Annotated in this window: 53 protein-coding genes and 1 tRNA gene (2 of these 54 only partly in view); 24 read left to right on the top strand and 30 right to left on the bottom strand. The window is 58.9% G+C overall.

The window, feature by feature from the left end; genetic code table 11:
- Positions 1–126, top strand: the final stretch of a protein-coding gene (locus tag K9B37_RS15035; protein ID WP_224314134.1) for an SDR family oxidoreductase. 633 nt of this gene lie to the left of the window's left edge; only the last 126 of its 759 coding nucleotides appear in the window; its start codon lies beyond the left edge, outside the window; the stop codon is at positions 124–126.
- A 162-nt stretch (positions 127–288) separates the two neighbouring features.
- On the opposite strand, the gene K9B37_RS15030 is transcribed toward K9B37_RS15035, so the two are convergent.
- Positions 289–633: a BA14K family protein gene (locus tag K9B37_RS15030; protein ID WP_224314132.1), complete on the bottom strand. Its 345-nt coding sequence runs from the start codon at positions 631–633 to the stop codon at positions 289–291.
- 729 nt (positions 634–1,362) lie between these two features.
- Between K9B37_RS15030 and K9B37_RS15025 the strand changes: the two genes are divergently transcribed.
- Together K9B37_RS15025 and K9B37_RS15020 are read left to right on the top strand one after the other, a co-directional pair.
- Positions 1,363–1,632: a hypothetical protein gene (locus K9B37_RS15025; RefSeq protein ID WP_224314130.1), complete on the top strand. Its 270-nt coding sequence runs from the start codon at positions 1,363–1,365 to the stop codon at positions 1,630–1,632.
- Positions 1,633–2,156: 524 nt separating this feature from the next.
- Positions 2,157–3,206, top strand: a complete 1,050-nt coding sequence (locus K9B37_RS15020) for an alpha/beta fold hydrolase (protein ID WP_224314128.1) — start codon at positions 2,157–2,159, stop codon at positions 3,204–3,206.
- Between the two features lie 114 nt (positions 3,207–3,320).
- Here K9B37_RS15020 and K9B37_RS15015 read toward each other — a convergent pair whose 3' ends face one another.
- From K9B37_RS15015 to K9B37_RS14995, 5 genes are all read right to left on the bottom strand, one after another.
- Positions 3,321–4,091 carry an ABC transporter ATP-binding protein gene (locus K9B37_RS15015; RefSeq protein WP_224314127.1) on the bottom strand — a complete coding sequence of 257 codons (771 nt, stop codon included), beginning with the start codon at positions 4,089–4,091 and terminating at the stop codon, positions 3,321–3,323.
- Positions 4,084–4,836: an ABC transporter ATP-binding protein gene (locus K9B37_RS15010; protein ID WP_224314125.1), complete on the bottom strand. Its 753-nt coding sequence runs from the start codon at positions 4,834–4,836 to the stop codon at positions 4,084–4,086. The genes K9B37_RS15015 and K9B37_RS15010 overlap by 8 nt, the downstream gene beginning before the upstream one ends.
- 1 nt (position 4,837) lies before the next feature.
- On the bottom strand, positions 4,838–5,875 hold the full coding sequence (locus K9B37_RS15005; protein WP_224314123.1) for a branched-chain amino acid ABC transporter permease: 1,038 nt from the start codon (positions 5,873–5,875) through the stop codon (positions 4,838–4,840).
- 19 nt (positions 5,876–5,894) lie between these two features.
- A complete protein-coding gene (locus K9B37_RS15000) occupies positions 5,895–6,749 on the bottom strand; it encodes a branched-chain amino acid ABC transporter permease (RefSeq protein ID WP_224314121.1) in 855 nt (284 codons plus the stop codon).
- 63 nt (positions 6,750–6,812) lie between these two features.
- Positions 6,813–7,988 carry an ABC transporter substrate-binding protein gene (locus K9B37_RS14995; RefSeq protein WP_224314120.1) on the bottom strand — a complete coding sequence of 392 codons (1,176 nt, stop codon included), beginning with the start codon at positions 7,986–7,988 and terminating at the stop codon, positions 6,813–6,815.
- Positions 7,989–8,466: 478 nt separating this feature from the next.
- On the opposite strand from K9B37_RS14995, the gene K9B37_RS14990 reads away from it, so the two are divergent.
- The 7 genes from K9B37_RS14990 (at position 8,467) to K9B37_RS14960 (ending at position 15,537) form a co-directional block, all read left to right on the top strand.
- Positions 8,467–9,405 (top strand): LysR family transcriptional regulator, encoded by a 939-nt coding sequence (locus tag K9B37_RS14990; RefSeq protein WP_224314118.1) that lies wholly within the window; start codon positions 8,467–8,469, stop codon positions 9,403–9,405.
- 116 nt (positions 9,406–9,521) lie between these two features.
- On the top strand, positions 9,522–10,610 hold the full coding sequence (locus K9B37_RS14985; RefSeq protein WP_224314116.1) for a 4-oxalomesaconate tautomerase: 1,089 nt from the start codon (positions 9,522–9,524) through the stop codon (positions 10,608–10,610).
- Between the two features lie 41 nt (positions 10,611–10,651).
- The gene (locus K9B37_RS14980; protein WP_224314114.1) at positions 10,652–11,374 is read left to right on the top strand and encodes a PIG-L deacetylase family protein; all 723 of its coding nucleotides are present in this window, start codon (positions 10,652–10,654) and stop codon (positions 11,372–11,374) included.
- Complete coding sequence (locus K9B37_RS14975) at positions 11,371–12,063, top strand: 4-carboxy-4-hydroxy-2-oxoadipate aldolase/oxaloacetate decarboxylase (RefSeq protein ID WP_224314111.1); 693 nt, start codon at positions 11,371–11,373, stop codon at positions 12,061–12,063. The genes K9B37_RS14980 and K9B37_RS14975 overlap by 4 nt, the downstream gene beginning before the upstream one ends.
- 33 nt (positions 12,064–12,096) lie before the next feature.
- Positions 12,097–12,939: an NAD(P)-dependent oxidoreductase gene (locus K9B37_RS14970; protein ID WP_224314110.1), complete on the top strand. Its 843-nt coding sequence runs from the start codon at positions 12,097–12,099 to the stop codon at positions 12,937–12,939.
- 5 nt (positions 12,940–12,944) lie between these two features.
- A complete protein-coding gene (locus K9B37_RS14965; RefSeq protein WP_224314108.1) occupies positions 12,945–13,907 on the top strand; it encodes a catechol 2,3-dioxygenase in 963 nt (320 codons plus the stop codon).
- A gap of 253 nt (positions 13,908–14,160) precedes the next feature.
- The gene (locus K9B37_RS14960) at positions 14,161–15,537 is read left to right on the top strand and encodes a site-specific integrase (protein WP_224314106.1); all 1,377 of its coding nucleotides are present in this window, start codon (positions 14,161–14,163) and stop codon (positions 15,535–15,537) included.
- 209 nt (positions 15,538–15,746) lie between these two features.
- Here K9B37_RS14960 and K9B37_RS14955 read toward each other — a convergent pair whose 3' ends face one another.
- Genes K9B37_RS14955 through K9B37_RS14935 form a run of 5 tightly spaced genes read right to left on the bottom strand, consistent with a single transcriptional unit; the run spans position 15,747 to position 22,015 of the window.
- Entirely contained in the window at positions 15,747–17,690 is a 1,944-nt protein-coding gene (locus tag K9B37_RS14955; RefSeq protein ID WP_224314104.1) for a GAP1-N1 domain-containing protein, read from the bottom strand.
- Positions 17,690–18,595 (bottom strand): TRAFAC clade GTPase domain-containing protein, encoded by a 906-nt coding sequence (locus K9B37_RS14950; protein WP_224314102.1) that lies wholly within the window; start codon positions 18,593–18,595, stop codon positions 17,690–17,692. The genes K9B37_RS14955 and K9B37_RS14950 overlap by 1 nt, the downstream gene beginning before the upstream one ends.
- Entirely contained in the window at positions 18,588–19,622 is a 1,035-nt protein-coding gene (locus K9B37_RS14945; protein ID WP_224314100.1) for a TRAFAC clade GTPase domain-containing protein, read from the bottom strand. The genes K9B37_RS14950 and K9B37_RS14945 overlap by 8 nt, the downstream gene beginning before the upstream one ends.
- The gene (locus tag K9B37_RS14940; protein ID WP_224314098.1) at positions 19,622–20,710 is read right to left on the bottom strand and encodes a GTPase-associated system all-helical protein GASH; all 1,089 of its coding nucleotides are present in this window, start codon (positions 20,708–20,710) and stop codon (positions 19,622–19,624) included. The genes K9B37_RS14945 and K9B37_RS14940 overlap by 1 nt, the downstream gene beginning before the upstream one ends.
- Positions 20,711–22,015 (bottom strand): metallophosphoesterase, encoded by a 1,305-nt coding sequence (locus K9B37_RS14935; RefSeq protein WP_224314096.1) that lies wholly within the window; start codon positions 22,013–22,015, stop codon positions 20,711–20,713.
- 397 nt (positions 22,016–22,412) lie between these two features.
- On the opposite strand from K9B37_RS14935, the gene K9B37_RS14930 reads away from it, so the two are divergent.
- The 4 genes from K9B37_RS14930 to K9B37_RS14920 all read left to right on the top strand — a co-directional run bounded on the left by K9B37_RS14930 (position 22,413) and on the right by K9B37_RS14920 (position 25,738).
- The gene (locus tag K9B37_RS14930; RefSeq protein ID WP_224314094.1) at positions 22,413–23,744 is read left to right on the top strand and encodes a hypothetical protein; all 1,332 of its coding nucleotides are present in this window, start codon (positions 22,413–22,415) and stop codon (positions 23,742–23,744) included.
- Positions 23,745–23,846: 102 nt separating this feature from the next.
- On the top strand, positions 23,847–24,149 hold the full coding sequence (locus K9B37_RS14925; protein ID WP_224314092.1) for a hypothetical protein: 303 nt from the start codon (positions 23,847–23,849) through the stop codon (positions 24,147–24,149).
- A 3-nt stretch (positions 24,150–24,152) separates the two neighbouring features.
- A complete protein-coding gene (locus K9B37_RS24925) occupies positions 24,153–24,638 on the top strand; it encodes a helix-turn-helix domain-containing protein (RefSeq protein WP_369414320.1) in 486 nt (161 codons plus the stop codon).
- Complete coding sequence (locus tag K9B37_RS14920; RefSeq protein WP_224314090.1) at positions 24,635–25,738, top strand: tyrosine-type recombinase/integrase; 1,104 nt, start codon at positions 24,635–24,637, stop codon at positions 25,736–25,738. The genes K9B37_RS24925 and K9B37_RS14920 overlap by 4 nt, the downstream gene beginning before the upstream one ends.
- A gap of 288 nt (positions 25,739–26,026) precedes the next feature.
- Here K9B37_RS14920 and K9B37_RS14915 read toward each other — a convergent pair whose 3' ends face one another.
- The gene (locus K9B37_RS14915) at positions 26,027–26,944 is read right to left on the bottom strand and encodes an AraC family transcriptional regulator (protein ID WP_224314088.1); all 918 of its coding nucleotides are present in this window, start codon (positions 26,942–26,944) and stop codon (positions 26,027–26,029) included.
- A 92-nt stretch (positions 26,945–27,036) separates the two neighbouring features.
- Between K9B37_RS14915 and K9B37_RS14910 the strand changes: the two genes are divergently transcribed.
- Positions 27,037–27,783: an SDR family oxidoreductase gene (locus K9B37_RS14910; protein ID WP_224314086.1), complete on the top strand. Its 747-nt coding sequence runs from the start codon at positions 27,037–27,039 to the stop codon at positions 27,781–27,783.
- 319 nt (positions 27,784–28,102) lie between these two features.
- On the top strand, positions 28,103–28,735 hold the full coding sequence (locus tag K9B37_RS14905) for a tyrosine-type recombinase/integrase (RefSeq protein ID WP_224314084.1): 633 nt from the start codon (positions 28,103–28,105) through the stop codon (positions 28,733–28,735).
- Between the two features lie 120 nt (positions 28,736–28,855).
- Here the strand turns inward: K9B37_RS14905 and K9B37_RS14900 are convergent, their stop codons facing one another.
- From K9B37_RS14900 to K9B37_RS14875, 6 genes are all read right to left on the bottom strand, one after another.
- Positions 28,856–29,086 (bottom strand): hypothetical protein, encoded by a 231-nt coding sequence (locus tag K9B37_RS14900; protein WP_224314082.1) that lies wholly within the window; start codon positions 29,084–29,086, stop codon positions 28,856–28,858.
- Between the two features lie 155 nt (positions 29,087–29,241).
- Positions 29,242–30,264: a potassium channel family protein gene (locus tag K9B37_RS14895; RefSeq protein ID WP_224314080.1), complete on the bottom strand. Its 1,023-nt coding sequence runs from the start codon at positions 30,262–30,264 to the stop codon at positions 29,242–29,244.
- A gap of 30 nt (positions 30,265–30,294) precedes the next feature.
- Entirely contained in the window at positions 30,295–31,455 is a 1,161-nt protein-coding gene (locus K9B37_RS14890) for an SMP-30/gluconolactonase/LRE family protein (RefSeq protein ID WP_224314078.1), read from the bottom strand.
- A 92-nt stretch (positions 31,456–31,547) separates the two neighbouring features.
- Entirely contained in the window at positions 31,548–32,147 is a 600-nt protein-coding gene (locus K9B37_RS14885; protein ID WP_224314076.1) for a hypothetical protein, read from the bottom strand.
- A gap of 18 nt (positions 32,148–32,165) precedes the next feature.
- Entirely contained in the window at positions 32,166–33,341 is a 1,176-nt protein-coding gene (locus K9B37_RS14880) for a zinc-dependent alcohol dehydrogenase (protein WP_224314074.1), read from the bottom strand.
- Positions 33,342–33,586: 245 nt separating this feature from the next.
- Complete coding sequence (locus K9B37_RS14875) at positions 33,587–35,869, bottom strand: PAS domain S-box protein (RefSeq protein ID WP_224314072.1); 2,283 nt, start codon at positions 35,867–35,869, stop codon at positions 33,587–33,589.
- A 326-nt stretch (positions 35,870–36,195) separates the two neighbouring features.
- Here K9B37_RS14875 and K9B37_RS14870 point away from each other — a divergent pair, with 326 nt between their 5' ends.
- From K9B37_RS14870 to K9B37_RS14860, 3 genes are all read left to right on the top strand, one after another.
- On the top strand, positions 36,196–39,057 hold the full coding sequence (locus K9B37_RS14870; RefSeq protein WP_224314070.1) for an ATP-dependent Clp protease ATP-binding subunit: 2,862 nt from the start codon (positions 36,196–36,198) through the stop codon (positions 39,055–39,057).
- A 127-nt stretch (positions 39,058–39,184) separates the two neighbouring features.
- On the top strand, positions 39,185–39,700 hold the full coding sequence (locus K9B37_RS14865) for a phosphate-starvation-inducible PsiE family protein (RefSeq protein WP_439651736.1): 516 nt from the start codon (positions 39,185–39,187) through the stop codon (positions 39,698–39,700).
- Between the two features lie 73 nt (positions 39,701–39,773).
- Positions 39,774–41,480, top strand: a complete 1,707-nt coding sequence (locus K9B37_RS14860) for an FAD-dependent oxidoreductase (RefSeq protein WP_224314068.1) — start codon at positions 39,774–39,776, stop codon at positions 41,478–41,480.
- A 70-nt stretch (positions 41,481–41,550) separates the two neighbouring features.
- Here the strand turns inward: K9B37_RS14860 and K9B37_RS14855 are convergent, their stop codons facing one another.
- Together K9B37_RS14855 and K9B37_RS14850 are read right to left on the bottom strand one after the other, a co-directional pair.
- Positions 41,551–42,000, bottom strand: coding sequence for a hypothetical protein (locus K9B37_RS14855; protein WP_224314066.1), 450 nt, complete (start codon positions 41,998–42,000; stop codon positions 41,551–41,553).
- Positions 42,001–42,657: 657 nt separating this feature from the next.
- Positions 42,658–45,156, bottom strand: a complete 2,499-nt coding sequence (locus K9B37_RS14850; protein WP_224314064.1) for an excinuclease ABC subunit UvrA — start codon at positions 45,154–45,156, stop codon at positions 42,658–42,660.
- A gap of 244 nt (positions 45,157–45,400) precedes the next feature.
- On the opposite strand from K9B37_RS14850, the gene K9B37_RS14845 reads away from it, so the two are divergent.
- Positions 45,401–45,730, top strand: coding sequence for a sensor histidine kinase (locus tag K9B37_RS14845; protein WP_224314062.1), 330 nt, complete (start codon positions 45,401–45,403; stop codon positions 45,728–45,730).
- 364 nt (positions 45,731–46,094) lie between these two features.
- On the opposite strand, the gene K9B37_RS14840 is transcribed toward K9B37_RS14845, so the two are convergent.
- Positions 46,095–46,171: transfer RNA gene (locus K9B37_RS14840), tRNA-Arg, on the bottom strand.
- Positions 46,172–46,517: 346 nt separating this feature from the next.
- On the opposite strand from K9B37_RS14840, the gene K9B37_RS14835 reads away from it, so the two are divergent.
- On the top strand, positions 46,518–46,937 hold the full coding sequence (locus K9B37_RS14835; RefSeq protein WP_224314060.1) for a nuclear transport factor 2 family protein: 420 nt from the start codon (positions 46,518–46,520) through the stop codon (positions 46,935–46,937).
- 195 nt (positions 46,938–47,132) lie between these two features.
- Here the strand turns inward: K9B37_RS14835 and K9B37_RS14830 are convergent, their stop codons facing one another.
- On the bottom strand, positions 47,133–47,810 hold the full coding sequence (locus K9B37_RS14830) for a TerC family protein (protein WP_224314059.1): 678 nt from the start codon (positions 47,808–47,810) through the stop codon (positions 47,133–47,135).
- Between the two features lie 739 nt (positions 47,811–48,549).
- Here K9B37_RS14830 and K9B37_RS14825 point away from each other — a divergent pair.
- The gene (locus K9B37_RS14825; protein ID WP_224314057.1) at positions 48,550–49,530 is read left to right on the top strand and encodes an aldo/keto reductase; all 981 of its coding nucleotides are present in this window, start codon (positions 48,550–48,552) and stop codon (positions 49,528–49,530) included.
- 34 nt (positions 49,531–49,564) lie between these two features.
- Here the strand turns inward: K9B37_RS14825 and K9B37_RS14820 are convergent, their stop codons facing one another.
- From K9B37_RS14820 to K9B37_RS14810, 3 genes are read right to left on the bottom strand one after another with little or no spacing between them, the layout of a single operon-like run.
- Positions 49,565–50,593 (bottom strand): cysteine synthase A, encoded by a 1,029-nt coding sequence (locus K9B37_RS14820; protein ID WP_224314055.1) that lies wholly within the window; start codon positions 50,591–50,593, stop codon positions 49,565–49,567.
- Between the two features lie 60 nt (positions 50,594–50,653).
- Positions 50,654–51,574 (bottom strand): MBL fold metallo-hydrolase, encoded by a 921-nt coding sequence (locus K9B37_RS14815; RefSeq protein WP_224314053.1) that lies wholly within the window; start codon positions 51,572–51,574, stop codon positions 50,654–50,656.
- A 44-nt stretch (positions 51,575–51,618) separates the two neighbouring features.
- Positions 51,619–52,278 (bottom strand): peroxiredoxin, encoded by a 660-nt coding sequence (locus K9B37_RS14810; RefSeq protein ID WP_224314051.1) that lies wholly within the window; start codon positions 52,276–52,278, stop codon positions 51,619–51,621.
- A gap of 415 nt (positions 52,279–52,693) precedes the next feature.
- On the opposite strand from K9B37_RS14810, the gene K9B37_RS14805 reads away from it, so the two are divergent.
- Entirely contained in the window at positions 52,694–53,461 is a 768-nt protein-coding gene (locus K9B37_RS14805) for a sulfite exporter TauE/SafE family protein (protein WP_224314049.1), read from the top strand.
- 170 nt (positions 53,462–53,631) lie between these two features.
- Positions 53,632–54,072, top strand: a complete 441-nt coding sequence (locus K9B37_RS14800) for a hypothetical protein (protein ID WP_224314047.1) — start codon at positions 53,632–53,634, stop codon at positions 54,070–54,072.
- Positions 54,073–54,128: 56 nt separating this feature from the next.
- On the opposite strand, the gene minE is transcribed toward K9B37_RS14800, so the two are convergent.
- From minE to K9B37_RS14775, 5 genes are all read right to left on the bottom strand, one after another.
- On the bottom strand, positions 54,129–54,392 hold the full coding sequence (minE, locus tag K9B37_RS14795) for a cell division topological specificity factor MinE (RefSeq protein WP_224314045.1): 264 nt from the start codon (positions 54,390–54,392) through the stop codon (positions 54,129–54,131).
- Positions 54,389–55,204, bottom strand: a complete 816-nt coding sequence (gene minD / locus K9B37_RS14790; RefSeq protein ID WP_224314044.1) for a septum site-determining protein MinD — start codon at positions 55,202–55,204, stop codon at positions 54,389–54,391. The genes minE and minD overlap by 4 nt, the downstream gene beginning before the upstream one ends.
- Positions 55,205–55,226: 22 nt before the next feature.
- Entirely contained in the window at positions 55,227–55,940 is a 714-nt protein-coding gene (minC, locus tag K9B37_RS14785; protein WP_224314043.1) for a septum site-determining protein MinC, read from the bottom strand.
- A 113-nt stretch (positions 55,941–56,053) separates the two neighbouring features.
- A complete protein-coding gene (locus K9B37_RS14780; RefSeq protein ID WP_224314041.1) occupies positions 56,054–56,542 on the bottom strand; it encodes a DUF4399 domain-containing protein in 489 nt (162 codons plus the stop codon).
- Between the two features lie 12 nt (positions 56,543–56,554).
- On the bottom strand, positions 56,555–56,899 hold the 3' portion of the coding sequence (locus tag K9B37_RS14775) for an SUMF1/EgtB/PvdO family nonheme iron enzyme (RefSeq protein WP_224314040.1). 1,293 nt of this gene lie beyond the right edge of the window; 345 of the gene's 1,638 nt are visible here — the last part of the coding sequence; its start codon lies off the right edge, out of view; it ends in the stop codon at positions 56,555–56,557.

Genomic DNA, 56,899 nt, shown 5'->3' with positions numbered 1-56,899 from the left:
GAGCCTACGATCGATGCCAAGCATGTTGCGGATGCGGTGGTCTACATGGCCGGTCTTCCCCTGTCGGCAAATGTCCAAACGATCACCGTCATGGCGACAAAGATGCCATTCATCGGACGCGGATGAGAAGCCCTCAAAGGACATCGAACCTGGCGATGGAAATCCACTGCCAGGCTCGATAGCTTTCCTGATGAGATGCCGCGTGGTCACAATCAGAAGCCTGCCTTTGCGCGATGCTTCTGGTCAGCGACCGGCCAATCTCATTGGCATCGGGATGAAAGTTTTACGTCATTGGCAGGTATGCCGCCGACCATCTCGCCCCATGAAGGTATTCGAGGCAGGATCATAGGTCCGATAGCGCGCTGAGCAGGCCGCGACACGGGACTGATCGGCCATAGGGGCAGCCTGTCCCGGTGTAGCCATGACGCTACCCGTTGCTCCCGGATCTATCCCATAAGGATTGACTGCTCCCATCCCCGGACCGTTCTTGCCATATAGATCCCGATGATTGCAGTAGGCAGTCATCGCATCTTCCGGAAGGTTGCAGTCAAGGTTCTCGCCTTGTGCAAAAGCCGGGAAGATCGCGCCGGCGGATATGCTGCAGGCGAGTACAAACATGTATACCGTCTTCATGGAGTCTCTCTCCCTTTTCGAAGCGGTTAAACACCAGCCCAGATCAGCTTGGACCTAGACGGTGCAAGAAATGAGATTCGCCTCATCACAAATCCGGGAGCAGCTTCTTTCGCTCTTCGAGCTAGCGCTCTGCCAAGATTGCATGTTCGCCCTCATCGCGTTGGACGTAAGGACAAGCTAGGACGACCACGCTCTGGGACTTGTAGAGGTTCTCCAAGAGCGCCCTCGGCATTTTTCGATACCAAGCTTTAGTATGGCCTCGCACATACTCTAATCATTGATCGCTTAAGCTTGCTCAAACGTCGTGCAAAGATCTGAGCTGCAGTGTCTGACTCCCCTGTCGTGCACGACCAATCTCTCGATACCGAGCACGGTTGAGATCAGCCTTCTCTGAATGATCGATCTTTCCCTTCTCAAGGACCTGGCGGACGCGCCCGAACCATCAATGGCTTTAGAGTGCTGCTGTTTCCAGTTGAGCCTTATTGATCAGCCTGCCACGCAGCAACTTTGCCTGCACTGTGTAGGTCGCAGAATGCCGCTCGATGCCTTTTCATGGTCGTCTTGTACTTTCTCGTCTCCCGCATTTTGCGATACGTCGTTACGGTTTGATCATTAGGGCGGAGAGTTATGCGACCCAGACGGGCTAGGAGCTTCACCTTCCGAAGTAGTGGCCTCAAATGACGCTCCGCCTCGGGTTACAAGAGCCTCTGTTAACTTGAGGAGGCTTAGATGCACATTGTCCGCAAGACGCTCATGGCCGCGACGATCGCGTGCGCCATGGGCTCGTTAACTGCGATGGCAGCCCCGGGTGGCAATCCAGGACCGCCGCCGTGGGCAGGCGGTCCTGGCGGCAACCCCAACGCTCCCGGCCAGAACAAAGGAGCTCCTGGCCCGTTGGCGGGCGCTGGCCTGCCCTTCCTTCTCCTGGCGGGAGGATATGCGCTAGTGCGGCGATATCGTGCGCGAAGCCGCTCAGCCGGAATGCAGCAGGACGAATAGCGCCAGCCTGGGCCCTCAAAGAGAGTCGTGTCGGGATCTAAAGACTTCGACACGACTTACGCTTCCATCGAGCCGAGCCTCGTGACCTTAAGATCGCAGTTGCGATTCAGATAGCATTTTTAAGCTGTCGGCAGAGGGAAATTGTTTAGGCTCGCGCCGAACGCCGCGACTGATGAAAATGGATGCTTGAGCCGAAAGCTTGGCGCTAACGCATGAGATAGCCGCCTGTCGTGACGGTGACATCATGGACTTCACTCGGCAGGAAGAACGGGTATCGCCCGTCTTGTATCAAGCGGCTCCATTCTCTGGCAGGTCGTCGCAGCACGACGACAGCAAGATGCCACGCATTTCGGACGCGTCCGAATAGTCGATGCTGCGGCTTCGCTTGCGACGTTGGCTGGAAAGCGTATCCTTCCTGCGAATCCTAAAGGTCTTGGGCTGGATCCATACTCCCCACAATATGCCTTCAATCGCCAGCTTTATCGAAGTTGCTTCCGAACGACGCCCCACCTCGGGAGAAGGCGATGTCTGAAAGAGTTGATCGTGATCGTCGCCGCTTTTTGCATACAGCTGCGATGACCGTTGCCGCCGAATTCGCCATGATCGGATCGGTAGGAGCACAATCTGGCACTGGAATCTCATCCACGCCGTCAACGGCGAAACAGGGAACAAGTACCTCTTTCGGCCCTCTGAAGCAGATCGATGCAGGTGCTCTCAGCGTCGGATACGCAGAGGTTGGTCCTGTCGGTGGCTCTGCGGTTATCCTTCTGCATGGTTGGCCCTACGACATTCACAGCTATGTCGACGTCGCTCCAATGCTAGCATCGTTCGGCTATCGAGTGATCGTTCCCTATCTGCGGGGTTACGGCACGACCCGTTTTCTTTCGAGCGCTGCGTTTCGGAATGGCCAACCTTCAGCGTTCGCCGTCGATGTCATTGCCCTGATGGATGCTCTCAAAATCGATAAGGCGACGTTTGCCGGCTTCGATTGGGGGGCACGGACGGCCAACATCGTCGCTGTGCTTTGGCCGGAGCGCTGCAAGGCCATGGTCTCGGTAAGTGGATATCTGATTGGCAGCCAAGAAGCGGGAAAAATGCCGCTGCCGCCCAACGCAGAGCTCGAATGGTGGTATCAGTTCTATTTCGCGACGGAGCGCGGTCGGGCCGGCTATGACAAGTATCGACATGATTTTGCCAAGCTCATTTGGCGACTCGCCTCACCAAAATGGAACTTCGACGACGCTATCTTTGATCGTACTGCCATCTCCTTCGATAATCCGGATCACGTCGGCATCGTTGTCCATAACTACCGTTGGCGGCTCGGATTGGCGGCCGGCGATCCAAAGTACGACAGTCTTGAAATGCAACTCGCTCGCTTCCCGACCATCGGCATCCCGACTATAACGATGGAGGGTGACGCCAATGGTGCTCCACATCCGAATGCCTCGTCCTATGCCGACAAATTCTCAGGCAAGTATGCGCACCGGACTATCACCGGCGGCATTGGACATAACCTTCCCCAGGAAGCACCACGGGCATTCGTCGATGCGATTGTCGACATAGATCACTATTGATCTCGTCAAGACAAGCTGGCCCTGGTGGCTGCGCACCATCCTATCTCTGGTAAGCGGCTCCTGTCAGAGGGTTTCATCCGCAATCACGCAATAGATCGGTCAGAACAGATCCGTTTAGTACTGTTTATGGATCGCAACCGCAGCCAAACGGATATTCCGCAAAGGAGAGTTTCCTGGCTTCTTGCCTGCTATCCCAAGATGTTGATCAAGAGGCGATGAATCCTTGATAAGCGCTTGACTTGAACTTGCGTGAACAATCGTTCCGCGATCAAGGATGATAGCTTTCTCCGTGAGACCTAGAATCTTCTGGGCATGTTGTTCCACCACGATGGCTGCCAAGCCTTCGTCGCGAATGATGCTCCTCAAAGCCGCGAGAAGCTCCTCGATGATGATGGGTGCCAGACCTTCTGTCGGTTCATCGAGAAGCAGAAGCCTGGGATTCAGGACGAGCGCACGGGCGATCGCCAGCATCTGCTGCTCACCGCCCGAAAGCTGATTCCCGAGATTGAAACGGCGCTCCTTGAGCCGTGGGAACATCCTATACACGCGATCCAGTGTCCAGGGTCCAGGAGAGGCAATAGCCGTGATATTCTCTTCAACCGTCAGCGATTTGAAGATGTTGCGCTCCTGCGGCACCCAGCCGATACCGGCGAGTGCCCGCTTGTCCGGACGCATTCCGGACAGATCCCGGCCGGCAAATGTGATTGCCCCACCTCGATGGCGTGTCACTCCGATAATTGTGTTGAGAAGCGTGGTCTTGCCCGTTCCGTTGCGGCCGAGAACGGCGAGAGACTCACCGGGCTTCAGACTCAGATCGATCTTGGAGATGACGATTGCGTCGCCATAACCCGCTGAGACCTGTCGGAGGCTCAAGAGGTCACTCATAGACGCTTTCTCCCAGATATACGGCTTTCACTTTCGGATCGTTGGACACCTCCTCGACCGTTCCTTCCGTGAAGAGAGCACCGTTGACGAGAACTGAGATCCGATCGGCGAAGCTGAAAACCAGATCCATATCGTGCTCGATCAGGAGAACCGAAACATCCCGCGGCAAAGCAGCTACAGTAGCAAGCAGTTCATGACGCTCGGCCTCCGGCACGCCAGCCGCCGGCTCGTCCAGAAGGAGCACTTTAGGTCGGGAGGCGAACGCCACGGCGATCTCAAGCAGGCGCTGCTTACCGTAAGCCAAGTTCGATGTGCGCTCATCGAGTATATCCATCAGATGGAAGCGCCGGGCGATATCCACGATCTCGTCTACAATCTCGCGCTTGCTGCCAGTAACCCGCCACCAGTCGCGCCCTCCCCCCATACGTTCTGACACCGCGAGGCCAATGGTCTCGAGCGGTGTCATTGCCGGAAACAACTGGTTGATCTGGAAGGTACGGGCGAGTCCGCGGCGAACGCGCAATTCCGCCCTTGAGTGAGTGACATCTTTGCCCTCCAATAGAATCTGTCCGGACGTTGGCGTGAGCACGCCCGTCAACAAGTTGATGAAGGTGGTCTTGCCGGCACCGTTCGGACCAATCAGCGCATGCCGACCGCCCCTCTCTAACCGAAATGACACGTCATTCGTTGCAGTAAGACCGCCAAAGCGCTTCACAAGGCCTCTTGTCTCAAGAACTGGCGCCATATCAGATCTCCCGGGCTGTCCTCGTTGTGGCCAAAGGCTCAGCGCGGTGCGTCAAGCGATTCGCGGTTCTCTTCCAGAGAGTTCTCGCTTTGGACACCATCCGCTCGCGATCCATCAGAACGAGAAGAACGAGAATGAGCCCAATCCAGAAGAGCCAGTATTGAGGCGTCAGATCCGACAGATAGTCTTGCAGAATTTTGAAAACAACAGCCCCAATGATCCCGCCGTAAAGGTACCCTGCTCCGCCGATCACCAACACAAGCATGACGTCGGCCGACCGATGGAAGGCGAGAACATCGAGCGAAACGAATTGGATGGTTTGGGCCAGCAAGGCACCGGCGCTTCCTGCATAAGCCGCCGCGAGAGTATAAATCACAACAAGACGTCGATTGACAGGGATGCCAATGGCTCGGGCTCGCAAGGGATTGTCGCGGATCGAGCGCAAAGAAAGACCATAAGGCGAGGCCATGACCCTTCGAGCGAGGACGAAGAGAACGAACAGTACGGTCAGACTATAGGCATAAGCCGTCGTTCCGAACATGTCGAACTCGAACAAGCCCAACAATGGACTTACGTTGACGCCCTGAAGGCCATCCGCGCCACCCGTCAGCCACGCCATTCGGTTGGCGACCTCGCCGAGAATCAGCGCCACACCGAGAGCCACCATGAGCTTGGTCAGATCGGAGCCGCGCAGAACGAGAAAGCTGGTCGCGAGACCAAGGATAGCTGCAGCGAGCGCCGCCGCCGCGAGCCCAATCAAAGGGTTTCCAATTCCTTGCTGCGCCAGGATCCCGGCAACATATGCTCCCAGGCCGAAGAAAGCGGCATGGCCCAGCGACACAATTCCCGCATAGCCCAGGATCAGATCGAGAGAGAGTGCAAAGAGAGCGATGATGGCAATCTCGTTCAGGATGAGATGGCGGTCCGGCATGAACACCAAAGTAGCTACGGCCACAAGCCAGAATGCAATTTCGCTGAACCCCCACCGCCCGCGGCGTGTCAAAACCCTTCTGACGTCGTCTTCCGTATGAGACTTCATCGAAACATTTCCCTTGAGGTTATCGCGCGCGGGCGAAGAGTCCTTGCGGGCGCAAGACCAGAACGACGATCATAAGTGTGTAAATGACGAAGGCGCCGAAGCTCGGTACGTAGTATTTTCCGGCGACATCGGCGATGCCGAGAAGCAGAGAGGCGAGGAACGGGCCTGTGATACTCGTCGTGCCGCCGACGGTGGCGACAATGAGGAAGTAGATCATGAACTTGAGTGGAAACGTTGGATCGAGGCCCAAGATTTCTGCTCCGAGGGCTCCCCCCAAACCGGCAAGGCCGGAGCCAACGGCAAAGGTGACGGCAAAGATCATACTGACATTGATGCCAAGCCCGCAGGCGACGCGCCGGTCGTCGACAGCTGCTCTCAGACGACTCCCAAAGCGAGTCTTCGTCAGAATAAACTGCAGAACAACGACAAGGATCCCGCACACCGCGATGATGAAACTGCGGTAGCGACCGATTTGGATTCCAAGAACGTCGGCGCGACCCAGCAGCCAGGTGGGCAACTGGATCAATTGCTGCTGAGAGCCCATGGAATAGTCGATGGCTGCAATAGCCATAAAGACTAGGCCGATGGAGAACAACACCTGGTCGAGATGGCTTCGCGTGTAGAGCCGCTTGTAGAGGGTGCGCTCCAGGACAAGCCCAGTCAGGCTAGGAACAAGAAAAGCGAATGGAAGCGTCAGAAGGAAAGGAATGCCGTAGCGATTCATGAGGACCGCTGTGACATAGCCTCCCGCCATCGCGAAGGCGCCATGGGCCAGATTGACGAAATTCATCAATCCGAGCGTCACGGCAAGACCGCATGCCAGAACGAACAGTAGCATCCCATAGGCAACGCCGTCAAAAAGAATAGTCAGCACTGTTGTCTCCAAAATGACGAGGAAGCGCTGCCTGAGGGACAGCGCTTCCTCGTTACGCCGAATTCAGTTGGATTTGGTCGCCTTGGTCGGATCCTTCACATTGGGGATGGTGGCGAATTCTACATTGTAGAGTTCGCCATTCACCCGCTCGACTTTGCGAACATAAACGTTCTGAATCGGATCCCGGGTTTCAGGATCGATCGCCACCGGACCACGTGGACTCACCCAGCTCATTCCCTTCATGGCATCGAGCAAAGCTTGGCCACCAGCTCCGTTGGTCTTCTTCAGACCCTCATAGATGAGGTGCATGCCATCATATCCGCCCACTGCCATGAAATTTGGACGCAGCCCGTTCGCGGCCTTCTTGAAGCCTTCCACGAACAGCTTGTTCTCTGGGCTGTCATGCGCGGCAGAGTAGTGCATTGTCGTGATCGTGCCGATGGCGACGTCACCGATGCTGTTGAGCAGTTCGTCATCGGTCACATCGCCTGGGCCGATGAGCCTGATGCCGGACTTGTCGAGACCGCGCTCTACGAACTGCTTCATGAACTGAGCGCCAACGCCGGAAGGCACGAAGGCGAACAGGGCATCGGGCTTTGCATCGGCAACTTTCTGAAGAAATGGCGAGAAGTCGGGATTGGCAAGAGGAACCCGAAGATTCTCCACTTGGCCGCCCTTGGTTGTGAAAGTACCCGAGAAAGCTTTCTCCGCGTCGATGCCTGGGCCATAATCAGACACGAGAGTAACGACCTTCTTGATCCCATTCTGGGCAGCCCACTCCGCCATGGGGACGTTGACCTGTGGCTGAGTAAAGCCGCTTCGTACAATGAAGGGCGAGGCATCGGTGACGCTCGACGTCGCGGCAGCCATGACAACGGCTGGCACCTTGGCCTGCGTGGCGAGCGGCGCCGGAGCCAAAGCCAGTGGGGTGTTGCCGAAGCCGGCCATGACGACGATCTTGTCCTTGACGATCAGCTCCTGGGCGATGCGCTTGGCCACATCGGCGACGCTGGCGTCGTCCTTGACTATCAACTCGATCTTCTTGCCCGCAACCGTATCGCCATGCTGCTGCATATAGAGCTTTGCAGCCGTCTCGATCTGCCGACCATTGGAGGCAAAGGGCCCTGTCATCGGCAGGATCAGCCCGATCTTCAGAGTCTCCTGGGCCACTGCAGCTCCCCCGAGCGCCATCGTGAATGCCGCAGCACCTACGGCACTTAGAACGGTTCGACGTAGCATCTTTCTTCCTTCCCTTCTGGCACTGCCTGCCTTCATCTGGTGCCGATGCATTTCTGGTGAAAATCCGGACTTGCATGCGTATAATGTGGCCGAGATCCGTTCTCGGCTAAGTTCTCGCATCGTCGAGATGTGCTCACGGCGAGCGGATCTTGCGCAATACATTCCGGTGCGCTTTACGAGCCCCGCCGCGTCATTTCGCGGGAGATGCAGCTACAGAAAGACCCATCGCTGCTGCGTCGAACAAAGTGCCACGGCTCGTGATGACCGGGCCACTCGACGCTTTGGACAGGACTTCAGGCATTCCCCAACCCTCTCTTGATCCTCCCCGATCCATGGCCGGGTGACGTTCCCGTTAGGACGCCAGCAAATGAAATGTGAAGCAAATGGTTTATTTTGCACAATTCATGAATATATCTCATCTTCCAAGGAACCGGAGCAACCTCGCGCTTGAGGCAGGCAAGTCCTCTAGGAGTTTTGAATGCGCATCGATTTCCTGGGTCTTCATGCCTTTGTCGCCATTGCGGAACGGGGCAGCTTCCAACATGCTGCCGCGCACCTGAACCTCTCTCAGACGGCTCTGAGCCACCGCATTCGCAAGCTGGAAGAGGATCTTGGTGTCAAACTTCTCTCGCGGACGACACGCGAGGTATCGCTGACACAGGCGGGCATCCACCTCTTGCCCAAGGTGAAAGAAACTATTGAGAACCTATCCGTCTCTCTCGATGAGCTCCGTCGCGAGGGACGCAGCCGCCAGGAGACACTCGCCATTGGCTGTCTCCCTACCGTTGCCTCGGGCCGCCTGCCCCGTGTTTTGCAGCGCTTCCAGGAACAGCATCCTGACATCTTCGTCCGGATCTACGACAATTCGGCCACCGAGATCGCCGAACTGGTCCAGGCTGGCGCCGTGGAATTTGGCATCACCATGGTGGCTGCGCACCGGTGGGATTTCGATATCGAGCTGCTGATCAAGGATTCCTTTGTCCTGGTGTGCCCGGAAAACCATCCCCTCGCTTTCGAAGCCTCCTTGAGCTGGTCGGACTTGACCGAGGAGCCGCTGATCAGAATCAGCTCGCGTGCGGGCAATCGCATCATCATCGACGACGCGCTAGGCAGCCGCCGTGAATCGCTGCAATGGCGTTTCGAGGCCCAGCACATTCAGACGGCGATTGCCCTGGTACGAGCCGGTGTCGCACTGACCGTCGTTCCCCGCCTGTCGCTCGATACCTTCGACGAGCGCGGACTCAAGCTTATTGCCCTGAAGAACCCGAGCATTACGCGCCAGCTTGGGATTGTGTCGAGACGCGGCGTACCTTTGTCTCCTCTCGCCGACGAACTCCGTAAGATCATCGTTCAAACATTTGCGGGAGGAAACGCATCTGGACCTGAGGTAGCCGTCAGAAGATCCGGGCGCTCATGAATTAAATTCATGGAAAGTGACAAATAATCCATTTGTTGCATGCATCCCGCTGATGCACGTTGAGGATCCCATCCACCTTTGGCGGGAGAAGGACCATTCAACCGCATATCCCCTGCATGATCCTGCGAGGCGGCACGTCCAAGGGAGCCTACTTTCTTGCCGACGATCTCCCGTCCGATCCGGCATGTCGCGATGTACTGATTCTATCGATCATGGGATCGCCCGACCCGCGCCAAATCGACGGTATCGGCGGAGCCCACCCGCTCACGAGCAAGATCGCGATCGTCTCAAAGTCGAAGCGTCTCGATTGTGATGTCGATTTCATTTTCGGTCAGGTGGTCGTCGACAAGCCGAAGGTGGATGTCACGCCCAACTGTGGCAACATCCTTGCTGGCGTGGGACCCTTCGCCATCGAGCGCGGGCTCGTGAAGGCAGGGCATCCTATGACCTGTGTGCGCGTGCATACCGTGAATACAGGCACCATCGCGGAGCTGAAGGTCCAAACGCCCAACGGCCGTGTGGCCTATGGCGGCACTGCCCGCATCGACGGTGTACCGGGAACAGCGGCTCCTATCGCCATCGATTTCCTCGATGCCGCCGGTTCCGTCTGTGGCTCACTCCTTCCGACAGGCAACAATGTCGATCATGTCGCCGGCGTGGATGTGACGCTAATCGACAACGGCATGCCTGTCGTCGTTCTCGAAGCTGCCGCGGTCGGATACACCGGCTACGAGTCGCGTGACGTCCTCGACAGGGATGTTGAACTGAAGGCGCGCCTAGAAGAAATCCGGCTCGAAGCTGGAAAGCTTATGGGCCTCGGCGATGCCTCGTCCAAGGTCGTGCCCAAGATGGCCCTGGTGGCACCGCCTGCTGCCGGGGGGCATGTATGCACCCGCAGTTTCATTCCGCATGAATGTCACGCCTCCATCGGGGTTTTTGCGGCCGTTACCGTCGCGACCGCTTGCGTGCTGCCTGGCTCGCCCGCTGCCCGAGTCGCAAAGATCCCGCTTGGACGCGAGAAAACTTTGTCCGTGGAACATCCGACCGGCGAGTTCAGCGTCATGATCGAGGTTGGCGGAACAGAAGAAAACCCCGTCGTGGAACGAGCGGGCCTGCTGAGAACGGCTCGTCTATTGTTCGAGGGTCATGCCTTCGCGCACGAGGCGCTGTCACAGCTTCTCGAAGAGAGCCGAGACGCCGCTTGATCCTCATGACATTGCCTCCCTAGGACTTTCTCGAGACCATTATGAGCATTGGAAAAAATGGACTTGTCGTCACTGCGCATCCAGGTGACTTCGTTTGGCGCGCGGGCGGTGCCATCGCGTTACATGTCCGCAACGGATACCGCATGAAAATCGTCTGCCTCTCGTTCGGCGAGCGCGGCGAGAGTCAATGGGCCTGGAAGAAGGGCGATGTGGCCCTGTCGGATGTTAAAGCGCAGCGGCGAGAGGAAGCCGAGCGCGCCGCGGAATCCCTTGGCGCGGAGATCGAGTTTTTCGATGCCGGAGACTATCCGCTGCATACGACACCCGCCATGCTCGACCGTCTCGTCGACATCTACCGGGAACTCAAGCCCTCCTTCGTGCTCACGCACTCCTTGGAGGACCCCTACAACGTCGATCATCCGGAAGCGACGCGCTTTGCACAAGAAGCTCGGATCATCGCCCAGGCCGCAGGACACAAGCCCAACCCGGATCTCGCCTATAGTGCACCGCCCGTCTTTCTATTCGAGCCGCATCAGCCCGAGCAGTGCAATTACAAGCCGAACATCATTCTCAACATCGACGAGGTTTGGGAGACGAAACGGAAGGCTTTCGAGATTCTCGCTGCACAGAAGCATCTCTGGGAATACTACACCCGCGTGGCCTTGAACCGTGGGATGCAGGGCGGCCGCAATTCTGGACGCGCCATGACATATGGCGAAGCCTATCAGCGCATCTTCCCGCAAGTTGTAGAGGAACTGGCATGAGGCCCGTCGTCGTCACCAACACGCCGCGCACGGACCAGCACGTCGTCGAGCGCCTTGCCGAACTCGGCACCGCCACGACCCACGAAGCGATGGGGCGTACCGGCCTGATGAAGCCCTATATGCGGCCGATCTGGGCAGGGGCCCAGGTGGCCGGCAGTGCCGTGACAGTCCTGGCGCAACCTGGCGACAATTGGATGATTCATGTGGCGGTTGAACAATGCCGACCCGGCGACGTCCTGGTCGTCGGCGTGACGACGGACAACACCGATGGCATGTTCGGGGATCTCTTGGCCACGTCCCTCAAGGCGCACGGTGTGGTCGGCCTCGTGATCGATGCCGGGGTGCGCGATGTGAAGACACTCGCCGAAATGAGTTTTCCCGTCTGGTCTCGTGCTGTCTCGGCCAAGGGTACGGTGAAGGCGACACTCGGTTCGGTCAATGTCCCGGTTGTGTGCGCGGGCGCGCTAGTGAAGCCGGGCGATGTGATCGTTGCTGACGATGACGGCATCGTTGTCGTTCCCCGTCGGGATGCGGAGGCCGTGGCAATTGCCGGTGAAGCGCGTGTCGCCAACGAGGGCTCAAAGCGGGACATGCTTGCTTCCGGCATTCTTGGTCTTGACCTCTACAAGATGCGTGAGCCGCTGGCGAAAGCCGGCCTCATCTACGTCGAATACAAGGAAGAGGGCTGACCTACGGTCAGCCTTGATGCGCGGCAGGGATCCATGGGACTTCGGATTGCATTCATCGGCTACGGCGAAGTAGGGCAGCTCTTCTCGCATTCTCTCGCGGTAAAGCCGGATGTGTGGATCTCAGTCTACGATATCTTGTTCGACGATGCACGACGAGGCCCAGGGCTGCGGCAGCAAGCACAGGAGAACGATATTTACGCAGCCGCCAGCATTGGTGAGGCTTGCGAGAGAGCTGATATCGTCATCTCCGCCGTCACTGCCGATGCTGCCGTTGCTGTCGCAAAACAGGCAGCGCCCTTTCTGAAGGCAGGTCAAATCTATGTCGATCTCAATTCGGTATCCCCCGCAACCAAAAGCGAAGTTGATGCGTCCGTGAGCCGGGCCGATGCCGACTTCGTCGAGTTCGCTGTCATGGCACCCGTGAGCGATCCCGGCATCGCAGTACCAATCCTCAGCGGTGGGAAGAGAGCTGAAGAAATCTCGAGTCGGTTGAATGCCCTCGGCATGAAGGTCACACCTGTCAGCATCGAGATCGGAACAGCCTCGGCCACCAAACTTTGCCGCAGCATCGTCATTAAAGGCATGGAAGCGCTGATGGTAGACTTTACCCTCGCCTCACAGAAGGCTGACGTCATGCCTGCTGTCCTGGCAAGTTTGAAGGCCTCCTATCCCGGTATGGAATGGGAAAACATGGCGAAGATCATGATGTCCCGCGTGCGTCGACACGGCATCCGTCGCGCAGCAGAAATGCGCGAGGCCAGCCGCATGATGACTGAGATGAGGCTCGACGGCTCACTTGCCAACGCGATTGCTGACCGGCACGAGAGTTTCGCCCAAGGAAGCGACGAGCCTTATGACACCGTCAAGGAGGGATAAGAACAGTGCAATCTGAACCCATGCTCGACCTCGCCCATCTGGGCCATCTTGAGCTGCTGACTCCCAAACCGGAGGAAAGCCTTCGCTTCTTCATCGACGTCTTAGGCATGACCGAAAGCGGGCGCCAAGGTGATTCAGTGTATCTGCGCGGCTGGGACGATTACGAGCGGCATACCCTCAAGCTCACCGCTTCGAAGAAGCCCGGCATGCGGCACATGGCCTTCAGGACACGCAGCCCGCAGGCGCTTGAGCGCCGCGTTGCGGCATTGAAGGGCTCAGGCTACGATATCGGCTGGACGGATGGGGATCTCGGCCATGGACCGGCCTTTCTCTGTCACGATCCCGACGGGCACGTCCTTGAGCTCTACTTCGAGACGGAATGGTATCAGCCCCCTCTCGCGCTCAAGCCCGCCCTGAAGAACCAGGCACAGCGCTTCCCAGCTCGCGGCATCAATGTGCGCCGCCTCGATCACCTGAACTGCCTTGCCTCGGATATCAAGGCGAACCGCATCTTCTTCGAGGAGTACCTCGGCTGTCGCCTCACCGAGCAGATCGTCATGAACGACGGTACTGAGGCCGGCATGTGGATGACTGTGACCAACAAGAGCTATGATTTCGCCTTTACGCGCGATCATACCGGCGCAAAGGGTCGCTTCCATCACCTGACTTACGCAGTTGATAGTCGCGAAGAGGTGTTGCGCGCCGCCGATATCTTCCTCGAGGCTGGGGTCCCCATCGAGTCCGGTCCCCACAAGCATGCCGTGCAGCAGACGTTCTTTCTCTACGTCTATGAACCGGGCGGCAACCGCGTCGAAGTCTGTAATGCCGGCGCCCGTCTCGTCCTCGCTCCTGATTGGAAGACGATCGTCTGGACGGAAGAAGAGCGCAAAAAAGGTCAGGCCTGGGGCATGAAGACCGTCGAATCCTTCCACACCTATGGAACACCTCCAATCGAGGAAGTGGCCTAGTCGGCAAGGTAATCTGATCCGCTATTTCAGTTCGTCAATCGCCGAAATGGCGCACCCGACACGATTCGAACGTGTGACCTTTGCCTTCGGAGGGCAATGGTCGCAGATTTTCTGCGATTTCTCGACGCTTCTCGATGAGTCTAAAGCCTTGAATTAATTGATTTTAAGTTTCTTGTGATTGCTGAAGGTTTCCGATAATGTCTCGCCCGTGGCTACCTGGTGGCTATTCGAGACGCGGAGGCAGTGACAGGAAATGCCAACGATCAGGCTCACCAAGCGCGCGCTGGACGGCATACGCCCGGCGGAAAAGGTCACCTTCTGGTTCGACGCCGACGTAAAGGGCTTCGGGCTCAAGGTGATGCCGTCCGGTGTCATGACGTGGATCGTCGAATACAGGCCGGGCGCGGGTGGCAGGAGCACGGCCAAGAAGCGGGTGACGCTCGGCAAGGTGGGAGCACTGACGCCAGAACAGGCGCGGGAGCTGGCTAGGGACATCCTCGCGAAGGTTCATGCCGGGCACGACCCAGCCAACGAAAAGGCGCAGGCGAAGGCCGCGAAAACTGTTGCCGAATTATGCGACCTTTATCTTGAAGAGGCCGAAAAGGGACACCTGATCGGCAAGCGGGGAACGCCCAAAAAGGCCTCGACGCTGGTTTCCGATCGTGGCCGGATCGCGCGGCACATCAAGCCGCTTCTCGGGAAGAAGCTCGTCCGAGAGGTCACGCGCGGCGATATCGAGCGGTTCCTGCGGGATGTTGCGAGCGGCAAGACGGCCGTTGACGTGAAGACGAAGAAGCACGGCCGGGCTATCGTAACGGGCGGGAACGGGACGGCCACACGTACCGTCCGCCTGTTGGGTGGCATTTTCAGCTTCGCGATCCAGCAGGGGATGCGTGCCGACAACCCCACCCACGGGGTGGCCAAGTACGCGGACAGGCAAGGAGCCCGATTCCTGAACACCGAGGAGTTGGATCTCTTGGGCGCGGCCCTTCGCGATGCCGAGACGGTCGGGCTTGAGTGGGACGTGAGACTGGACCGGCCGGGTGCAAAGCATCTTCCGAAACAGGCCGAACATCGCCGTACTGTCATCGGGCCGCATGCCACTGCTGCGATCCGCCTTCTCATCCTGACGGGATGCCGTCTCGGCGAAATCCTGTCGCTCCGATGGTCACATGTCGATATGGAGCGCGGGTTTCTATTTCTGCCGGATTCGAAGACCGGTGCGAAAACGGTGGTTCTCGGTGCCCCCGCCCTAGAGGTACTCGCGAGCGTTCCTCGTCTTGACGCATGCCCTTTCGTGATCGCTGGGGAGAAACTGGACCGGCCGCGTGCCGATCTGAAAAGGCCATGGGCGCTCGTGACCCGTGCGGCGAAACTGGACGGCGTCCGGCTGCATGACCTTCGCCATACCTATGCGAGCCATGGAGCAGCGGGCGGTATGGGGCTTACAATTGTCGGGCGCTTGCTCGGCCACGCAGATGTGAAGACGACGAACCGCTACAGCCATTTTGATGCTGACCCGCTACGCCGCGCTGCAAATGCGATCGGACAAACGCTGTCGGCTGCCATGTCTGAGAAATCCGATCGCCACGACCGGAATGTCATTCCGATAAGCAAAACGCAAACCTGATGGATAAAGCCAACGGTTGAATCGCCTCCCTGTCCGGAACTACAGGTTTGCCTGCCGTGCTTGAACTGTCGCTAGTATCCTTACGCAGATCCGAGGATTGAGCCACCTGCCTCGCGAGCGGCCGTCGACACAGTGATATGAAGGAGAGCCCAACGATGTCGATCAACTCGACCCTGCATATAGTTGGATAGGAAACACACCCTTCCCAGTCACCAAGGCCAAAATAGCTTTGTGAAATTGAACTCTGAACCGTCTTTAGAAGTGACGTTCATGGAATAGGCGAATTCCTCATCGGACAGCGACAGATGCTGTAAGATGGGTGTAACATCTACACCGTCTCTGGTTGCGTGACGAAGAACCTTTAGCAACCGCTTGTTCAGATCCCACCTATCAGAAATGTCGGGCAAAAACCGGTCTAGCAACGAGCTTAGCCTGTCGGGTAACTCGTTGACAATAACCGAAGCTCTTACACGTGGCAGGACATCCGAAACCAGCGAGATGTTGGTATTAACTCCCTCCCGGATGCTTAACACGAGGATGAATGTATCGACGACTTGCCTGTCTGCTTGACTGCCCGCATCACCAGATCGTTTCGCAGACTGGAACCATTCTGATGCTGGGACTGAAGTATTAACAGGATAGTCAAGTAGTTGAATTGCATGGCTGACCGATCGCACACCATCCAACATCTCAAGGCCATTTCCTAGAAGCTCGTTTGCAATCCCCGGCAAAAACTCCCGCCAGCGACGCGAAAGCGCCCCAGCCTTGGATGAATCAACCGCCGCGCCGAGGGACAAGCCGTTAAGCTGTGCGATAACCTGTGCTGCTTGCCTAGTCGGCTTGTCCGAGAAAACCCTTTTGATAAGTCTCCGTCGGATAGCAGTGTTGTCAACCAGCGGGAGCAACTCCGCGACATTCGCCACACTCAGCAATTCAAGATTGAACTTGTTGATTAATACGGGCCGGGTACGCAGGACTTGCAGCACAAAGGATGTCGGCAAAGCTGGGTTCGAAAGCACCTCAACTGATGCGTCTTGTATTATTGTTCGTTCGATGAGATCGAGTTCATTGCTTCGTTCAGGTGCATACTTCGCAAGTGCCAGCGCAAACGCAGGAATCTCTGCTACCCCATATGATGATGTAGCGCCTGCAAGCTCATGATCCGTGGCCAAACCGTCCTGAATAGGCTTAAGCTGTGAAACGATCTCGACGAAGTCCTGTGCCCGAATTCGCGGAATCAACGCCAGGGCGGGCGACGACATGCCTAGAAGGTCACGCTTCAATGTAGACGCATTGCCTTTGCCAGGTAGCTTTCGAAATACCCATGATACCTGCTTGGCCGTGAGGCCGTGGTCCATTCGCAGGCTATCCCCATATAAGTTCACGAGATCTATAAAAGCTCGGCGCGGTTTCGTCACATCTTTCCCATAGCGCCAGAGGAAACGGCGCAGAGGAGTAACCTCTGTTGCCACCGCATCCTCCACCGCAAGCTTTAGCCAATTCTTATCGGAAGGCTCATCGCTTACATGGGCACCTGCCGGTCCAACACGAATCTTCAGTCCTTTGTCCAGCGCCACGGCCGACGTCAGGAAAGTTCGAAACTCGAACTCCGTCCGCAACTTTGGCCACTGTTGAGACCAGACGGCGAGAACCGCTCGGTCGAAATCATTGGTTGGGGGTGTTTCCAGCAAAATTTCTCTGGATGTGTAATAGGCAAGGAGAACACGCTCGACCAACGACGGATCTGCAGGCGCTCCTCTCGCTAAACGACGTACGCTGAGTTTGCTTGAATAGAACTGTCTGTCGAGCGGCACTTCTGGTCGAGTAAGAAAGGTCGCGAGGATCCCAAGATCAATCTGCGCAGTCAGGAAATTCTTTGGGAGCAAAAGGACATGGCTCCATACACAACCGGGCCGAGGCATTTCCGGCGCCAACCAGGTCTTCATAAAAGCGAACATTCGGCTCTCGGGCAGGCTGAAGCCAGTGATGTAGGTATCGCTTGGCTCTAACCGTGCCCCGGGAACAAGGTCTGAACGTGAGGCGAGCTCGTACATATCGCGAGCTGACAAGCGTACTGATGATGCAAGCTGCCGATGCCCGTCCGAATAGCCGAAAAGGGCCTGATCAATTGCAATGGACTGAGGTCGATCCATCAGCTTTCTAATCCGCTCAACCATCGGATGGGATGGGAAAGGTCGTGATTTGCTGCATCGTGCCCCACTACTTTGATTCGTTCTCCGGCAATTTTCACCTTAAGAAGTTCGGCACGATCACTCGGCACATTCGGCTGCTCTTTCTTCGGAACGCTCCCACCTTGAGCCGACACTCCGTAAACCCGAAACGGAATTTCAAGCTGTTGGTTTCGCAGGTATTGATAGAGCAGCGGCATCCGTGTCTTAAGCCATTGTTCCGGTTCGGTTTGCGGGGGCGCCTTGTCCCATGCGGAAATGATGACTGCTATGCGAGATGGTTGTTTGAAAAGGGGTGCATCAGCCAACGCGCCCAGCAGATCAACAAGTTGGACCTGCTGCGGTGATGAAGATGGTGAAAATTCAGATAGCTTTTGAATAGGATCACTCTCAGCCGCCGGGACGATCTCATCGTCGTCAACTTCGCTTGGCATTTCGTCCGGCATTGCCAATCCGACATCCAAAATCGATAAGTCGTCCTTCTTTCTTATTGCGGTAACGAAAAGGAGCAGCCCCTGCATGCTGGAGAATAGAGACTTGATCTTCTCTTCAATCATGCGCGTTGCGAAGATTTTCTCAAATGCCTCGCCCGATAGGTCGACAAAATGAAGGTCAATTTCCTCATTGCTTTGTGAATGTAACAAATTAATACGGATCGGCTCTAGACTGTCAGATGACGTTCTCGGCACCTGCCAGCCTGCTGCCCAGCTACTGGAGATTGTTTCCAGATATTGAAAATCTCCATTGTGTCGACCTTTTGAGAGCACAGTATCTATCTCACGGGAGTCGACGAGATACCAAAGTGCTGCTGCAAAAGTGGTCTTGCCCGATGATTGGAGGCCCATCACCATATGCTGTACGTCAGCCACTAGTTTGTTCTCCGCTCCAAAATTCCAGAAGACGGTCGAAGGCACGGGCAGGACTGACAGCTGGAAGCGGCAGTGTATCGATCGGTGCGGTCGGTGCCAGCCAGCGCTTCACGAGCTCTTCCAGTCCTACCAACCCCACCTTGTAGTTAGCCCGGGGCAAAGCACATATCCGAAAGACGTCGAGCCGAACGTTGGCCTTTTTGAATTCATTTGAAAGACCATTCTCGTACTCCTCAAGTTCAATCAACGCCTCTTTCTCGTCCTCACGCTTCGTGAGCTTGTCGATCTTGGTGGTAAGAACCTCTAGTTTGACGTCAGTCGAGAAAGCGCCATTTTGAATGAGGGCCCAAATCATTTGTTTGAACTCGCGCCTATAACTCGCGCGGGTTTCGACCTGCGTCAGCTTCTCTGCGTCAAGTAGAAAGCACACCCGGTCTGACAGCCTCAGTTCTCTAAGTTCGTCGACCATCGCCGTGTTAACGCGTGCACTCTGAAAAGCTTCGCCTGATCGATCAGAAATTAGCAGTTGCGCCGTTCCACCAATTTCGCAACTGAGATCAAGGTGGAAGAAGCCAACTCCGTCGTTCATGCTTGTTCGCGGCGTTGTCGGAACCTCACGTCCGGACTTTTCCAATGCAAGATGATGGCGTCGAGCGAAGCCGGTTAATGTCCGGCTACCGCGGAACGAGAACCCAGAGAACGGCCCCTTACAGAATAGCGCGTACAAGCTCGCGATGAGAGTCGTCTTTCCGCTCTTAACGTCACCGACCAAACTTACGGTATTCGTGCGATACGCTTTACGAAGTGGCCAAACGTCGGATTCTAGCAGGATTTCGCTTGAACGCAGCCGGGTAGTTAATTCCGCGGTCGGTTCGCTAGAAGAATCCTCTTCGTCGCCTTGGTCAAGCTCTGAGAGCTCAGGATCGTATTCTGGGCAGCTATCAATCGGATCGTTGCCGAGGACGCATACGCCAGTTCGAACTACCCCACACTCGGCGTTGCGACAAAGCGTGCGTTCATCAGCCATCAAAGCCATCCGTGCTTGATGAATAGGCGCTCATAGTAGGCCTGAAGGGCGATTTGATATCGAGTTAGCTTTGTCTCCCCAGAAAATCCGGTTATCTTTTGAAAGGAACGCCCCAGCGCACCTGTACCTTCGTCGACCAGAGTTTTTACGCCGAAGTTGAGAACGGCAATATCGTTCGCTCCAGACGCCCCCCCACCGAGGAAGGCAGGCCGACTTTCCGAAGGGAGTGCCTTTAGCGTCTCTGAGATTTTCTGCTCATTCAATGCAGTCGAACCGAGTGCTCTCTTTATAATCCCAAGCGCACCATGCGGTCCCGGTAGGACATTCACCATTGCCGCGACGTCATTGCCAACCACTAAAGGCAAGGCCAAATCGTCAAACTCGGATAACGGCCGGTCTAAGACGTAACTATAGCCGCCGAGGTGCCACCAAAGAAGATCCACCTCCTCTGCCAATCGCCGATTTTCGGCGGTGAGGGCTTGCAGCGCGTTATTGATGTTCACTATTAGGCGACTTGTCAGAGATTTTGCTTCACCGTTCACCGCGGCCAACGCTGTCTTGACAGTGTCGCTATCTAAACTGGCTGCAGCAGCATTGATGGTCTTTGAAACGTCCTGCGATTGTGGAGGATCTATCTTCGCATTGAACGAAAGTCCGCGGTTTCTAGCCGCCTCGGCAAGCGCCCTTTTCGCATCAAGTACGATTTTACCATTATCAGGGCTTGACCGCCTTCCGCTAAAACTTGCTGCTATGACAAGCGCGGGGGTAGATGGGTACCGCGACTGGATAATGTCGGAGAGCACCAGCGTAGCGATGCGTGCGGCTTCTTCTTTGTCAATCTGCAGGGAGAAATGCGCGTCCTTCTTTCGAACTGGCTTTTCGAACCACTCCTCTAGAGCGCTTTCTTCTGGAACTGGAAGGCCGAAAGCCAATCGGGTCAGATCAACCAGTTTCTGCACGCTCTTTGGCGCCTCAGCACGAAGAGCTCTATGTGCGTTCTCCCGAGCCGCCGTAATCGAGCGGTCTGCCGTTGGCTGCAGGTTGCGATATGCTTCCGAGAAATTAAAATCGTTTGAAGACGAGGCCATTTAACTTTCCTGCCATCCCAGTAGATCATCTATTTTGTGGTCCAGCATTTCCAACTGTCCTCGCTCCGCTGATCGGCGGACTGCCGCCAGTGCGAATTCGTAGTCCTTGAGATCTTGGTCGCCATTTTCGTCGAGCCCCAGCAATACAATAATTTGCCTTTGCTCGTGTTCATTTAGGCGAAACATCTTGAATGCCACTGATCGCAGAGTTGGACCGTCGGACATTGCCGTCCCTCCATGCTGCGCATTAACATTGACATTATTGATTGGTAGCAATTCCCTCGGATTATCGTCAGCAGGGCGCAACCATGATTGAAGTTTATGCCGAACCGTCCACGGATCATTTTGATAGCGATCGGGCACCGCGATAAATTGTGCGCCTTCTCTTTGCCTTACCCATACTGAGATATTCAAATATCTGTCGGCTCCGACACCATCGACGTTAAGTTCGATCCAATTATATCCTGGTTTCCACTCTCGTTCGTCACGATCTGGATGAACCGCTCCTGCACGAATTGTCGTAAAGTGTACCCCTTCCTCTACGCGACGGGTATGCTCATGACCGAACAAGTGAATTTGCGCGACCGCCTCGATTCTCTCACGGAAATCGGCTTTATTCCTTAGCCAACTGTATGGATGATGGCACATAACCAGATGCGTTACGCCGTCTTCTCGGCGGATTTGAGCTCCCGCAGGATCAACTAGCATCCGATTTTCGCTGTCCGTGTCGTCAGAGACCAAAACCGAATTGAATCCCCAAATTCTGAGGGTAGAGCCATCGTTCAATTTACATGAACGTGTCGCAAATGGCTTGGTATCGGGCTTATCGTCATCATACGCGCCAAGAGCACATAGGAAACGCGCCGCGAACCGATTGTAGTTTTCGATCGGGTCGAAAAGAAGCCGAGCCGACGTTTTGTGTGACATGTACTCTCTAATCTTCTTATTTACGTCACTCTGAGGATACTGTCTCAATGTCGTTCGCGCATCAGAATGCATCGGCGAGTTGGCTGAAGATCGATCCACATCGTGATTGCCAGGGATGACAAAGACGTCATTAATGTCGCATCCGCTGGCAGGACATAGCTCTTCCTCAAGCCATTTTAATGCAAAGTTATATTCTTTCGCATTACCTCCAAACGCTATATCTCCTGAAATCAAGATACCGTTCGCGCGATAGCCAATCTTATGACGCATATATTTTACGTCGTGGATTAGATCGTCTCGGAGACCGGCGTTAGGGTCATCCTCTCTGTAGACTTCGCTATCTCTGAAATGAATGTCCGAAAGGTGTATAAAACGCATCGTTCAGTCTACCTGCGCGGCAACGCCCATTGGGAAGTTGGTAACAGCCTAGAGTCGGCAGCGATCGGCCGCAAGACTAAACACCTTTCAACCGACGACATTTGAGAATTTTATCCTGCGATCCGAGCCAGCGGCGTTCTTCGGCAGCGTCGCAAAGTCAGTCAGCTCGTGGGCAAGAGAACATGGAGCGGGTTGTGCCAGTAATGGCAACTTCGCGCCTTAAGCAGCCGCCGGAAGCCCCCTCTGTTTACTAGTGAAAGCTTCGAAATCTGGGAATTTAGATTATATCTAGTTGATAAACTGCTGGGGCAGTCTCACAACGCCCACTTCTGCAGCTCTAGAGTGAGGAGTTCGGTGCAATTCTCATGTTCGGCACGTGCTCTATGGCCTTAACGATATGACGACGCCCTCCCAAAATGATCTCATTGCTAAGATCCAGAATGGCGAGTTGACCCCTGACGAAGCGGAAGCGGAGGCGGCGCGATTGAACCTCAAGCCTCTCGCTTATGAGCCGGAACCGGAGGATTATGAACCCCTAAACGAGGTCTTCTGGACATTGCCAATGGCCGTGGCGTGGATCGCCTATCGGACGCCGGATGCTGTCCGGGAATGGTGGGACGCCTACCGCACCGAATGCCGGGATTGGCATTTCCGACGATGGCGGCTTGGTTTCGATGGGCCGATCAGAGAGGGCTATTTTCTGGAGCAGCGATCCCCGGCGAGTTTGGTGAGTCTACGTCTTGCCGAAATTATCGATAGTCGCGCCGAAAGCGATCCCGGACTGACGATGGAAATCGCAGAAGCCAAGGAAGCACTTTGGATCGCGTTGCAGCAAGCCTTTTTCGAGGCAACCGGAATTAGTGCCGAAACAGGCAAACGTGTGCCAATCCCTGCCTATGAGTGGCGCGATCTGGATCACATTGAGGAAGGCGGTCATGATGTCATTTGCACCAGAGGTGTTCGGGGAGGTCCACGCTACGAACAGGTCGTTGTCCGAAGTCTTCCGATCGTAAGAACCTGGCCGGACAAACTCCCTTCCCAGTCTCCCCTGCTCTTACCGCCCACCATGGCTCCGTCCGGTGGGGGCTATATGCCGCTCTATTGTGCAGCTCAATGGATTGCAACGAAGGGCGATTCAATCAGCTTCGATCCGTCCGATCTCGAAGTTTGGCGAGTGGCCTTTTCCGAACTCCTTGCCCGCATTGCGTCCGAAGAAGTCAAGATTATCGGCGTAAGAGATGGCCAGCGTGAGCCAGTCGGCGGCTTCCATTTTGCTGGCTGCCTCGTTGACTATCCGTTTGCCGAGTCCTCAATCGATTTGATCTTCAGTGAGGAACTCTATCTCCGGTCCTATCCTTATCTCGATGAGGAAAGTTGGTTGAAGGGATTTGACGACGCTCTCGTCGATCGACGTGGCAGCCGATGGATGCGGTTGATGGTGTTGAAATCCGACATATCCCGCTTCTGGCCCTTGGCGGACGCAGAGGCCACCTCAGCAGTCGTAACAACCGGCGCGCCGGGGCGCCCCTCATCGATGCATCTTGTGGAAGCGGAGTTTCAAGCTCGATGTGATCGCGGAGAGGTGGAGGGCAGCCTTACGATCGAGGCAAAGGCCCTTTCACAATGGCTTCGCGACACCTATCCGCAGAGCCCGCCTTTGACGCCAAAGACAATCATGAACAAGTTGCGCGACACCTACCGCCAGTTCATGGCGCGCCCGAAATTATAGTTTCGGGCTAATTTCAGGCGTCTTTTTCAGGCGTCCGACACCCGTCATTTCATCTTCCAACATGCCCCGGAATTCCCCGGCAAGCAGTGTGGGAGATGATGAATGGATAGCAGTCTAGGCCTCCATGAATTGGTGGAAAAGGTCCAAGCACCGATCCGCTTTCTGCGTCGCGCCGAAGCGGCAAATTATGTCGAGACTCACTATGGCTTCCCCTGCTCCCGGCAGTGGCTCGCCAAACTCGCTGTCGTCGGTGGCGGGCCGCTTTATCGCAAGGCCGGGCGCACCCCCATCTACGCACCATCGGACCTTGATCGTTGGGCCATGGATCGTATTGGCGCACCACAGCGTTCCACCTCGGACGTGCAATCTATCAGTTCCAAAAGCCCCGACGGTGACGAGGGTTAGCCCATGGGAAAGCGGCACCCCAACCATCGGCTCGTAAAACAACACCGCACATACACAGTCGAAGAGCTTGCCCGGCTGTTCCGAGTCCACAAGAACACAATCCGCGCTTGGCAGAAGGAGGGGCTCAAACCGATCGATGATGCCCGCCCCCTGCTATTCAAAGGGGATGGCGTTGCGTCGTTCCTTCTAGCGCGACGGGAGACGGCAAAGCAACCCTGCGGCCCCGGCCAGATTTACTGCCTCCCCTGCCGCGCGCCGAAAGTTCCGGATGGGGACTTCGTGGAGTACGTCCCGGGCACGAGCACTAACGGCAACCTGCGAGGGCTGTGCCCGACATGTGGAACGACGATCCACCGCCGCGTCAACAGGTCGAAAATTGCGACGGCCGCTGGCGAACTCGAAGTTCTGCTCTCGGAAGGAGAGCCACGCATAGGGGAGACATCCAACCTCCCCGTGAATTGTGACTTGCAACGAGGAAGAGCGGCATGAAGACATGCAATCCTGCAAATGAACGGATCAAGCGCGCTTATTATGCGTATCTGAAAGAAGCTAAACGCAACAGTGAGCAAACCGTCGATGCCGCCGCGAAGGCATTGAGCCGATTCGAAACCTATACAAAGTTCAAGGATTTTAGGGCCTTTCGCATCGAGCAGGCGGTCGGCTTCAAGGCTCATCTGGCGCAGCAACTCAATGGCCGGACGAAAGAGCCCTTGAGCAAGGCGACGATGTTCCAGACTCTTGCCGCACTGAGGGCTTTTTTCTTCTGGCTCGCCGGCCTGCCTGGTTTCAGGTCGAGGATCAGTTATTCCGATGCCGACTATTTCAACCTGTCCGCCAAGGAGACGGCTATCGCCAGAGCCGACCGGGACGTCGGGGGTCCGACCCTGGAACAGGTTCGTCATGTCTTGTCGGTGATGCCGAATAGAACGGACATAGAGAAACGTAATCGCGCGCTAATCGCGTTCACAATCCTGACGGGTGCGCGTGACAACGCAGTGGCTTCTTTCCGGCTGAAGCATATCGATCTGACAGACGGGAAGGTCGTACAGGACGCACGGGATGTCCGGACGAAAGCCTCCAAGACGTTCACGACCTACTTCTTCCCGGTTGGGGACGATATCCGGCAGATTGTGGAGGACTGGGTTCAGTTTCTACGCCGAGACCGTTTCTGGGGGCCTGACGACCCTCTGTTCCCGGCCACGAAGGTCGTCGTCGGTGCAAAGCAGCACTTCGAAGCGGTGGGACTGGACCGAAAGGGCTGGAGCAATGCTGCCCCGATTCGAGCCATCTTCAAGGACGCGTTCGGGCCAGCCGGTCTCCCCTATTTCAACCCGCATTCCTTCCGGAACACCCTGGCGCGGCTGGGCCAGTCGATTTGCAGGTCGCCTGAGGAAATGAAGGCATGGAGCCAGAACATGGGCCACGAGAAGGTGCTCACGACGCTTCTGGCATATGGGCAGGTGGAAACGCCTCGCCAGCAGGAAATCATGCAAAAGCTCTGGGAGCCCAAAGTTGGCCCGGCTGATCCTATGGAGGCGCTCGCCCGTCGCGTAGCGGAACTTGTGCGCAGTGAACCGGGTGCCCGATGATCCGGGTCGACATGAACGTACTCCGTAAAGACTCCATGTATAGTGCAGTACCCCTCTAGATGATTCCAAAGATGCAGACCGCTCAAGAAGAGCCCGATTTGAATGGGCTCAGCTTAGAGTGAACACCTAACCAGCATGGCCGTTCGTATGGAGATCCGCTTATCCCACCCTTGCAGACCTAGGGCTAAGGTCCGCGTTGTGCCAGAAGCCGACCTTCGTGAGGATCCGCTCGATTGAAGTCACGTGCCCTCCACCGGATCGGAGGTAGGGTTTCTTGCTCCGTGGTCCCTATTGAATATCCTCATGGCAAGGCGCGTCGGACCTCGCATAGTGCGAGGGCGGCAGTCCGACATGGCGGGTGAAGGCGACGCTGAACGTGCTCGCAGACCCGTACCCAACACGCTCGGCGACCTGTGCGATGCCGCCTTCACCCCGGCTCAGCATATTCTTGGCCAGTGCCATGCGCCAACCAAGCAAATACTCCATAGGAGCGACCCCCACCGCGCGACCGAACCGATCGAAGAACACGGAGCGGGACAGACCTGCCTCCTTGGCTAATCGACCGACTGTCCACGGCAGGGTTGGATGGGCGTGCATCTGCCTGAGAGCCTTGGCTAGGTTCTCATCGCTAAGCCCTCGCACCAGACCCGGTGATATCGCACCGCCCGTCGTCGATCGGAGCGCCTCGATTAGCATGACCTCCAAAAGACGGACCAGAATGACGTCACGTCCCGGTCGGTGCTCACGCGCCTCGTCGCCGACAAGTTGCACGAGCGAAGTCAGCCTTTCCTCTCCTCGAACATGAAGCAGTCGAGGCAGGAGCGAGACCAACAAGGTCTTGTCACCCAATCCGAAGGTGCAATACCCGATGAGCATCCTAAGATCGGAAGGCCCATCCTGGCGGCCGACCCTGAACTCTCCGGGCCGCAGTTGGACAGGCTCGTCGACCATGTCGCCAGGAGGCGGCTCAAGGCTGGAAGTGGCAAAATCAAAAGCCGAAGGGATGAGAACGAAATCGTCCTTCTCAAGGATCATAGGCTCATGGCCGCGAGCCTCCAGACGGCAGGTCCCCTCCAGGACCACGCAGTAGAAGGGACGCCCGGCTTCGGCGCGCCTGACCTGCCAGGACCCCGCCGCCGAAACCACCTTCGAGTAAGCGGCACGAGGCTGAAGAAGGCTGACGACCTCAGCCAGGGGATCATCCAATCTCGGACTCCTGCAAATGAATAACGGACTCTGGATTGTAGTGCGTCCAACATTGCTGGGCTATTTGTGACTGCCCTACTACAGGAGATTTCATGAAGACTGTCCTGATCACTGGATGTTCGTCTGGGTTTGGCTTGGAGACGGCGCGACATTTTCTCGAACGCGACTGGTCCGTCATCGCAACAATGCGAGCCCCGCGGGAGGATATCCTGCCCAAGTCTGACCACTTGCGAATTCTCCCCCTCGATGTAACCAGCCAATTTAGCATCGAGCGAGTGGTCGATGCGGCCGGGCCGATAGATGTCCTGGTGAACAATGCCGGGATCGGTTGGCTGAATGCCCTTGAGGGCACACCGATGGATGTCATCCGCGAGACGTTCGAGACGAACACCTTTGGCACGATGGCGATGACTCAGGCGGTCTTGCCACATCTCCGAGGGCGAGGATCAGGGACCATCGTGAATGTCACATCGAGTGTGACTTTGAAGCCGTTGCAACTTCTATCGGCCTACACTGCCAGCAAGGCTGCCGTGAACGCCTTCACGGAAGTGTTGGCCCTTGAACTTGAGCCGTTTAACGTGCATGTGCGTATTGTCCTCCCAGGGCGGTCGCCGGAGACATCATTCGGACAGAACGCAAGGGCGCGGCTCCAGAGCGGCATCCCTGATGCCTATGCAGAGTTGGCGCAACGCGTCTTCACGTCGTGGCAGCAGGATGCAGGAGCGGTCACTCACGCGAGGGATGTTGCCGAAGCCGTTTGGCGGGCGGCGACGGATCCAACCTGTCCGATGCGTTTGCCTGCTGGCGCGGACGCGGTGGCGCTCATGACAAACCGGTAGGCTCACATTGGCGCGGGCGCAGGGCTCCACCGGGAGAAGACCGGCAACGGCACCCGCGCTATGAGAAGGTGTCCCCGTCGGAAGGGCTACCTTCAGACAGTCGAGAACGGCGGACACCCGGGGTCTGAGCCGTCGCCGGCGATCACCGGAGGCGCTAGGGTCGGCTTCGGATCAAGAGGAGGAGATCCACGCCAGGCAAAGAATGTCCAGCATACCTCGATAAGCTGCCAAAGGGGGCTGGGAGAGATGTTTAGCGTGGGTTTCCTGTCGACACAATCAGCCAAGGTTCATTGCGGGGCTTCGTTTCAGGAGCACTGCAATGCACGAATCTTTCTCTGACCATCCCTGCCGAACCAACTTCCCGTGGAACCGGGACAAGCTGATCGGTCCCAAACCACCGCTGAAAGCCAAAGAAATCTGGTCCATTCGGGTCAGACTCCAGGTTGCTCATCGCATCCGGGATTTGGCGTTGTTCGACTTGGCGCTCGATAGCAAGCTGCGAGCTTGTGACCTCGTTTCACTCCGCGTCGATGATGTGGCGCTCAATGGGCGGATCCGATCCAGAGCTACGGTAATGCAGCGGAAGACAGGTCGCCCCGTTCAGTTCGAAATCACAGAGCAGACCCGCGAGGCTGTGGGGCGGTGGCTGGAGAAGCCGGATCTCCGCAAAGGCGAGCCGCTGTTTCCAAGCCGGATCAATCGAGCGAGGCCCATGACGCCACGCCAGTACGCTCGCCTGCTCGGATCCTGGCTTCGTGCGATTGGGCTCGATCCCCTGGCCTACGGTACCCATTCTCTACGACGGACTAAAGGCTCAATGATCTATCGAAGAACTGGCAATCTCCGGGCCGTCCAGCTCCTGTTGGGTCACACCAAGATCGAGAGTACCGTACGGTATCTGGGCATCGACGTCGACGATGCGCTTCCGATTGCAGAACAGGTTGAAATCTAAACGTAGAGGCGGCTCCCCAACGAGCCGCCTCAGAGCCCGCTGCCTGTTCGAGAGCGAGGTCCGGACCCGAGGCTTAAGCAGCCACAAGACAAACGACCGAAGCGTGCCAGAAGAAGACGTTCATGCAACGCCACGATGGATTGCGTCGAAGCCAAGGTCCGTTAATTCGACTGTCCCAGCATCCGGCACCTTCACGTATCCAAGCTGCTTCAACTCGGAAATGGCCACGGCAACAGTGGAATCTGTACCGAAGTGCGCATCCAGTGTTGCCATTGTCATGCGGGCGCCGGGTTTTCGGTGTGTCTCACGAAAGAACCCGAGAATCTCGCAGGGCGTCTCGCCGAGCGGCATTATCGCCTCCATCCGATCAACTTCCGCTATTCGGCCACGTGCAGGCGGAACCCGGGTTCGTTTGGGCGCTCCTTCGATCTTAAACCGCTCATTGCGACATCGATCTCCTCCATGCTGTAAGACATCGAGGGGGCCAGGTTCGTGATGTGATGGTCTCATTGCATTCGGCAGGAGATGTAGGCCTCGGCACCGGCCTGCCCGTCAGCCGTGATCTGGGCCCCCGCCTGTTGAAGCCGAAGCAGTGCAGTGCGGTAGCGTGCTCGCCAGCGGTCTCGGGTCTGCTGATCCGGTTGAGCCTCTCGGTCCGGTGCCCCATGCGGAAGGAAGGTATTCTCCAAGGTAGTGACCAGCATCATCGATGCTTCCCACAGCTGTGCGACAGCTCCTGCCTCCTTCAGCCAGCGGTCCTTCTGATCATCCAGGGCGCTCTTGATCAGGCTCACCGTGTCCAAGGCGACCAGCGTGGAACGGGACACCGAGTGGTATGGGTCACTGAAGCGGAAATAGAACAGCACCGGGTAGAAGTGGTGTGCCTCCTTGGCTTGGGTCATCTCAACGGCGAGTTCCGACAGGTTCGTATAGCCGCTACTGAACTGCCCCTGAGGTCCGAGACGTGCCAGCAATTCGGCGGCATCGCCTGTGCCCCCTGAGAGGAAGTGGATGTTCATGGCCAGCACATTGCGCCGCTGGAGCGCTGTATAGACCTGCATCAGATAGGTCAGCGTCAGCGACATCACCGACATGCCGATCAGCGAGTTGAACAGGAAGAGCAGCCGTGTCGAACTCGTGTGCGGGGTGAAGTCGCTCGCGCCGACAATCGCCATGCTCGTACCCCCGGCATACATCGCGGTGACGAAGTCGGTGGGCGTCTCGCCGTTCGTAGCGCGGATGGACGTGCCGAGTTCCGGGTGCATGATCAACGCCGCCCCAAGCGTCAGCCCGAGAGCCCAGACCCCAACCAGCAGCACGAGGATGACCGGACCGCAGAAGGACAGAACGGCTCCTTGTCTGGAGTCGAAAACCGTCGAGGCTTTGACAGCAGAGGCCCAGACCAGCCGCGCGACCCTGGAGCCGATGATGCTGGTGCCGATCCTGGCGTAGAGCACGGTCAGAAAGATATCGAGCAAGATGATCAGGATCAGCAGGATCCCAAGGCCCTGCTCCAGTCGCCCTATCATGGCAGGCCTCCTGTCATCCCCACTGCTCCATCAGGGTCGTTGGGGCTGCCCGGTAGAGCCGGTTGCCTCTCCGCTCTGTCCAGGCTCGATGCGCCACAGCTGCGTCTCAAGGCGCGGGCCGTTCTCGGGTTTGAACCAGCTCATGTCCTGGATGCGGGAGCTGGTGACGTAGATCGTCCCGTCGGGTCCTTCCGAGAATGTATCGGGCCAGCGCAGCCGCTTGTCTTGGACGAGGGTGGTGATGCGATCCCCATCACGGACCTGCACGGCATCCTGCTCAATTGCGCTCAGATAAAGCCGCCCGCGCCTGTCGAGCCAAAGACCATCCGTCGGCTCGGTTTCGGCGACACGCTCCACACGAGCTTCGAGGTCCTTCTCGGACAGACGTGGGTTCTCCAAGGCATCTGTCGTGATGCGATAGAGCGTCCGGCCAGTCAGGGCTTTCCAATAGAGCGTGCGCCCATCGGGAGAAAGCGCGATGCTGTCAGCGGCAAATTCGACCCCACGCCCGTCGGGCCGGCGCAACTCCTGCCCATCGGTCTTCACCACCACATCCTTTTCCGGCTGGGTGCTCGGGTGGCCGTCAAGGACGCGTCGAGCCTTGCTGTTCTTTAGATCCACAACAACGAGAGCGCCCTTGGCTCCAGCGTCGGTCAGGTAGGCACGCCGCCCATCCGGTGAAAACCGCACATCGTTCAGGTAGCTACCCTGGGGTGTGACGGTCTCGTCGAAGCGGATTACCTGCGCAACTTTGTTTGTCTTCAGGTCGATCCTGACGAGCTTGGGCCCACCCTGCACAACGGCTGCTGTGGCTGGCGCGGCCGGATCGACAACCCAGAGATTGCCGTGCGCATCTGCTACGACGCTTTGGACACACACGAAGTGATCCCCGGCTGACATCTGGTTCTTCTTGACATTGCGCCAGGAATTCCACTCGTCATTCGGATAAGGTTTGACCTGGCCGTCGCGCGTCACCTCGGCAACCGAGATCGGTGTATCCTCTGTCCAACGCGGGAAGTTGACGAAGATGCGCCCATCCTTCGAAACGGTCACTCCGGTAACCTGGTGTTCAAAGCCGGCGACCTGCTGCAGTTGCGCCGGACCCTGAGATGGGGCTGCACTCTGCTGTGCCATGGAGGTGGTAGCCAAGAGCGTTCCGAGAAGCAGCGTCACCGGTGTGAGCCTGAGCATGTTCGCCTCCATCGCGTGGCAATGATCGTATGAGATGCGGCTGCCCTCTCACAGCGTGAACACCACTCGAGCGCAGCCTTATCGTCGCTAGGTCAGTGAGGACGTGCTCTCTCCTGCGGGGCACGATCAGACACCGCGGCGAGGGCTGGTGCGGCCCGCATGTCCGGCGGCACCTGGAAGTCCTTGGCGGCGCCTCGCGCCGCCTGGACACCCTGCGGGAAGCCTGTCCGATCCCTGTAGGAGCGTGGCTGGCCTCGGGGGCGACTGTGGCGGGCCGTGACCCCCTGCGCGCCAATGATGTCGAGCAGCGTCACCCCGAGCACCGCTGCAAGAGCAATCCCGACATTGTCGCGCTTCGGATTGTCGTGCCGCATGGCCGTCATCAGGGTGGCGATGTCGAGTCCGTCTCCGGCGACGCGACTCCACAATCCGAGATGCTTGTCGGGGGAGAGCGAGACGATGCCGTGCCCGAGTTCGCGGACACCATACGCCCGCACAAGGCCTTCCTTGCCTTCCATTCCAAGAGCCCGGGTGAAGCGCTCCGGCGCGACCAGCTCCGCTATGCCCAGGCCGATGCTGAACCAACCCAACGCTTTGGCCATGCGGTCAGCGGCCCCCAGGGAACTGGGGCCAGAATGAATGACCTTCGGGTCACCCTTGGACCGGGCAATATTCGAAATGTAATAAGCCATGTCTTCTCTCCCGGTTCTTCAGGGCTTCAAAACCACCTTGATGCAGCTGTCCTGCTTGTCGCGGAACACCTTGTACATCTCGGGGCCGTCCTCGAGGCTCACGGTATGGGTAATGACAAACGATGGGTCGATCTGCCCCTCCTCGATGCGGCGCAGAAGGTCATCGGTCCAACGGTTGACGTGCGTTTGCCCGGTGCGAATGGTCAGCCCCTTGTTCATCAGCTGACCCATCGGGATCTTGTCGACCAACCCGCCATAGACACCGGGGATTGAAATCACCCCGGCCGGGCGGCACACGTAGATCATCTCGCGAAGGACGTGCGGCCGGTCGCTTTCGGCTCCCAGCATCTGCTTGGCACGGTCGTAGACCGTATCCGGCATGGATGGCGAGACATGGGCTTCCATCCCGATGGCGTCGATGCACTTCTCCGGACCCTCGCCACCGGTGAGCTCGTTAAGACGCTCGACCACGCTCTCTTCATCGAAGTTGATGGTGATGGCGCCGCCGGCTTCCGCCATTTCCAGGCGCTCCGGCAAATGATCGATGGCGATCACCTGCTTGGCGCCGAGGAGCATGGCGCTGCGGATCGCCATCTGGCCGACGGGACCGCAGCCCCAGATCGCTACCGTGTCCGTCGGCTGGATGTCGCACTGGACAGCGGCCTGCCAGCCGGTTGGGAAGATGTCGCCGAGGAAGAGAACTTTCTCGTCCGGGATCCCGTCCGGCACCTTGATGTGCGTCGCATCGGCAAAAGGAACACGGAGATATTCGGCCTGCCCGCCAGGATAGCCGCCGGTCAGATGCGTGTATCCGAACAGGCCCGCCGTCGCGTGCCCGAAGACCTTGTCGGCGAGATCCTTCTTGCGGTTGCTCCGCTGGCAGACGGAGAAGTTGCCGCGCTTGCACTGATCGCACTCGCCGCAGATAATCGTGAAGGGGACAACGACGCGGTCCCCCTTCTTGAGCTTGCCCTTCGCTTCGGGCCCGACCTCGACGACCTCTCCCATCATCTCGTGTCCCATGACATCGCCGGGCAGCATGGCTGGAATGAAGTTGTGGAACAGATGAAGATCCGAGCCGCAGATGGCGCAGCTCGTCACCTTGACGATGGCGTCGCGCGGCTGCTCGATCTCAGGGTCTGTGACGGTGTCGCAGCGGATATCTTCCTTGCCGTGCCAAACGAGAGCTCGCATGCCTTTCTTCTCCTCTTGTCCAACGAAGATGCAGAGGCTCCTGCGTCTGGAACTCGTTACGGCACGAGGCAGATCTCTGCGGGGATAGTTGTCAGGGGTCGTGGCTCATGAACGTCTGCGCTGAGGGGAAGTGCTGCGGATGATCCCTGAGGGACATTCCGCTCTGTTTTGATACGGCGCGATTCTCCCGCTTCACTCACCTCTGGCGGGGACTGCATTTTGAACGGGACATTCTTGCCAGACGATCAGGTCTCGGGCGTGTCTGACCCCTGAGGCACATTCGGCTCTAAGCTGGGCGACTGGAACCCCGCAGAGGTTGCGACCAGCACGGCTTGCGACAGGGTCTGGACGCCAAGCCGCTGCATGACGTGGGCCCGATGTGTCTCTACCGTCCGAGGGCTGAGGCCGATGCCCCGTCCAATTTCCTTGTTGGTCCTGCCGGCCAACAAGCCTGCCAGAACCTCGCGCTCCCGTTCCGACATTTCGGCAATCCGACGCCGCGCCCGGTCTGCCTCCTGGTTCGGCTCATCCTCCTCATGGGTGCTGGCCATGGCCGACGCTACTGCGGCCAGAAGCTGATTCGAGCCATACGGGATCGGCAGGAAGTCCACGGCTCCAGCTTTCATCACCTGCACCCCAAAGGGCACGTCGCCTTTGGCGTCGCCCAGAACAATGACCGGCAGGCCGATGCGCCGGGCCTTGAGCTCCCTCGGAATGACCAGACCACCAGCGCCAGACCTGCAAATGTCGAGAACAACGCATCCGGCTGCGAGAGCCGGAGCCGCCTCCAGGAAGGATTTGCCGGACGAAAAAACCCTGACCCTGTACCCAGCGTCGCGAAGTAAATGAGAGAGTCCACGGTGGGTGGTCTCTTCAACATCGACAACATACACGAAACGGCCATCATGGCGGGTGATGTCCTGTGCAATGCCGCCGGCTCGGCGGATCTGACCCTGCGCGTCGCGAATGGGGAAGAAGGTATTCCGGATCCAACGCACGACCCCATCCTGCCGGATGATGCGAAACTCCTCGGTGCTGATTTCGCCCAGTCTGACGCGTTCAAGCGCGCCTCGCGCGCGTTCTCGATCATCCGGATGGAGGAAGCGGTTCCAACGGCTGGGATCGCCGAGCACTCCCTCCCGCGGCTCGCCCCAAACGGGTTCGAAAGCGGGGCTCAGGTATTCGAGGTTCATCGTCTCGAAGTTCAGGATCCAAAGTGTGCTGCTGGAGTTCTCGGCGAACTGCCGGAAGCGCTCATCGCTCTCACGCAGCGCTGCTTCGGCCCGCTTGCGCTCCGTGATGTCCAAGGCGGCTCCAATGAACGCAACGGGACGGCCATGCTCGAAAGTGGTCCGGCCCTGCGTGGAAACCCAGCGCTCGACCCCGTCCTCAATCCCGATGACGCGATATTCAATGGCGTAGATACCAAGACCAGCAGGATCGCTGCACTGGGCGATAGCGGCCTCGACGCGCGGGCGATCCTCGGGATGGATGCCGGACAGAAACACGTCCTCGTCGACGCAAGCATCAGGCGGCAGCCCCCACATCGCCTTGAGCCGGGTATCCCAATCCAGTGCTCCCGTGATCGGATTCCAGGTGTAGGGCGACAGACCGACGAGGTCGATGGCAGCCTGGAGGCGCACCTGGCTTTCGCGCAACGCCTGCTCTATCCGCTTCTCCCGCTCGACGACCTGCACCACGAAGATTGCGCCCAGACCCTCATGAGCGGTCTTGCGGAAGGGCGCAGCGCTCACCCGCGTCCAGATGTCCTGGCCATTGGGGAGTGTGACGAGGAAGTCGACCCCTGGAACAACCGTTTCACCCCGCAGCGCTCGTGCGCTCGGATAGTCGGAGGGGCTGAGACGCTGTCCCTCAGGGGTGTAGCCCCGCCAGCACTCGCCTTGCATGGGATCTCTGGAGGGGATTTTATCAAGGGCGTACTGCTGAAGGATCTGGTTGCTCAGGACGATGTTCCCCTCCGGGTCGACGAGGCCCACACCAACCGGCAATTGCTCCAGAATGGCTGCAAGCTTGTTTTCACTTTCGCGCAAGGCTGCCTCAGCCTGGACGCGCTCGGTGGTCTCGTGAATCGTGCACAGCACCCCGCCGACTCTCCCGGTTTCGTCCCGGACGGGACTGTAAGAGAAGGCGAACCAAGTCTGCTCGGGGTAGCCTCTGCGCACGAGCGTGAGCGGCATATCTTCAAAGTAACTGGCTTCCCCTCGCATGGCCCGGGTGGCAATGGGGCCAACGATGTCCCAGGTCTCGGGCCAGACCTCCGGAAATGACCGTCCGAGCGCTTCCGGTTTGTCTCCTAGCATAGGAATGTAAGCGTCGTTGTAGAAGCTTGTCAGTTCCGGCCCCCAGGCTAAGTAGGTGGGAAAGGCGGAGTTCAGCATGATGCTTAAGGCGGTGCGGAGCGACTGCGGCCAAGTCTCTGCCGGCCCGAGGGGCGTGGCAGCCCAATCGTGGGTCCGCACGCGTTCACCCATGATGCCGCCGTTGGAAAAGCCTACCGCCGTGCTCATTTATTCTCCTTGGAAAGACATCATGGGGGGCCTTCTAACAATACTTTAGGGTTGTGAGGGCGGCTTGCCACAAGGAACTACGGCTACGCGTTTCCCCCGGATCCTGCCCACACCTGCTCTGTGATGTAAGGGCGGGCTGATGGAGGCCGGCCGGCGCGTTTGGTTCGCAGTCACGTACCTTTCCTCAGTAATCGACCGGTATACGTATAGACCCTCACAACCGTTACCCTCCAGGAATCGCGCCGAAGCGGTGTGCTGCGGCGAGCGTATGCTGAAATGACAGAACGCTCATCCGGGACACGGGATAGCCAGCATGGAGGCGTGCCATGGCCGATGGAATTTGCGACATCTGCGGCATTCGTCCTGCAACGGTTCGTGCAGAGGTCGTCAGCAACGGCCAACGTCAGATCATGGAGCTTTGCGATTTCGACTATCGCCGTCTGGCTCGTCAACAGCGGTCGAGTTCACCGCTTGAGTCTCTCTTCGGCCAGCGCGGCAGTTTGTTCGACGACTTCTTCAATGAAGACCTCTTTGGCGAGAATCCACTAACACGCGCCACGGGCGATAGAGAGGAGATGCCAGAAGCCAGTGACCGCGGCGCCTCCATTCCGATTAGACCAGGGCGAGGACGGCCCAGGGGGCGGAGCACCGTCAGCGGAGCCGAACGGCTCTCAGAGCATGCCGAGGAGATCCTTCAAGCGGCAGCTCGACGGGCGGCGGATTTCGGACGCCATGAGGTTGATACGGAGCATCTCCTGCTCGCACTGACTGAAAGCGACGTCGTCCGCACCATCCTCGATCAGTTCAAGGTGTCGCTCGATGATCTGCGCAACGAGATCGTGAAGGAAAGTCCGCACGGAGAAGCGGAAGCGCATGAAGGGGGCGAGATCGGCGTTTCCCCGCGCATGAAGGATGCCCTATCCCGCGCCTTCCGGGCCTCCGCAGAGCTTGGACACTCCTATGTCGGGCCAGAGCATCTTCTTATCGGACTTGCCGAAGAAGGAGAAGGTTTGGCCGCAGACATGCTGCGCCGCTATGGTCTCACCCCGCAAGCGATCCGCCAGCAGATTACCAAGGTTGTCGGCCGTGGCGCCGAGGAAGGAAGAGTCGAGACGCCGACGAACACTCCCAACCTCGATAAGCATTCTCGCGATCTGACCCAACTTGCCCGTGACGGCAAGCTCGATCCTGTCATCGGACGCGCCCAGGAAGTCGAGACAACCATCGAAGTTCTGGCCCGGCGCAAAAAGAACAATCCGGTCCTCATTGGTGAACCAGGCGTCGGCAAGACTGCGATCGTGGAGGGCTTGGCACAGCGCATCGTCACCGGCGAGGTCCCTGAAGCCCTGCGTGACAAACGCTTGGTCGAGCTTTCGATCAACTCTATGGTCGCCGGCTCCAAGTATCGGGGGGAGTTTGAAGAACGAGTCCAGCAGATTCTCAAGGAAGTTACGGAGCGTGAAGATGAGCTTGTCCTGTTCATCGACGAGGTCCATACCATCGTCGGAGCAGGCCAAGGGGGCGGCGAAGGCGGACTCGACATCGCCAATGTTTTCAAACCGGCGCTTGCCCGGGGCGAACTCAACCTGATCGGTGCGACGACCCTCAATGAATATCAGAAGCATATCGAGAAGGATGCCGCCCTGGAGCGACGCTTTCAGCCTGTCTTCGTGCCGGAACCGACCGTCGCTCAGACCATCATGATCCTGCGCGGTTTGCGCGATACACTCGAAGCTCACCACAAGGTTGCGATTACGGACGAAGCTATCATCGCAGCAGCAGAGCTATCCGATCGCTATATTACCGGACGCTTCCTCCCGGATAAGGCCATCGATCTCATTGACCAGGCAGCAGCACGGGTGAAGATCTCAGCCACGGCTCGTCCGGTGGACGTGCAGGAACTCGAAGCGGAGGTCCGCCAGCTCAAGCGTGAGCAGGACTATGCTGCGTCGCGCAAGCAATTCGACCGCGCCTCGGAGATCCAGGCACAGCACGATGCGCGAAACAAGGAACTCCAGGATGCGACCGAGCGCTGGCGACGCGAGCGCGGTTCGGCATCCGCCGAGGTCCGCACCGAGCAGATTGCGCAGGTCGTCTCCAAACTCACTGGCATACCTGTCAACGAACTGAACACGGAAGAGCGTCAGCGCCTGGTCGAGATGGAGAAGCGCCTCCACAAACGTGTCATCGGCCAGGATGAAGCCGTGAAGGCTGTGAGCGACGCCGTGCGGCTCGCTCGTGCCGGCTTGCGTGAAGGGCGTCGCCCCATCGCGACCTTCCTGTTTCTTGGACCAACGGGCGTCGGCAAGACCGAACTCGCCAAGGCTTTGGCCGAAACGGTGTTCGGCGACGAGGACGCGATGGTTCGGATCGACATGTCGGAATATATGGAACGCCACGCAGTTGCTCGCCTGATCGGCGCACCTCCCGGCTATGTCGGTTACGAAGAGGGTGGACAATTGACGGAACGGGTACGGCGACGCCCCTACTCGGTTGTGCTTCTCGATGAGATCGAGAAGGCACATCCCGATGTGTACAACGTCCTGCTCCAGGTGTTCGACGATGGACGTCTCACGGACGGAAAAGGAAGAGTCGTCGACTTCACCAATACGATCATCATCGCCACATCGAATCTCGGCTCTGACATCATCCAGCGTCATCTCAACATTCGCGGGACCGCAGAGGATGATCAAGCCAAGCTCAAACGGGAGCTGATGGACGTTCTGCGCGGTCACTTCCGCCCGGAATTCATCAATCGTATCGACGAAATCATCGTCTTCCATGCACTTGGCCGAAGCGATATTCGTGCGATCGTAGAACTTCAGCTCGAGCGCGTAAGGCATTCCGCTCATGGTCAAGGCGTTGAGCTTCTTATTGATAACAGCTTTGTTGATCATCTTGCAGCGGCAGGTTTTCGGCCGGAATACGGAGCTCGCGAGCTCCGGCGCCTGATCCGCTCGGAACTGGAGACGCAGCTTGCCCGCGCGATGCTGGCAAACGAGGTTCAGGAAGGTGACCGGGTGCTCGCGCGCTGGGACGGAGATAAGCAGAGGGTAGTGCTGGAGCCTCAGCCCAAAGCAGAGGGTGCGACAAAGGCCACGGGCGCGACCGATGACCACCGCAATGCGGTCGAGCTAGACCGGGAAGCCCAGCGCGGAGCTGGCGACAGCAGGACGGCCGCCGAGTGAGGACAAGGAGGCGCACCGGGCAGCACGCGCGGCGGCGCAAGCACCTGAGTCCGGCAGATCACACATGAGGCAGCCATCGCGCGAGGGAGACCATCCCCGGACCGAGCGAGACGATCCCCGCTCCACGATGGGAACCGGCCGGCCCGCGAGGGCCATGGACCGCGCCCTGCGCGAGACCCGCGAGGCTTGGCCCGGCCTGAGCACCTACGAGCGTTTCGAGCAGGTCGTCTCGCTGGTGCTGACCAGCCTTATCGGGCTGGTGATCGCGGCCGCAGTGATCCACCTGAGCTTCCGCATCCTCATGCTGGTGCTGTCGGGACTGCTCGACCCGGCTGAGACAGGCGTGTTCCAGGCGGTCTTCGGTATGATCTTCACGGTGCTGATCGCCCTGGAGTTCAACCATTCGATCATCAGCATCCTTCACCGCAAGGAAAGCATCGTGCAGGTGCGCACAGTGGTGCTGATCGCCCTGCTGGCGCTGGTGCGCAAATTCATCATCCTAGATGCGAGCAAGACCGACCCGTTCACCATTCTCGGGCTGGCCGCGGCTATCCTGGCACTCGGCTTGGTCCATTGGCTCGTGCGCGACCAGGACAGGAAGGATGCTACCGAGCAGGGTCAGACCCGAGGGACTGCCGACTAGGCCGGAGCAGCTCCTGAATTTCAGTGCCGCCACCCGGCTCGATCACCTCATACTGTGAAAAGCAAGGTTTCCCATGGCAGCCATTGATCCCCGCGACGAGCAGATGTTTCCGAAATTTGGGACCACAGACATCGGCCGCCTGCGCCGCTTCGGCGAGATCCGACGTCATGCGGCAGGTGAGCCGCTCTTTGTCACCGGCGATGTTGCTCCGGGCATGTTCGTCCTCATCACCGGCTCGGTCAGGGTCACCCGGCGCGATCCTCTGGGACATCTCGCCCCCATTGTCGAGTTGGGACCCGGCGATTTCGTTGCTGAGGTGGGGCAATTGTCCGGCCGCCCGTCGCTGGTCGATGTTCATGCCATTGACGATTTGGAGGCGCTTCTCATTCCGCCCGATAACCTGCGGGCCTTAATGATTGCCGAACCTGCACTGGGCGACAGAATCATGCGGGCGCTCATTCTCAGGCGCGTCGTGCTGATCGAAACCGGTGCAGGCGGTCCGGTCCTGATTGGTCCCGAAACCCATCCTGACGTGGTTCGCCTGCAAGGCTTCATGGCCCGGAATGGCTACCCATGCCAGGTGCTCGATCCCGCCCGCGACTGTGACGCGGCGACCCTCATCGAGCGCTACGCGCCGGATCCGAAGGACCTCCCCCTCGCCGTGTGTCCCAGGGGAACGATCCTGAAAAATCCGTCCGAGCACGATCTGGCCCAGGCACTCGGCATGGTGCCCATCGATGCTCCGGATCGAACCTATGACGTCGTGATTGTCGGCGCGGGGCCTGCCGGTCTCTCGACGGCAGTTTACGCCGCATCAGAGGGATTGTCGGTCATTGTCCTCGATGCGGTCGCCTTTGGCGGCCAGGCGGGCGAGAGCGCTCGGATCGAGAACTATCTGGGGTTTCCAACCGGCATCCCCGGCCGGGAGCTTACGGCGCGCGCTTTCGTCCAGGCGCAGAAGTTTGGCGCTGAGATGGTGATCCCGGCCGAAGCTGTTGGCCTTGATTGCTCGCAAATGCCGTATGGCATTCAACTCGCTGACGGCCGGTGGGTCAAAGGCTCCACGGTGGTCGTGGCCTCGGGAGCCCATTATCGGCGACCTGACATCCCTCACCTCCGCGAGTTCGAGGGGCGCGGCGCGTGGTACTGGGCCTCGCCCGTCGAAGCGCGCCTGTGCCGGAACGAGGAGGTTGCCCTTGTGGGCGGCGGCAACTCTGCCGGACAAGCGGCGGTGTTTCTGAGGGACTTTGCCGCGAAGGTGTGGATGTTGGTCCGTGGACCCGGTCTCGCCGAGAGCATGTCGCAATACCTGATCGACAGGATTGCGGCTGCGGACAACATTGAAGTGCTGACCGAAACCGAGATCACCGCCCTCTCGGGCTCGCCGGAGTGGCAGCTTGAGCACGTCTGGTGGCGCAACCTCGTCACCGGCGCGGAGACGGAGAAGCCGATCCGCAATGTGTTCATCTTCATCGGCGCAGATCCGGCAACGGGGTGGCTCAAGGGCTACGGCGTGGGACTGGACGCCAAGGGCTTCGTTCGCACAGGTGCGGCTCTTCCGGTCACCAGTGTGATGGAAGACAGCGGTCAAAAACGCCCCCTCCCGCTGGAGGCGGATGTTGTCAATGTGTTCGCAGTCGGTGATGTTCGGGCAGGCTCGGTTAAACGCGTCGGCGCCGCAATTGGTGAGGGCGCGGCGGTGGTAGCTCAGATCCACACCGTTCTCTCAAATGCATCTGTACTGCCGCCTGCGGCAAGGGAGCGGAGAGCGCGAGGCTGATGAACGCCAGTTTGCCTCAGCTACTCACACGGGCGCAATTTCCGGGCCCTTGTGAATATGTCCAAAGGCCTCAAACGAGACCATTGCGGCGCGTTTTATGGCGCTCCTCGATCAAGGGTCGGCAAGTCTGCTCGATGGCCTTCACCGCCAGGTCGAGCCGCCTCCTGAGAGTGTCACCGCTCCCTTCTCCCCAGCCAATCGCCGCTTCCCATTGGTTGCGCCTGGCTTCCTCCGAACCCGTCGGCTCCTGGCCGTAGGTGCGGATCAGGTTGTGGGCCGAGTCGATGACCTCGCTGTGAACGGCCCGGATCTCCTCGAAGGGCCGGGCGGCCTCCTCTCCAAAATAGGCCATGAAGCGGTACCGACTCGCTTGGAGCTCGGAAAACACTTGGCTCTCCTTGGTCAGGCGGTCGACGGGCGTGAAGATCTCACCCCGTTCAAGCTCCTCCACCTGCGGTTCCGTTCCAGGGCGATCATCCTCCCCATCGTGACTGTCATCCAAGCGGGAAAGCGCGCCCATGTTAGGATATCCCTGGCCCGGTAGAACCCCGCTAGCACCTCCTCGGCGAGTTCAGTCTTGCGCCGGCCGACCATCTCGGTCCGCCAGGCATTAAGCCCACGGACGCCGGCCCAGCCGGCGACCACGGCTGCTAGGCCTGTCATGAGATTGCCTACCGCCGAGATCCAGTCTGGCGACAACATCGCCTCCGCTAGGGATGAGGAAGAGGTGGCTCCAAAGCCGCTTTAGCGCGACACCTCCAGTTGCCCCGAGCTAAATGGCGTGGGATGGAAGCCGGGCAACCCGCCAGACTAAGGGAGACCGCGAAAGCAATACTACCACACGGCGGTCTGCTGGCCTCTTTGGGTTGAATCACCAGCTCGCAAAAGAATCAATTTTGCTTCTTTAGCCTGCGGAATTCACTTGAGAGAACGCTGCCCATGCATCGCTCCTGCAATTGTCTGGCTGTGATGTCGGGCAGGGCTATCACTTCGGGCGCCCCATGCTGGCCGGCGAGGCAGAGCACTTCCTGACATCATTGAAACCTGACCCTCTAATCCCAATGCCCTGCGAACCATGAGACCGTCTATCTCCGGGAAACCATCAGCCTGAAGCACCCGCTGTACCGTTTGGGCGGGCGCAAGCCAAATGCCTCAGATCTGAAAAGGCAACTCCGGGTCAAACGAGAGCTCGTGACAAATAAGGCGCCGTTCGGCTGCCTGATGCTTTTGCTACGTCGCCTGGCGGCCCCGATGCAACCACCCGTCCGCCCTCGTCGCCAGCTCCCGGACCGAGATCCATGACCCAGTCGCTTCTCGCGGCAACACGCATGTCGTGCTCGACGACGATGGCAGTGTTGCCGGCTTCGACCAGCCCATCGAGCTGAGCCACGAGCCGCTCAACATCGGCGGGATGCAGTCCGGTTGTCGGCTCATCGAGGACGTAGAGCGTATCGCCACGCTGGATCCGTTGAAGCTCGGTCGCAAGCTTGATCCGTTGCGCTTCCCCACCAGACAGCTCGGTCGCGGGTTGGCCCAGTCGCAGATAGCCCAGCCCCACCTCGCGCACGATTGTGAGCGAGCGATGCAAAGGCGGCTCCTCGGCGAAAAACTCCCAGGCTGCGTCGACCGTCATTCCGAGCACGTCGGCGATTGATTTGTCTCGGTATTTGATCTTAAGCGTGTCGGCATTGTACCGGGCGCCATGGCAGGTCGGGCATGGGGCGTAGACGCTCGGCAGGAACAGGAGTTCGACCATCACGAAGCCTTCGCCCTCGCAATGCGGGCAGCGGCCTTTGGCGACGTTAAAAGAAAAGCGTCCCGCATCGTAGCGGCGGGCGCGGGCCTGCTTGGTCGCGGCAAACAGCTTGCGAACGTGATCGAAAAGACCGGTATAGGTTGCAAGGTTCGAACGCGGCGTGCGCCCGATCGGCTTCTGATCGACCCGCACCAAGCGCTTGATTCCTTCCATGCCGCTGACGATCCGGCCCTCGCCGGCCATTGTCGCTGCCTGTTCCAGTTCCTCGCCCTCTTCTTCGGGCTCACGGATATCGTGGCCCAGATGCTCCGCCACCAGTTCGACCAGTGCCTGGCTGACCAGGCTCGACTTGCCTGAGCCGGATACGCCCGTCACTGTCGTGAGCACGCCCAAGGGAAATGCGACGTCGAGCTCGTGCAGGTTATTGCGGGTCACCTCCGCGAGGCGCAGCCAGCCTTGCGGCGGGCGCACGTCCCGAGGCGGGAGAGAGCTTTCGCCGAACAAGAAGTGGCGGGTCTGTGACGCCTCGACCTGTCTGAGCCCGTCCGGCGGACCGCTATAGATCACACGGCCGCCCTCCTCGCCTGCGCCGGGCCCAACATCGACGATCCAATCGGCATGACGGATGACATCGAGATTATGCTCGACCACGAACTGCGAATTCCCGGACGCTTTCAGTTGCCCGAGCGCATTCAGCAGCGCCTCCGTGTCTGCCGGATGAAGCCCAGCTGACGGTTCATCGAGTACATAGACCACGCCGAAGAGATTGGAGCGCACCTGCGTGGCCAGCCGCAGCCGCTGGAGCTCGCCGGGCGACAGCGTCGGGGTGCTGCGGTCGATGGCAAGATAGCCGAGCCCGAGATCGAGCATGACCCTGAGCCGAGCAACGAGATCTTGCGCAATGCGCTGAGTGACCACTGCCTTTTCCGGATGCTCCGCCTCGATCCTGGTCAGCCGAGGGGCCGTCCCGTCCGCGTAGGGGCGGAAGATATCGGCAAGACGGACAAGTGGCAGACTGGAGAGGTCGGCGATGTCCAGTCCCGCAAACTTGACGGACAGAGATTCAGGCCTGAGGCGCTTACCGTGGCAGAGCGGGCACTCGGTGCTCACCATGTATTGGGCCACCCGCCGCTTCATCAGCGGGCTCTGCGTGTTGGCGAACGTGTGCAGCACATGGCGCTTGGCACTCGTGAAGGTGCCCTGATAGGCCGGTTCTTCCTTGCGCTTGAGCGCGCGCCGAACCTCCGCTTGAGTGTATCCCGGATAGACGGGAACGGTCGGCTGCTCGTCGGTGAAAAGAAGCCAGTTGCGATCCTTCTTGGGCAAATCCCGCCACGGCCGATCCACGTCGAAACCGAGCGTGGTCGCGATGTCACGCAGGTTCTGGCCATGCCAAGCGGTCGGCCAGGCGGCTAGCGCCCGTTCTCGAATGGTCAGTGTGTCATCCGGCACCATCGATCGCTCGGTGACCTCATAGACCCGGCCAAGGCCATGGCACCGAGGACAGGCCCCCTCGGGCGTATTGGGTGAGAACGACTCGGCATAGAGGATCGCTTGGCCGCGCGGATAGTCGCCGGCCCGGGAGTAAAGCATGCGCAGCAGGTTGGATACAGTCGTGACGCTGCCGACCGAGGAGCGCGTGGTCGGTGAACCGCGCTGCTGCTGTAGCGCGACGGCAGGCGGCAGACCGTCAATGTCATCCACATCCGGAACCGGCATCTGGTGGAACAGCCGCCTGGCATAAGGCGACACCGACTCGAGATATCGCCGTTGCGCCTCGGCATAAAGGGTTCCGAAGGCCAGCGACGACTTTCCGGAGCCGGACACGCCCGTAAAAACAACCAAGGCATCACGCGGGATCTCAAGATCGATATTCTTGAGATTGTGCTCGCGGGCTCCGTGGACGCGGACGAATCCCATCCTTGCCTGCACAACTGTCGGTGAAGTGGGCTCAAGATCTTTCGGCATCGGGCGGCCTGGTGAATGTCGAATCCGCGAACATGTAGAGTGATCCAACGCTCCCGCCGGAGGAATGGTTTCCACCTCTGCGCGTGGAGCCTCGTAGTGGATAGTCACCGGAAACGGCTGGCCACTCGGACAGATGCTGCCCGGGCGGCAGATCCGGAATGCAACGCTCGTTAACTGATCATCAGCAAGGGCCGCCTTGACCTTGGCCCTGACGCTTGCGCTGCATGAACTGGCAACCAATGCCGCCAAGTATGGCGCTTTGTCGGCTCCCGCAGGCAGAGTCGCGATTACATGGGCGGTCAGACACGGCGATACGCCGCATCTCAGCTTCCGTTCGCAGGAGCGCGATAGCCCACTGGTTTCGCCGCCGGCCCGAACAGGCTACGGGTCATGCCTGATCGAGCGCAGTTTGGCTGCGGAACTCGCAAGCGAGGTCAAGATCACCTATGACCCGGCGGGAGTGGTGTGCGACGTGAGCGCGAACCTGACTGATGAGACAGGAGCCAACGAAAAGGACGGTGCCTAGATATCGAGCTTGATAGGGATCGGACTTCCTGTAGACGATTGCGCTAATCAGGGTTCGATCAAGCCTATCGCTCTCACTAAGCCACCCTCCAGTTCATCTTGGCGGCTCCAAGAAGGTCAGGAATGGGTCACAAGCGGACATTGAGCGGGGACATATGGAGGTCCGCTAACAGTCCCTCCTCGGACACCCATAGCTGTCAAGCTGGCTCGGCTTCGACACAAGCGGGCCTGCAACACGATCTTTGACCAATCGAGTTCGAGGGAAAAATCCCGCGCGGTGGCTATCTGGTGGCTATCCGGCCGCCAGTTAAAACATCACCGCCAGCAGAGAGGCAAAATTTCTGCAAGGATTTTAAGTACTTAGTTGGCGCACCCGACACGATTCGAACGTGTGACCTTTGCCTTCGGAGGGCAACGCTCTATCCAGCTGAGCTACGGGTGCTTTGAGGCGCAGGGCCTTTGTCTCCACTACCCGATTAGGCGCGTGAGGGCAACCTCCCTGGGCCGTCTGGACAGAAGCTTCTCGGAAAGATGACCCAGAGACGGCCTTTGAGGCTCCCATAAGCGAGGCCGGAAGCCAAAGTCTCCCGCTCCAAGACGGCCAGGGCCATCCGTCCGAGACGGAGCGGTACCTCGTGATGGCCGGGCAGGACATTGCCGCGGCATTTTATAATGAATCTCGCCCCGACCCCGCTCCTGTCAACGGGCTTGACCCATGCTGCTTAGGGCTCGGCACATGGTTTCCGAGAGGGCGGAAAGGGCAAGGTGGCCCAACCGGGGAGGACTGCATGCCAACGCAAGATCAGAATGTCGCGCAGCTTCGGAAAGCTTATGCGCAGTGGTCCGAAGGAAAAGGGGCTGATTGCGCCTGCTGGATGGATGTTCTGGCGGACGATGCTTCGCTCGGATCGCTAGCGAACGGGGCGCCCGAGATGGCATTCACGGCGCCACGGAAAAGCAGGGACGAGATCCAGGGCTATCTCGAGGGCCTGACCCGCGACTGGGAAATGCTTACCTACGACATGAACGACTATATCGCGGACGACGACCGGGTCGTCGTGATCGGCCGCGTGAAGTGGCGTCATAGGACAACCGGCAAGATCGCCGACACTCCGAAGGTGGATGTCAGGCGCTTCCGGGACGGGAAGGCGATCGACTTCGTGGAGTTCTTCGATACGGCAGCATGCTTCGCCGCCGCGACGACTTGATGCCGCGGGGCCTCGGTCAGCGACGGGAAATGTCGCTGACCGTCGCTGCTCGCGTCAGATTAACTTGTCGAGGTTGATGATCAGGTTGACCCAGGCCGAAGCAACCGCCGCGGAGGTCACGACGGCGTTGATCCAGAACATGACGGCATCAGGGATAGAATAACCGAACATCATGCTTCTCCTTCCCGCGTATCTTTAGGCTTTCTCGGCTTCCCTTCGGCGAAGGCCATATCCGAGGGCGACCACGAAGGCGGCCGCCACAATCGCAGCCGGAATTTCAGCCCTGTGGACGAAGTCCGCACCGAGCTGTCCCACCACCCAGGGATCGGACACGGCCATCTCGCCGGCGACCCAGCCGAGGAGCGCAGCACCGGCCCAGACCAGGATGGGGAATCGGTCGAGAAGCGCCATGATTACGGCTGCGCCGGCGATGATGAGCGGGATCGAAATCGCCAGGCCCAGGATCAGGAGAAAGGTCGAGTCCTGCGCAACGGCCGCGATGGCAAGAACGTTGTCGAGACTCATCACGGCATCTGCAACGGCAATCGTCCATACCGCATGCCAGAGCCGATCGGTCTGCTTGACCGAGCCCTCCTCATCCTCGCCGACCAGGAGCTTCACGGCGATCCAAAGCAGGAGAACGCCGCCGATCACTTTAAGGAACGGCGTGGCCAGGAGAGCAATGACCAGAACCGTGAAGAGGATCCGTAGACCTACTGCGACGCCCGCGCCGAGGATCATTCCGGTTCGGCGGCGGTTCGGAGGCAACCCACGGCACGCCATGGCGATCACGACGGCATTGTCTCCCGAAAGAATGATATTGATCCAGATGATCCCGAGGACCTTCAGGAGTGAGGGAAGAAGTGTTTCCATGAGCGAACTTGATGAAATGACGCTACCGGACTCCGCCGGGCGCGACGAGCAACGATGGGAGTTGGGGTCTGATGCCGCATCACGTGTGAATGCCAGCAATCGAATGCGCCGCAGGCTTCCCCTGCGGGGACCTCAGGCTCGAGGCGGTCCCGTGGCGCGTTGGACGTCCAACGCGCGAGATGTCAGCGAGATATCAATCGTACGGTCTAGTAGATCGCCGAGATTGACAGGCGCTCTATAGGCAACGCTTGCGAGGGCGGGCTCTGGGGAATTATCCCCATTATCCCAGGAATCTGCATCGCCTTCCCGAAGCGTCTCCTCGGCGACAGTGCTGAAGGCTGACTGGGCAGAAACGTCGTCCTGCCAGGACACGAGATTCGCAACCGACAGGCAGGCGAGCAGCAGAAACGACTGCAGGCATCGGGCAAGCCAGAAATATGGGTGCGGTTGCGACAACGCATGTTCCAAGGTTGTGCCTTGCGGCAGGATCAAGAGAAGGTGCTACCCGATCTAGGACGAGCGGGCAATTCAACCTTCAGACACGGCGCTGCGCGCTTTTCGGGATTGGCCGCACTCAAGGGTTTCCGGCACAGGCGGCCATCCGGCTTGACGATTCGGCAGAGAAGATCATTTCCCCCTCCGACAAGGCAGCCAAACGCCTACGCATTGCCGCCAATTGTCAGACTTTCGCCACCGGGCGCTCACCCTCTTTCATTCAGAATCTTTTCGGAGACCAGCCATGCAGTATCGTCGGCTTCGCGATCTTGAGGTATCGGCCCTGGGCCTCGGGTGCATGGGCATGTCCGATTTCTATGGTGGACGGGACGAGGCTGAAGCCATTGCGACGATCCATCGAGCGATTGAGCTCGGCGTGACCTTCCTCGACACGGCGGACATGTACGGTGTCGGCCGCAACGAAGAGCTGGTGGGCCGGGCGATCCGCGACCGGCGCAATCAGGTCGTGCTCGCAACGAAATTCGGCAACATGCGGACCGCTGATGGAAGCTATCTCGGCATCAACGGAAAGCCGGATTATGTCCGCCAAGCCTGCGAGGCCAGCCTGAAACGACTCGGAATCGAAGTCATCGACCTTTATTACCAGCATCGCGTCGACCCCCAGACGCCCATCGAGGACACGGTCGGCGCCATGGCGGATCTCGTTCGTCAGGGAAAGGTCCGCTACCTGGGGCTCTCCGAGGCAGGACCCGAAACGATCCGCCGGGCGAACGCTGTTCACCCGATTACCGCGCTCCAAACCGAATATTCCCTCTGGAGCCGCGATCCGGAGGCCGAGATTCTTCCAACCGTCCGCGAGCTCGGAATCGGTTTCGTGCCTTACTCTCCACTCGGCCGCGGCTTTCTGACGGGACAGATCAAAAGCATCGACGACCTCGATTCCGACGATTATCGCCGCAACACGCCGCGCTTCCAGGGCGAGAACTTCCAGAAAAACCTCGATCTCGTGCATGAGATCGAAATGATGGCACAGGAGAAGGGCTGCACTCCGGCACAGCTTGCTCTCGCCTGGGTTCTGGCCCAAGGGAGCGACATCATACCCATCCCCGGTACCAAGCGCCGCCACTATCTGGAAGAAAATGTCGGGGCGCTCAAGGTTTCGCTGACGCAGGATGATTTAGCCCGCATCGACCGCGTGCTTCCCCTCGGCGCGGCATCTGGGACCCGCTATGCGGCTCCGCAAATGCAGGCGCTCGGACGCTAAACACTCAGTTGGCTACCTGCAAAGGAGCGCCCGTTCACACGAGCCCTGGATCGAGAGTGCTTGTCCGCTCGAGCCAGGCCGGAACGGGAAGGTTCTTGGAGCGCAAAAAGGCTGGATTGAAGAGCTTGGACTGATAGCGCGTGCCGTAGTCGCAGAGCACGGTCACAATGGTGTGGCCCGGCCCCATATCCTTTGCAAGCCGGATCGCGCCAGCCACGTTGATCCCCGAGGATCCCCCGAGGCAAAGCCCTTCGTTTTCAAGTAGATCGAAGATGATCGGCAGAGCCTCCTCATCCGAAATCCGGAAAGCCGCATCAGGAGCGAAACCCTCGAGATTCTTGGTGATGCGGCCCTGGCCGATACCCTCGGTGATCGAGGAGCCCTCGGCCTTCAGTTCACCGGCCGTATAGTAGTTGTAGAGGGCAGCGCCCATAGGATCGGCAAGTCCGATCTTAACCCGAGGATTGCGCTCCTTCAGCGCCATGCCGACGCCGGCCAGCGTACCGCCGGTTCCGACTGCGCAGATAAATCCGTCAACCTTGCCGCCGGTCTGATCCCAGATCTCCGGGCCGGTCGTTTCGACATGGCCTTGCCGATTGGCCACATTGTCGAACTGGTTGGCCCAAATGGCTCCGTTCGGTTCGGACGCGGCGAGCCGTTCCGCCAAGCGGCCGGACACCTTCACGTAGTTGTTCGGGTTGGCGTAAGGGACCGCCGGTACTTCGATCAGCTCGGCGCCGCACAGGCGCAGCATGTCCTTCTTTTCCTGGGTCTGAGTGTCCGGGATGACGATGACGGTCCGATAGCCCAGGGCATTTCCGACCAAGGCCAGACCGATGCCCGTGTTTCCGGCCGTGCCCTCGACGATCACGCCGCCCGGTCGCAGCAGACCGCGCCTCTCGGCGTCCCGGATGATGAAGAGCGCCGCCCGATCCTTCACCGACTGCCCGGGATTCATGAACTCCGCTTTGCCCAGAATGGTGCATCCGGTGATCTCGGATGCTTTGCGCAATCTGATCATCGGCGTATTGCCGATGGCTTCGTCGACCCTTTGGTGGATCATCACCCATGTCCCCGCATCAATAGTGCTGCGAGCCTTGTACAGGATGGCAAGCGAATTTCTCTAGTCCCATTTGGCTCCCGGCAGCGCATCGAGAGGAATCTTGAGATAGCGCCCCCCATTGGATTCAGGCGCGGGCAACTGGCCGGCTGCGATGTTGACCTGCAGCGCATGGAGGATCAGTTTCGGCATGGGAAGCGTCGCATCGCGCGTCTGCCTCAGGGCCATGAAGTCCTGCTTGTCGGCGACCTTCCGAAGATGGACGTTGTGGGTGCGTTGCTGAATGACGCTGCTCTCCCACGCCGGCTCCCGTCCGCCCGGACGATAGTCGTGCCCGACGAAGAGACGCGTCTCGTCAGGCAGGGAGAGAATACGCTGAATGGTCCCCCAGAGTTGCGCAGCGCTTCCACCGGGAAAGTCGCAGCGCGCCGTGCCGTAATCGGGCATTAGCAACGTGTCGTGAACGAAGGCTGCGTCGCCCACGACATAGGTGACGGAGGCCAGGGTATGTCCGGGCGAGAACAGAACCTTCGCCTTCAACCCGCCAATGGTGAAGTGATCGCCATCCGTGAAAAGGCAATCCCATTGCGAGCCGTCCGTCCGGAAGTTCTCAGGGAGGTTGTAAAGAGACTTCCAGAGCTTTTGGACCTCGACGACTTTTTCGCCGATGCCTGTGCGTGCATTTGTCTGCCGCTTCAGATAGTCGGCGGCGGACAGATGATCGGCATGAGGATGCGTGTCGAGAATCCAAACGGGCTTCAGATGCCGCTCGGACATGTAGCGCACGAGTTCATCTGCGGTATCCGTCGCAATGGAGCCGGACTTTTCATCATAGTCCAGAACCGGATCGATAACCGCGCATTCCGATGTTTCTGGATCAGACACAATGTACTGGACACTGCATGTGCGACTCTCATAGAAAGCCGCCACATCGGGGACCCGCTGCAGGCTCTCGCTCTGACGGGGAAGAGCCGAAATGCTCATCTGCCACGCTCCTCTAAAGCCCACGATCGGGACGATGCGCTGCCTTAGCGGGGCTGCGGCACGATGCGGATATAGGGCCGCGGTGCCTTCCACCCTTCGGGATAGATCTGTCGAGCCTCATCGTCCGACACGGATCCGGCAATGATCACATCCTCTCCCAGCTTCCAGTTCGCCGGCGTCGAGACACGATGCTTCGTCGTCAGCTGCAGGGAGTCGATGACGCGCAGCACCTCGTCGAAATTGCGGCCGGTTGTCATGGGATAAACGAGGATCAGCTTGATCTTCTTGTCAGGGCCGATCACGAAGACGTTTCTCACCGTCTGGTTGTCGGCTGGGGTACGGCCTTCCGAGCTGTCGCCGGCATGCGACGGCAGCATGCCATAGAGCTTTGAAATCCGAAGGTCGGGATCGCCGATGATGGGATAGTTCGGTGCATAACCTTGCGTCTCTTTGATATCTTCCGCCCATCGCCCGTGATTGGTGGTGGGGTCGACGCTGAACCCGATGATCTTCACATTACGTCTGTCGAATTCCGGCTTGATCTTGGCCATATAACCGAGCTCGGTCGTGCAGACCGGCGTGAAGTCCTTCGGATGCGAGAACAATACGCACCATGAATCACCAATCCATTCATGGAAGCGGATCGGGCCCTGTGTCGTCTCGGCTTCGAAATCCGGAGCCGTGTCGCCAATCTGCAGCGTCATCTTAGCCTCCCATCACATCATGGGCATTGTCCAGACGGGGCGACTATAGCACCGAAAGGAGCAGGGGCGACAAGGGACGCCTATTCTTAACTCCTCTCCACATGGCACGAACTAACTCTAGCTCTCTGCAAATATACAGCCCCCTAGGACTATAAATACAATATTTCAGTCCTTTATAGGCTTACTCAAGGCCAGCCTTGACATGAATACGATATCTCGCGGAGAGCCGTATTCAACAATGCAAGGGCGATATCCGGGTAGGACTTTTCGCGGCATCCCTAGGATCATCGACGACGCGCAACGCTCCTCCGCAGACTCAGCCTTCGCCGAATGGGTTTGGGTCCGCGGCAGCGCTATGCTAAGGGATCGATCATCCTGCATCCTTCCTGAATTGCCATTCAAGCACCTGTCGATCATGGATCTTTCAACAGCGGCGCTCCTCGCTGCCTCTGGCCTCGGCGCAGGCCTCGTCAATGCCATCGCGGGCGGCGGCACCTTTTTCACATTTTCGGCCCTGATCGCGGTGGGGCTCCCGCCGGTCATGGCGAATGCCACGAGCGCGGTCGCCGTCACGCCTGCCAACTTTGCTAGCGCCTGGGCCTATCGGCGAGAGCTTGCGGCCAATCTCAAGCGCTTTGCTGCGCTTGGGCTCGTGAGCTTGGTCGGAGGCCTGCTCGGCGCCTACATTCTGACCGCCACCGACAACGCTGCCTTTAGCGTTCTCGTGCCCTGGCTTCTGCTCTTCGCGACGTTGCTTTTCGCTGCCAGTCCTCAAATCGTTGCGCTTGCTCGCTCCATCGGCCGCGCCGAGGGCAAGCATCCTTCCACGAAAGCCTGGGTGGGTGGCCTCGCTTTCCAATTCCTCGTCTCTGTTTATGGCGGATTCTTCGGCGCGGGCATGGGCATCGTGATGCTGGCGGCCCTTGCCATCACGGAGGGCGACGACTTTCACCTCATCAACTCCGCCAAGCATCTCTGCTCCACGGTGATTCAGCTGGTTGCAGTCGTGTTGTTCATCGCCGCCGGACTGGTGAGCTGGCGGGAAACGTTCATCGTCGGCGCGGCATCCGTCGTAGGCGGATATGCAGGCGTGGCGTTCGGGCGGAAGCTTCCCGCTCCTGTCATCCGCTGGCTGGTCATTGGGGTCGGTGCACTGCTCACGATCTATTTCTTCATCAGATGATCGAGAGCGGGAGATGATCGAGAGCGGGGCTCGTTATCCAAGGATAATGTTTCACGCGTCACAAATAGCCTAGCCACGAGCCGAATTTCGGCATGTCTGCCCGATTCACGCCACAACCATGGCCCTCACTCAGTCCCTCTGATTCTCAATCACAAGAAGGAAAAATCGCCGTGGCTGACTCCAAGAATCTCTCGGGCCTTGATGGTGTCCAATCCGTCAGCGCCCTCGGCCTGCGCTGGGCGGCGCTGCGCGGCATGCTTGCCTCTCCCCTGATCACGTCGGAGGATCAGAGTTCGTTGCGCGAGGAACTGCTCCGCGAGCTACGGACGATCGAGCAGGACTTCGCCACGCTGCAATCACGCAATCTCATGGAAGTCTCCGCAAAGATCGATGTCGCGAAGACCGCTCTTCGCGAAAGCATGGGAACGGGGCATAGCTGGGTTGCCGCTCTCCTGGAGAGCGTGCAGGGAGATTTGCAGGCGGCGGGTCCCCGTACAGCGGCGCCGCCAAGTCGCCCGGTCTCGAACCTGCCTCGCAGCTACCCGCAGCGGTCGGAGGCGACGGAAACATCGTCTTCCTCGGCAGAGGCGGAATCGTCGTCTGCGGCCTGAGCCGGCAAGGACGGAGACCAAAACAAAAAGGGCGCCTTAAGGCGCCCTTTTTCGGATCAGGCTCCGGCCGAGGCCGGAGCGGGAATCTCGACCTCGATCTCGAGGGTCGACATGTCCGAACCGCGGTTCATCTTGATCTGCACCCCCTCCTGCTCGATCGTCACATGGCGTCGGACGACGGCCAGGATCTCTTCGCGCAGAACAGCCACAAGATCGGACTTTCCACCAAGGACACCACGTTCGTGTGCCAGAAGAATTTGCAGCCGTTCCCGCGCCACTGGCGCAGACGTGCGGCGCTGGAAGAAGCTCATCAGGTTCATGCGGCCCTCCGTCCGAACAACTTCCCGAACAGGCTTTTCTTGTCGGTGGGGACCGACATCTCGACCGTCTCGCCCTTGAGGCGCCGAACGGCGTCGAAATAGGCCTTGCTCGGGGCGCTGGTCGGGCTGTTCAGAGTGACGGGAGAGCCGACGTTGGAGGCGCGCAGCACCTCTTCGCTCTCGGGAATGATGCCGATCAGCGGGATGGAAAGGATCTCGAGCACATCGTCGACCTTCAGCATCTCGCCGCGCTCGGCGCGGATCGGGTCGTAGCGGGTGAGCAGGAGATGCTTCTCGACGCGCTCGCCCTTCTCGGCCTTCTCGGTCTTGGAGTCGAGCAGACCGATGATGCGATCGGAGTCACGGACGGAGGAAACTTCCGGATTGGTGACGACCACGGCGACGTCCGCATGGCGCATCGCAAGAGTCGCTCCTCTCTCGATTCCGGCCGGGCTATCGCAGACGATCCAGTCGAACTTCTCGCGCAGTTCGTTGAGGACGCGCGCCACGCCTTCCTCGGTGAGCGCATCCTTGTCGCGCGTCTGCGACGCCGGCAGGAGCGACAGGTTCTCCATGCGCTTGTCGCGGATGAGAGCCTGATTGAGCTTCGCGTCGCCCTGCACCACGTTGATGAGATCGAACACGACGCGGCGCTCCGCTCCCATCACGAGGTCGAGATTGCGCAGACCGACGTCAAAATCGATGACGACGACCTTTTCACCGCCGTGGGCGAGGGCAGCACCGAGCGCCGCCGTCGATGTGGTCTTGCCGACACCGCCTTTGCCAGATGTTACGACCAAGACTTTGGCCATTGTCGTCTCTCTTTTCTGTCTGTCAGTCCAACGTTTTCAGGATGATGGCATCGCCATCCAGGTTCACCTGGATGGGCTGACCGCGGAACTTCGACCCCAGGTCGTCAGCCGTCTTGTAGAGCCCATCGACGGCGATGAGCTCGGCCTCGAACTTGCGGCAGAAGATGCGGGCGCGACTGTTGCCGGTGCAACCCGCAATGGCGCGACCGCGAAGTGCGCCGTAGATATGGATGGAACCGCCGGCCACGACTTCGGCGCCGGAGGCCACGGATCCGAGGATGGTCACATCACCCTCCGTATGGAGGATCGATTGCCCCGACCGCAGCGAGCCCTCGATCAAAAGCGTCGAATTCACCGCGGGCTCGGGAGCGGACTGGACCGGAATTGGCATCGCGTCAAGTTCCGGGACCTCGATATCACCTGCCGCGCGCCCGCCGTTGACGGCAGCCGGCATATCGGAATCGAGAACCTGCGGCGCGGCCCCTTCCAATCCGATGATCCGGATCTCGCGCATCTTGAGCGCCGCAAGCAGGAACTTCAGCTCCGACTTCGACGGCTTGAGCGCCGACACGTCCAGAATGATCGCGCGATCGGCGAAGAAACCAGGCGAACTCTTGGCAACGACATCGAGATCCTCGAGCCAGTCCCGCAGCGGGACGACCGGCGCGAGAACCAGGGCCAGGAACGATCTGCCACGGAAGCGGAGGGCGGGACGGGGGCGAACGGCGATGGTCACGAAATCAGATTCCTTATATGCACTGATTTCGTCGTTTTATGGTTAACAGCCGGTTAAGAAGACGCCTGTCCGCCCCATAATTTCAGGAGAACGGCAGCTAAAAGCGCTCCGGCTCAACGCTCCGCCCGGCTCGTCTGCGGCGCCCTGCGGCCGCGCGGCGGCAGCACCGTGATGGTCACCTTCTTGGAGATCAGCATCGGCTTGAACGGCCTGTGCTCTGCATCGCCCAGAACCAGCTGCAAAGTGTGGCGCCCCGGCGGGAGATCGAGCCGCGTTTCAGTCTGACCCGCTCCGAAATGGATATGCTGCTTGTCGGTCGGCAGAGGCTCGTTGGGATCAATGTCCTCCTGAACATCGACCAGAAGGTGATGATGCCCCATGTTGGGCGTCGTATCGCCGGCATGGGTCACGCCCATGTTGCGCAGTCCGAACCTGACAGGAAACGCCCCCCTGATCCTCTGTCCGTCATGCGGATAAATGATGTAGACCACCGCGTCTGACGGCGCAGCGGTCTGCGCATGCAGCGATGTCCCAGCGCCCGGGACAAAGAATCCCGCAAGGACCGCGATAGCGGCGAGGCGGCCACGAAGAACGGCCGGCATGTCTTTCTCCTGTCAAAGCGAACGCGCGACCCGCAATCCGTGCGCGGGATACCGAACCCCGGTGTCGTAATACATGCGGCTTGCCGAGCGGGCATAGCTGGCATCATTACGCCACGAACCTCCACGCAAGACATGTTCGCGGCAGCCCGGCTCCGTCCAGGCAGCTCCGTCCGCGGGCGCGCCTTGATAATTGGGGTGCCAGCAATCGGCGACCCACTGGGCAACGCCCCCGTTCACGTCGCTCAGCCCGAACGGATTGGACACAAGACTTCCGACCTTCAGAGGCTGATGCGCATCGTAAGGGTCACCGCAGCCTTTGCAATTGGCCATTCTGGGGGCCATCCTCTCGCCCCACCA

The organism is Microvirga puerhi (assembly GCF_020089865.1).
Classification (GTDB): domain Bacteria; phylum Pseudomonadota; class Alphaproteobacteria; order Rhizobiales; family Beijerinckiaceae; genus Microvirga; species Microvirga puerhi.
The sequence above is the reverse complement of the archived record's forward strand: the minus strand, read 5'-3'. Positions and strand labels throughout refer to the sequence as shown.

Excerpts from the sequence above, each read along its gene's own strand:
- K9B37_RS15030 (WP_224314132.1), bottom strand. The coding sequence starts at position 633 with ATGAAGACGGTATACATGTTTGTACTCGCCTGCAGCATATCCGCCGGC.
- K9B37_RS15025 (WP_224314130.1), top strand. The coding sequence starts at position 1,363 with ATGCACATTGTCCGCAAGACGCTCATGGCCGCGACGATCGCGTGCGCC.
- K9B37_RS15020 (WP_224314128.1), top strand. The coding sequence starts at position 2,157 with ATGTCTGAAAGAGTTGATCGTGATCGTCGCCGCTTTTTGCATACAGCT.
- K9B37_RS15015 (WP_224314127.1), bottom strand. The coding sequence starts at position 4,091 with ATGAGTGACCTCTTGAGCCTCCGACAGGTCTCAGCGGGTTATGGCGAC.
- K9B37_RS15010 (WP_224314125.1), bottom strand. The coding sequence starts at position 4,836 with ATGGCGCCAGTTCTTGAGACAAGAGGCCTTGTGAAGCGCTTTGGCGGT.
- K9B37_RS15005 (WP_224314123.1), bottom strand. The coding sequence starts at position 5,875 with ATGAAGTCTCATACGGAAGACGACGTCAGAAGGGTTTTGACACGCCGC.
- K9B37_RS14995 (WP_224314120.1), bottom strand. The coding sequence starts at position 7,988 with ATGCTACGTCGAACCGTTCTAAGTGCCGTAGGTGCTGCGGCATTCACG.
- K9B37_RS14990 (WP_224314118.1), top strand. The coding sequence starts at position 8,467 with ATGCGCATCGATTTCCTGGGTCTTCATGCCTTTGTCGCCATTGCGGAA.
- K9B37_RS14985 (WP_224314116.1), top strand. The coding sequence starts at position 9,522 with ATGATCCTGCGAGGCGGCACGTCCAAGGGAGCCTACTTTCTTGCCGAC.
- K9B37_RS14980 (WP_224314114.1), top strand. The coding sequence starts at position 10,652 with ATGAGCATTGGAAAAAATGGACTTGTCGTCACTGCGCATCCAGGTGAC.
- K9B37_RS14975 (WP_224314111.1), top strand. The coding sequence starts at position 11,371 with ATGAGGCCCGTCGTCGTCACCAACACGCCGCGCACGGACCAGCACGTC.
- K9B37_RS14970 (WP_224314110.1), top strand. The coding sequence starts at position 12,097 with ATGGGACTTCGGATTGCATTCATCGGCTACGGCGAAGTAGGGCAGCTC.
- K9B37_RS14960 (WP_224314106.1), top strand. The coding sequence starts at position 14,161 with ATGCCAACGATCAGGCTCACCAAGCGCGCGCTGGACGGCATACGCCCG.
- K9B37_RS14955 (WP_224314104.1), bottom strand. The coding sequence starts at position 17,690 with ATGGATCGACCTCAGTCCATTGCAATTGATCAGGCCCTTTTCGGCTAT.
- K9B37_RS14945 (WP_224314100.1), bottom strand. The coding sequence starts at position 19,622 with ATGGCTGATGAACGCACGCTTTGTCGCAACGCCGAGTGTGGGGTAGTT.
- K9B37_RS14940 (WP_224314098.1), bottom strand. The coding sequence starts at position 20,710 with ATGGCCTCGTCTTCAAACGATTTTAATTTCTCGGAAGCATATCGCAAC.
- K9B37_RS14935 (WP_224314096.1), bottom strand. The coding sequence starts at position 22,015 with ATGCGTTTTATACACCTTTCGGACATTCATTTCAGAGATAGCGAAGTC.
- K9B37_RS14930 (WP_224314094.1), top strand. The coding sequence starts at position 22,413 with ATGACGACGCCCTCCCAAAATGATCTCATTGCTAAGATCCAGAATGGC.
- K9B37_RS14925 (WP_224314092.1), top strand. The coding sequence starts at position 23,847 with ATGGATAGCAGTCTAGGCCTCCATGAATTGGTGGAAAAGGTCCAAGCA.
- K9B37_RS24925 (WP_369414320.1), top strand. The coding sequence starts at position 24,153 with ATGGGAAAGCGGCACCCCAACCATCGGCTCGTAAAACAACACCGCACA.
- K9B37_RS14920 (WP_224314090.1), top strand. The coding sequence starts at position 24,635 with ATGAAGACATGCAATCCTGCAAATGAACGGATCAAGCGCGCTTATTAT.
- K9B37_RS14910 (WP_224314086.1), top strand. The coding sequence starts at position 27,037 with ATGAAGACTGTCCTGATCACTGGATGTTCGTCTGGGTTTGGCTTGGAG.
- K9B37_RS14905 (WP_224314084.1), top strand. The coding sequence starts at position 28,103 with ATGCACGAATCTTTCTCTGACCATCCCTGCCGAACCAACTTCCCGTGG.
- K9B37_RS14900 (WP_224314082.1), bottom strand. The coding sequence starts at position 29,086 with ATGCCGCTCGGCGAGACGCCCTGCGAGATTCTCGGGTTCTTTCGTGAG.
- K9B37_RS14895 (WP_224314080.1), bottom strand. The coding sequence starts at position 30,264 with ATGATAGGGCGACTGGAGCAGGGCCTTGGGATCCTGCTGATCCTGATC.
- K9B37_RS14890 (WP_224314078.1), bottom strand. The coding sequence starts at position 31,455 with ATGCTCAGGCTCACACCGGTGACGCTGCTTCTCGGAACGCTCTTGGCT.
- K9B37_RS14885 (WP_224314076.1), bottom strand. The coding sequence starts at position 32,147 with ATGGCTTATTACATTTCGAATATTGCCCGGTCCAAGGGTGACCCGAAG.
- K9B37_RS14880 (WP_224314074.1), bottom strand. The coding sequence starts at position 33,341 with ATGCGAGCTCTCGTTTGGCACGGCAAGGAAGATATCCGCTGCGACACC.
- K9B37_RS14875 (WP_224314072.1), bottom strand. The coding sequence starts at position 35,869 with ATGAGCACGGCGGTAGGCTTTTCCAACGGCGGCATCATGGGTGAACGC.
- K9B37_RS14870 (WP_224314070.1), top strand. The coding sequence starts at position 36,196 with ATGGCCGATGGAATTTGCGACATCTGCGGCATTCGTCCTGCAACGGTT.
- K9B37_RS14865 (WP_439651736.1), top strand. The coding sequence starts at position 39,185 with ATGGGAACCGGCCGGCCCGCGAGGGCCATGGACCGCGCCCTGCGCGAG.
- K9B37_RS14860 (WP_224314068.1), top strand. The coding sequence starts at position 39,774 with ATGGCAGCCATTGATCCCCGCGACGAGCAGATGTTTCCGAAATTTGGG.
- K9B37_RS14855 (WP_224314066.1), bottom strand. The coding sequence starts at position 42,000 with ATGGGCGCGCTTTCCCGCTTGGATGACAGTCACGATGGGGAGGATGAT.
- K9B37_RS14850 (WP_224314064.1), bottom strand. The coding sequence starts at position 45,156 with ATGGGATTCGTCCGCGTCCACGGAGCCCGCGAGCACAATCTCAAGAAT.
- K9B37_RS14835 (WP_224314060.1), top strand. The coding sequence starts at position 46,518 with ATGCCAACGCAAGATCAGAATGTCGCGCAGCTTCGGAAAGCTTATGCG.
- K9B37_RS14830 (WP_224314059.1), bottom strand. The coding sequence starts at position 47,810 with ATGGAAACACTTCTTCCCTCACTCCTGAAGGTCCTCGGGATCATCTGG.
- K9B37_RS14825 (WP_224314057.1), top strand. The coding sequence starts at position 48,550 with ATGCAGTATCGTCGGCTTCGCGATCTTGAGGTATCGGCCCTGGGCCTC.
- K9B37_RS14820 (WP_224314055.1), bottom strand. The coding sequence starts at position 50,593 with ATGATCCACCAAAGGGTCGACGAAGCCATCGGCAATACGCCGATGATC.
- K9B37_RS14815 (WP_224314053.1), bottom strand. The coding sequence starts at position 51,574 with ATGAGCATTTCGGCTCTTCCCCGTCAGAGCGAGAGCCTGCAGCGGGTC.
- K9B37_RS14810 (WP_224314051.1), bottom strand. The coding sequence starts at position 52,278 with ATGACGCTGCAGATTGGCGACACGGCTCCGGATTTCGAAGCCGAGACG.
- K9B37_RS14805 (WP_224314049.1), top strand. The coding sequence starts at position 52,694 with ATGGATCTTTCAACAGCGGCGCTCCTCGCTGCCTCTGGCCTCGGCGCA.
- minE (WP_224314045.1), bottom strand. The coding sequence starts at position 54,392 with ATGAACCTGATGAGCTTCTTCCAGCGCCGCACGTCTGCGCCAGTGGCG.
- minD (WP_224314044.1), bottom strand. The coding sequence starts at position 55,204 with ATGGCCAAAGTCTTGGTCGTAACATCTGGCAAAGGCGGTGTCGGCAAG.
- K9B37_RS14780 (WP_224314041.1), bottom strand. The coding sequence starts at position 56,542 with ATGCCGGCCGTTCTTCGTGGCCGCCTCGCCGCTATCGCGGTCCTTGCG.